This window comes from Streptomyces sp. NPDC051576 (assembly GCF_040681835.1).
Taxonomy (GTDB): domain Bacteria; phylum Actinomycetota; class Actinomycetes; order Streptomycetales; family Streptomycetaceae; genus Streptomyces.
On record NZ_JBFAZO010000015.1, the window covers coordinates 171,479 to 227,997 of the forward strand.

The following is a 56,519-nucleotide window of genomic DNA, read 5'->3' on the forward strand; positions in this document are numbered from 1 at the left end:
CGCACACGGGCCGGCGACTGGCTGCTGCGCAAGGCCGTCTACGGCACCGGCGCGCATCCCCTCGCCGAACGCCACCCGCGCTTCATCGCCCCGGCCGTGTTCGCCCCCTGGAGCGCCGCACTCGTCACCGCCCTGCTCGCCCAACGCCGCTGGTCGGCACCCGCTGTTGGAGCCGTCCTCGTGGGTGTCACCTTCAGAATCGGCCGCAAACTCGACGGCACCCGACACCCCCACCGCCTCGCCGCGCAACTCACGGCCAACGGGGCCCTGGCGGCCGTAGCCCAGACCTCGGCGCTGTTGAACCGGCATTGGTGGCCCCTCACGGTCGTCGGCTGTGTGGCGTCCCGCCGGATACGCAGGGCCGCCGCGGTGGCCGCGCTGGCCGACATCGCCCTTGAGTACCGCCGCGACCGGGCCCACCTCGACCCGATCCGCTACGGCGTCGCGCGCCGCCTCGACGACGTCGCCTACGGCGCCGGCGTATGGCTGTCCGCACTCAAAGGCCGCTCCACCACGGCCCTGCGACCTCGCATCACCCGCTGATCCTCAAGTCCCGGTCAGCGGAAAGCGGCCAGCGGACGTCCGGTCCGGGAAAAGACACTGAGACCATCCCGCCGCGCGTCCGCGGCACTTGCGCGATACCGGTCAGCAGGAGGTGTGCGGCGTGACGCACGAAGTGGTCAACCGTGTCGAGGAACTCGGGCCCGAACTGGCCGCACTCGCCGAAGAGAACGAGAAACTCGGCAAGTTGAGCGACCGCACCGTCGAACTGCTCCGCTCGGCCGGCGTGATCCGACTCCTCCAGCCGAAGGAGTTCGGCGGCTACAGCGCCCACCCCCGGGACTTCGCGGAGGCGGTGATGGCCGTCGCACGGCACGACGGGGCCGCCGGGTGGGTGTGCGGTGTCGTCGGTGTACACCCTTGGGAACTGGCCCAGTTGGACCCCCGGCTCGCCCACGAGGTGTGGGACGAGAACCCGGACTCCTGGATCGCCTCGCCCTACATGCCGAACGGCATCGCCGACCCCGTGGACGGCGGATACGTCCTCAGCGGACGCTGGCCCTTCTCCTCCGGCAGCGACCACTGCGACTGGGACTTCCTCGGCGCGCTCGTCGGCGACGGCAAGGGCAAGCCGGCCGGCCCGATCTCCGTACTCCATGTCGTACTGCCGCGCTCGGACTACGAGATCATCGACGGTACCTGGGACGTGATCGGCCTCGCGGGCACCGGCAGCAAGGACGTCGTCGTCGACAAGGCGTTCATCCCCACCTACCGCACCATCAAGCAGGAAGTGGTCCAGGAGGGCACCGCCGCCGAGGCGGTCGGACTCACCGACACCCTCTACAAGTTGCCCTTCAGCTCCATGTTCCCCCTCGGGATCACCGCCGCCGTCATCGGCATCTGCGAGGGCGCGCTCGCCCTCCACCTGTCCCAGCAGCGCGACCGTGTCGCCGTGACCGGAGTCCAAGTACGCGACGACCCCTATGTGTTGTACGCCGCCGGAGAGGCCGCGGCGGAGATCGCCGCCTCACGGGTCCAACTGATCGACGGAATCAGCCGGTTGTACGACCAGGTCGAGGCCGGGCAGCCCATCTCCGTCGAGGACCGGTCCAACGTCCGCCGCAACCAGGTCCGTTGCGCCTGGCGTGCCGTCTCCGCCCTGGACGAGATCTTCGTACGGTCCGGCGGGAACGCGATCCGGCGCGACAACCCGATGCAGCGGTTCTGGCGGGACGCGCACGTGGGGCTCCAGCACATGATCCATGTCCCCGGGTCCGCGTATCACGCCAACGCCCTGGCGCAGATGGGACTTGAACTGCCCGAAGCGATGCGCGTGCTGATCTGACAGGGCGTCAAGAACGTGCGAGAACAAGGAGGGGCCGTGACGGACGCGGTCGAGGCGCGCCAATTCCGTGAGGTGCTGGGGCACTTCCCCACCAGCGTGGTCGCCATCACCACCACGGACGAGGACCGGCAACCCCGGGGAATGATCGTCGGAACCTTCATGTCCGTGTCCCTGGAACCGCCCCTGGTGTCCTTCCTGGTGGACGGTTCCTCCAACACCCTGCGGACGATCCGGGCGGCCGGACGTTTCTGCGCCAACGCGCTCGCGGGCAACCAGGAACGCCTTTCCCGACAGATGGCCGGCGGCCCGAACCGCTTCGAGGGCAACGACTGGCAGGAATCCCCGCTCGGCAATCCCGTCCTCGACGGAATCGTCGCGTGGGTCGACTGCACGGTCGAGAAGATCGTCGAACTCGGCGACCACGAACTGGTCGTAGGACGGGTCCGCACGCTCCGCGTCGAGTCGATGAAGACCCCACTGCTCTTCTTCCGCGGTGGATACGGCGACTACCTGTCGAGCGCGACGCTGCTGCTGGACCGGCTCGTCGGCTGGTGAACGGGCTGGTTGACGGGCTGTTGAACGAGCGAACAATGAGCCGCGAGATCAAAGGAGATCCGTCGATGCGACAAGACCTGCACTTCAGATTGGAACGCGTCTCCGCATGGTGCGGATTCGTACTGCTGCTGGGCTTCGCCGTAGCTTTCTCCATCGGCCACCTCATTACGCCGATGGACCCGACGACGGATGCACAAGGCGTCGTGAAATTCCTCACCGACCACCAGACCGGCATTCTCGCCTGTGCCGCGATCATGGTCCTGGTGGTCCCCTTCGAGTACCCCTTCGTCGTCGTGACCAGCATGCAGATGCGCCGTATCGAGGGCGGCTGGGGTCTGCTCTCCATGATCCAGCTCCTCACCGGTGTCGTCGCCCCGATCGGCTTCTTCTTCCCGATCGCGATACTCGCCGCCGCGGCCTACCGCCCGGAAAGCCACTCACCCGACGTGCTCTACGCGATGTCGGACATCTACTGGCTCATGCTCGTCGGCAACGCCTGCATATTCGTCCTCCAGGTCTGGTCGATCGGATACGCGGCCCTCGTCGACAACCGGGCCAAGCCGGTGTTCCCGCGCTGGTTCGGCTATCTCAACCTGGTACTCGGAGTTCTGCTCATCCCCGGCGCCTTCGTCTTCCTCACCAAGACCGGCCCGTTCGCCTGGAACGGACTCCTCGCGAACGTCCTTCCCACGGTGGTGTACTTCATCTGGAAGATCGCCACACCGATCGTGCTGTTGCGCGCGGTGAAGTCCGAAGAGGAGGAGGCCGCCGGGGCGGCTTCGGAATCCGCTGAACTGGCGAGCGCGTAGGCGGTCTTGGTCGATCGTCGGCCGGCGGACCGTGGCGACCTGATCCACTCCCGGTAGATGTAGTCCAGGGCGTTCTTGAGTGCGCCGGGGAACGAGTGGTTGTACTCCGGGGTGAGGTATACATACCCGTCGAACAGCTCGTCGTCGGCGCTGCCGTGAGCGCGCACCGTGTCGGCGAGCTCTCCGAGTCGTTCGACTCGGGAGAACAGCCGTGTCTCGCACCCGTTGACGCGCATGGAGAACCGCGGCCTCGTGGAGCCGATCCACAGCGGGGCCGGAGGTCGCCGTACCGGGCCAACAGGCCGGAGCCAGTCCTCCCGCAACTCCGCCAGCGACCGGTGTTCAGCGCTGCGCGCGGCGGGCCAGCAGGACCGAGTCCTCGGCCTCGACCGGCCCGGTGTCCCGGTTGAGTGTGCGGGTGCGCTGCTCCACTACGACGGGCTCGAAGTCGTCCGGCAGGCCGGGGAGGAGCTCCGCGGCCAGGAACATCGCCTTGCGGCGGCTCTCGGAGAGGAGCGTGAACTCGTGGGACGGCGCATGCCCGACCACCAGGAGTGACCCGCCGGGGGCGACGGCCGCGGCGAGGCGGCGGGTCACGTCGACCATGCCGCCGTCCGGGGCGTGCAGATAGTGGCTGGTGACCAAGTCGTACGAGCGGTCGCGGGCATCGAAGGTCCTGGCGTCCACCTGCCACCAGCCGACACGGTCGGCCACGCCGGCCTCGGCGGTGTGGCGGGCGGCACGGGCCAGGCCCTCGGCGGAGAAGTCCGCGCCGGTCACGCGCCACCCCTGCCCGGCGAGCCAGACCACGTCGCCTCCCTCGCCGCAACCGACGTCCAGCGCGGTGCCAGGGGCCAGTTCGCCGGCGGTGGCGACGAGCTGCGGATTGGGCTCGCCGCTCCAGAACCGCTTCTGCCCCGCGTACCGCTCGTCCCAACCCGTCGGCTCGAACATCGCGGCGATGGCCCGCTCATCGTGCTCGCCGCTTCGGCCGTGTTCGTGGTGTCCTGACACCGGATGCCTCCCGCTGCTCATGGTGCTGTGCCCGCCGCCCCGCTCGGGCGTGTTGTCGATGGTGCTCAGACCTGCGCCGATCCGCACGAAAAATTGCCGTTCCGGCAAACAGCAGGGCCCTGCGGACCACGGACCGACCAGTTCCACCGGCGGCACCTTGGCATTCCCGCTCATTTGTGAGATGTCTGCTTCAGACGCGCACTGGTGGACGCTTAGCGATCGCCGCCCTGGGCACTTGGGGATCGTCAGCACAGCTGTCGCGTCCGCCCGCCGAAGGCGCCTCTTCCCACGGCGCGCGGAGGCCGGGCAAGAGCTTGAGGAGTGCCGTGAACGTACGCATGGGAGTGGAGGAGGAGTTCCACATCCTGGAGGTGGAGAGCGGGCTGCTGGTACCGCGCGCCAACCAGGTGCTGCGACGGCTTCCCAAGCGGAGCTTCACCGCCGAACTCCACCAGTCCACCGTCGAGTCGAACAGCGGGGTGTATGCCTCGCTGGACGGCCTGTACGCCGACCTCTCCCGGACCAGGCGGCGGCTCGACAGGGCCGCCTCCTCGCTGGGACTGGCGGTCGTTGCCGCGGGCACCGCACCACTGGCGCCCGCCTTCTCCGGTCACCCCACCGCCGACGCTCGCTACCACCACATGGTCGAGGAGTACCGGCAGGTGGCCGACGAGCAGCTCATCTGCGGTGCTCAGATCCACGTGGACGTACCCGACCGTGACACGGCCGTGGGCGTCATGTGCCCGATCTCGCCGTGGCTGCCCGTGCTGCTGGCGCTGAGCGCGAGTTCCCCGTTCTGGCAGGGGTCCGACACCGGCTACGCGAGCTGGCGCACGCTGGTGTGGCAGCGCTGGCCCACCGCGGGTCCGGTGGGCTGCTACGCCGACGCGGCCGAGTACGACTCCGCCGTCGACGACCTCGTCCGGGCCGGAATCATCAGCGACGCGGGGATGATCTATTACGACGTACGGCCGTCCGACCATCTGCCCACGCTGGAACTGCGCATCTGCGACGCCTGCCCGCGGGTCGAGACCGTCGTGCTCATCGCCGGGCTGTTCCGCGCCCTGGTGACCGACGCCCGTGGCCGCCGTGCGGCCGGTGAGGTGGAGTGCGACGGCCACCACGAATGGCTGCGCGGTGCCTCGTGGCGCGCCGCGCGATCCGGCCTGGAGGGGACGCTGGTGGATCCCGAGACCCGTCGCAAGGCACCCGCCGCACACGTCGTCCGCCGGCTTCTGTCCCGCCTGCGTCCCGAGCTTGAGGCCCACGGCGACTGGCAGACCGTCAACACGCTGACCAGCCAGGCCCTGGCGGAAGGCAGCGCCGCTCGGCGCGTGCGTCGCACGGCCAGGGAAGGAGGTCTGCTGGCATGTGCCGACATGCTGATCGCCGAGACCCGCGGCTCGGACACGGGCCCGGCGGACACCTCGACGGCATCCGGGGCACCGGAGGCCGTCACCCGCTGACCCGGGCTGTCCCGCGAGGTCGGCAGGCGTGGCCCGGAGAGCGCGCGACCACGACGCCGTCATGGCTGGACCGATGCTTGCCTCTGGTCACCACGCGTTGATGACCGGTGCGTCGGGTTCGTGCTGCCGCCATGCCTCGTTGAGGCGCGCGAGCCGGTCCGCGGTGGCGATGCCGAGCAGGGACGCGACCTTGCCGTCGCCGAATGCGAACGCCACGGCGCCCACGACCCGGTCGTCGGTCACGGCGAGGAGTGCCGGGGAGCCGTTGACCAGTGCGATGTGGAACGCGGGAGAGCCGCCGGCCAGCCGCCGCTTCGCCGGTGTGGGTTTGAAGCCGGCCCGCACGTAGGAGGCGACGCGCTCGCGCGTGTTGTAGCGCAGCAGCCGCCTGGCCAGTCCGTAGCCGTCCGAGACCGCGGTCGCGTCGTCGGTGAGCAGCGCCACCAGCCGTTCGGTGCGCCCCGACATGGCGGCGGCGAGGAACTCCTCGACGATCCGGCGCGCGGACCCGGGGTCCACCTCGTCGCCGCCGCGCTGCTCGGCGGTGATCCGGATCCGGGCCCGGTGGACATGCTGTTGGCTCGCGGACTCGGTGATGTCGAGAATCCCGGCGATCTCGGCGTGGGGGTACGAAAAGGCCTCACGCAGGACGTAGACGGCCCGCTCGACCGGCGAGAGGCGCTCCATCAGGGTCAGTACGGCCAAGGACACCGACTCGCGCTGCTCGAAGGTTTCGGCGGGGCCGAGCATCGGGTCGCCTTCGAGGAGTGGCTCGGGCAGCCAGGCACCGGCCGCCCGCTCGTGGCGCGCCCGCGCCGAGCGGAGCCGGTCGAGGCAGAGATTGGTGACGACCTTGGTCAGCCAGGCCTCCGGCAGCTCGATGCGTTCCCGGTCTGCCGCCTGCCAGCGCAGGAACGCGTCCTGTACGGCGTCCTCGGCGTCGGCGGCCGAGCCGAGCAGACGGTACGAGAGGGAGGCCAGCCGGCCCCGGCTGGCCTCGAACCGATCGATGGCTGCGCTGTCCATGCGGGCAGCCTATGCGGCGACCTTCACACCGGCCCGGTCAGGCGCGGTGGCCAGGCGGTGCCTGCGCTTGGGCATGCCGAAGGTCGGGTGGACGATGCCCCACCAGGCGCCCTTGAGCACGCCCGACTTGAGCCGCGCGGCGGACCGTCCGCCCAGGTACCAGGACTTCGGGTGGGCGTCCCCGTCCACCATCTGGAAGATCGCGTCACGTCGCCCGAGGCTGATGTGGTTGCCGTGGTATTTCAGCCCGGTGGTCGGTACCGTGCGGCCGGTCAGGCGGGCGATGATCGCGGCGGTCGCCTGCATGTTGGTGTAGCCGGCCGAAGCGCAGGACATCGGCAGCGGCCGGCCGTTCTCGCCGATCGCGCAGGCGCTGTCACCGGCGGCGTAGACGTCCGGGTGCGAGACCGAGCGCATGGTGCGGTCGACGACGATCTGGCCGGTCCCGGTGACCTCCAGGCCGCTGGCGGCCGCGATCGGGTGCACGGCGAACCCGGCCGCCCACACCGTCACGTCGGCCGGGACGGACGTACCGTCGGCGGCGATCGCCCGTGTCGGCTCGACGGCCTCGATGCCGGTGTGCTCGTGGACGGTGATGCCGAGCCGGTCGAACGCCTGGCGCAGGTGACGGCGGGCCCTCGGTGAGAGCCAGGCGCCCAACTCGCCGCGGGCGGCGAGCACGACCGAGAGGTCGGGGCGGGACTCGGCGAACTCGGTGGCGGTCTCGATGCCGGTCAGCCCCTCACCGACGACCAGCACGGTGCCGCCCTTGCCCAGGCCGTCCAGGCGCTCGCGCAGACGCAGCGCCGAGGACCGGCCGGTCACATCGAACGCGTACTCCGCCACGCCGGGGACGCCATGGTGGGCCACGGAGCTGCCGAGCGCGTAGAGAAGCGTGTCGTAAGTGAGCTCGCCGTCGCCGTCCTCGCCGGTCACGGCGACGGTCCTGCGCTCGGGGTCGACGCCGGTGACCCGCGCCACCCTCAGCCGCACGCCGGTGCCCGCGAACACGTCGGTGAGCTTGTGGAACGCGAGGTCCTGACCGATCGCGAGCTGGTGGAGCCGCATCCGCTCGACGAAGTCGGGCACGGCGTTGACAACGGTGATCTCGGTGTCGGCGGGGGAGAGCCGACGGGCCAGGTTTCCGGCGGCGAAGGCCCCGGCATATCCAGCGCCGAGTACGACGATGCGGTGCTTCATGGCGTGGCTCCTGTCTCGTTCGCGTGCCCCTTGAACGAGACGGCGCCCCGATAGCTGACAGGAGCCGGGTGTGATGCGGGTCACCGCACCTGGACGAACGACTCGCCCCGGCTGACTCGCCCCTCGTCGCCCGACCGGAGCGTCCCAGCCACAGCCGGGCGACGGGTGAGGGCACCGCTCCGTGTCCCTCGTTTCTGATTCGGAGCCGTCGCTCCCGCGGATGGGTGCGGATGCCGACCGCCTCCGACCGATGGACGCCGGCGGCTGGAGGGACTCTGTGCGGGAGCCGACGTTGTGCTTCGACTCGCGCGGGCGCCATGAGGAAGTCCCGAACGTCATTTACCGACTACGCCAGGAATACCTGGGTGCCCTCGACGATGACGCCTTCCCTCACGTCCTGGCCGAGGTACGTGCCGATGTGCCCGAGGCGGATCTCCGCACCGTGCCGGCGGCGGCCTTCGGACGCAATCCCGACGGCACCGCCGTCGACCACGTGTAGGCCCACGCGCGCTCAGCAACCCGATGTCACAAAACGTGCCGCCCGTTCGTCGTCCAGGAGATCGGCATCCCGCAACGGATCACCGAGCAGCACGACCACCTACAACGACGGAGAAAACGTGTTCGCCGCCTACGTGACAGTCACCATCCTCGGCGCGCTCTTCAACGGCGCCGCCGCGGTCACCTACCTGATCGGCCACGAATACCCCAAGACGCAGGCGGACATGAAGGGCCTGCCCCGGAAGTGGGTACCGGTGCTGGGCGCGCTGCTGGCGGCGGGGACCGTGGGGCTGCTGGCCGGGCTCGCCGTGCCGCTCCTGGGAACCCTCGCCGCCTCCGGCCTCGTGCTGTACTTCATCGGCGCGATCATCGCCCACCTGCGGGTGGGTTCCCGCAACATAGTGGGCGGGATCGTGTTCCTCGCCACCGCGATCGCCGCCCTGGCTCTGGGCCTGGCCTACCACGGACCCTCATGACCTGCGGGACCCGACGATGCGGAACGTGGGATGGTCGGCGGGGTCGGGGAGTTGGCGGAAGGTCTCCGCGACGGTGGGGAAGCGGCCGAACTGTTCGAGGTAGACGTGGATGAGCGGCGGACGCTCGCCGACCGGCACCTCGACCGCCTCGAACTCCTCGGCCCTGCCCTTGCGTTGCAGTCGTCCGCTCTTCGCGGCACGCAGGTTGCGGGACCACTCGGTGTTGCCGCGCGGCGCGATGAGATACCGCTCCCCTTCGTGATCGAGGACGGCCACCGGCACACTCCGCCAGCGCCCGCTGATACGGCCGCGGACGCTCAGCGTGCTCAGCACCGACCGGGCGAAGAGCTTGGCCATCCGGTTGCCGATGACCCGTGCTCCCCACGGCGGGGGCAGATAGGGGGCGCTCGACGCTGTCATGGGGCCTCCTCGGGCAAGCGTCGCTATCATTCTAGGGTGACACTAAATATAGGGTCACCCTAGAAAAATCGAACCCCGCCCCCACGAATCAGGTGCAGACGTGACGACCGGCCTACGCGAGTCGAAGAAGCGGCAGACGCGGACACTGATCGCGGACACCGCCTGGCGGATGTTCACCGACCGGGGGTTCGACGCGGTACGCGTCGCCGAGATCGCCCGCGAGGCCGGGGTCTCCGAGGCCACCGTCTTCAACTACTTCCCGCGCAAGGAAGACCTGCTCTACACCCGGCTCGAAGCCTTCGGGGAGCGGCTCCTCGCGGCCGTCGACTCCCGACAGGCCGGAGTCTCCGTCCTGGACGCCGTACGGACGTTCCTGTCCCGGTCCTCGGGTCTCCTCGCCCAGGTCGAGGCCGGGGACGACGAGGCACTCGTACGACTGCGCACCGTCCACCGCATGATCGCCGGCAGCCCCGCACTACGGGCCCGCGAACAACAGGCCGTCGCCGACGCCACCACCGCCCTGGCCGCACGCATCACCGCCGAGACCGGCGGACCGACCGGGACCGTCGACGTCACCGCGTATGTGGCCGCGAACGCCCTCATGGGCGTCCATCGCGCCCTCATCGACCTCGTACGACAACGCGTCCTGGCCGACGAGGCCGCCGACCGGCTCGCCGCCGACGTCCGCGCGTACGGCACACAGGCCTTCGACCTTCTCGCGCAAGGCTTCGCCGACTACGCCGTACGGTCGCCCGGATACGGCGCGGAGGCCTGAACAGACTGCGGGAGCAAGGCGGTTGGGATGCCCAGCGCTCCGGACCGCGCCCACCACGGCGGCCGCAGTCGTCGTCCTCGCGACCCCTGCCGGTACGCTGCCGTCATGCCCACAGCCCTGGTCACCGGCGCGACGGCCGGCATCGGAGCGGCGTTCGCGCGGAGGCTCGCCGCGGACGGCTTCGATCTGGTTCTGCTCGCGCGGGACGCCGAGCGTCTCAAACAGGCCGCCGACGCGTACCGGACCACCCACGGCATCGAGGTGGAGGTCCTGCCGGCGGACCTGAACACGGGGGTCGGGCTCGCGAAGGCGGAGCAACGCGCCGCCCACGGTGTGGACTTGGTGGTGAACAACGCGGGGTTCGGGCAGCGCGGCGACTTCACCGACACCGAACTCTCCGAAGAACTGGCGATGTTGCGCGTGCACTGCGAAGCCGTTCTACGGCTCACCCGCGCCGCCCTGCCCGGCATGGTGGAACGCGGGCGCGGTGGCGTCATCAACGTCGCCTCGGTCGCGGCGTTCTTCCCGCGCGGGTCGTACAGCGCGTCCAAGGCATGGGTGGTGACGTTCAGCGAGAGCGCGTGCCAACAGGCGGCCGGTACCGGTGCCCACGTGATGGCCCTGTGCCCCGGTTGGGTGCGGACCGAGTTCCACGAACGGTCGGGCATGGACACCTCGGGGATCCCGGCGGCGATGTGGCTCGACGCGGACCAGTTCGTCGACGCCGCGATCCGGGACTTCCGTCGGGGCGTACCGGTGAGCGTGCCGGACATCCGCTACAAGGCCATGGTCGGAATGGGCCGTGTCCTGCCCCGCCGACTCGTCGCACGCCTCTCCGCACGGGCGGGCAGCCGGCACCAGTAGCCCGTCCGGCCAGAAGTCGAGCCCGGCTAGACCGAGAGCGCGAAGCCGCCCGTCACCCGCAGCGTCTCACCCGTGACGAACGACGCCTTCGACGAGACCAGATAGAGCAGCGCCTCGACGATGTCCCCTTCCGTGCCCTCCTGTTGGAGGATCTGCTCGCCCAGAACCCGCTTCGCCTCGGCCTCCGGCAGTTCGGCGCGGACGGTGTCCGTGAAGATCAGGCCCGGGGCGATCGCGTTGACGCGGATGCCGTCCGCGGCGAACTCGCGCGCGAAGGACACGGTCAGTCCGCGTACGGCGAGTTTGGAGACGCCGTAGATGCTGCGGTTGGCGTAGGCGGCCGACGAGGAGATGTTGACGATGCTGGCGCCGGCGCGACCTCGCATGGCCGGCTGCGCCGCGAGGGAGCAGATGACGACGCCCATGACGTTCACGTCGAGTACGCGTCGCACGTTGGCGAGGCCGAGTTCGGTGAACGGCCGGTTGTAGGCGGCGTGCAGGCCCGCGTTGTTGACCAGGATGTCGAGACCGCCGTGCCGTTCGGCCAGTTCGCCGATGGCCGACTCGACCGCGTCCTCGTCTGCGACGTCGCAGGCGACCCCGGTCACGCTGCCGCCCGCGGCGGTGAGTTCGGCGGCGGCGGCCTGCGCCGCGCCGCCGTCGATGTCCGCGAGCACGACATGCGCGCCCCGCGCCGACAACGCGGCGCCGAACGCCTTGCCGAACCCGCGCCCGCCTCCGGTGATGAACGCGACCTTGCCGTGGTGCTCGTCCTGGTCCGGCATTACCGATGCTCCCGTCGTCGACGTGGTCCGAATGGGCGCCCGGCGCCCGTCACTTGGGGCCGAACCGCTGTCCCGCGTCGAGCCGCAGGCACTGGCCGTTGAGCATCGGGTTGTCGACGATGGCGAGCGCGAGTTTGGCGTACTCCTCGGGGCGGCCCAGGCGTTTGGGGAACGCCGCGTCCTTGACCAGTTCCGCCCGCACGTCGTCCGGGATCTTCTCGACGGCGCCCGTGTCGAACAGGCTGGGCGCGATGGCCAGCACCCGGATGCCGAGCGAGCCGAGATCGCGCGCCATGGTGAGACACATGCCGGCGATGGCGGCCTTGGCGGCCCCGTAGGCGACCTGGCCGACCTGGCCCTCGAAGGCGGCGATCGACGAGGTGTTGATGACGACCCCGCGTTCGCCGTCGGGGTCATCGGGCTCGTTGCGGCTCATGTGCGCGGCGGCGAGCCGGCTGATGTTGAAGGTCGCGACGGCGTTGAGGTCGAGGACGCGGCGGAAGGTGTCGAGGTCGTGCGGCCCGGTCCGGCCGAGCGTCCGCTGCGCCTTGCCGCCACCGGCAGTCGTGATCGAGACATGCAGCCCGCCCAGCGACTCCACGGCGGCGGCCAGCGCACTTTCCGTCGCCTCGAAGTCGGTGACGTCGACCGGCTGGAAACGCCCGCCCAGCGCCGCGGCGACCTCCGCGCCGGCCGATGCCGGACGGTCGAGTACGACGACTTCGGCGCCGCGTGCGGCGAGCAACTCCGCACTGGCACGGCCCATTCCGGAGGCGCCGCCGAACACGACGGCCTTCTTGCCCTTGATCTCCATCGATCGATTCCCTTTCGCTTGCGGTCAGGCGGACGCGGCCGACCGCTGAAGGAGGGTGCACAGCCGGTCGCGGTGGACGGCCGTGTCCCCGTACAGCACCCGGTCGGCGCGGGCCCGGCGCAGGTGGAGGTGGAGGTCGTGCTCCCAGGTGAAGCCGATGCCGCCGTGCAACTGCAGTGCGCGCGCGGCGACTTCACCGGTACCGGCCGTGGCGTAGGAGGCGGCGGCGCAGGCTGCCCGGGCGGTGTCGTCGGCGCCCGCGTCGGCGGCCATCGCCGCGTAGTACGTGGCGGCACGGGTGCCGTGCACAAGGAGCGCCATGTCGGCGCAGGCGTGCTTGACGGCCTGGAAACCGCCGATCGGCCGCCCGAACTGCACCCGGGTCTTGGTGTGTTCGACGGTCAGCTCCAGCATCCGGTCCATCACGCCGAGCGCGTCCGCGCACCGCAGGACGGACGCCTCGTCGAGCAGCGCCTGGATGCCGGCCGGCCCGCCGTCGAGCCGTGCGTCGAGCGGGACGCGTACGGCGGCCAGGCGGACCTCGTGGAACGCGCGGGTCGGATCCAGAACGCGTTGGCGCCGGACGCTGACTCCAGGAGCCGCGCGGTCGACGAGGAAGGACGCCGGTTCACCGTCGTGGCGTGCGGTGACCAGCAGATGGCGTGCGCCGCCGGCGTCCTGCACCAGGGTCTTGACCCCGTCCAGGACGACCGCGTCCCGGTCGGTGCGTGCGGTGGCGTGGATCCCGTCCAGGGTCCACGGCGCGTGCGGTTCGGCGAAGGCCCAGGTGGCCCAGCCGTCCCCGGCGGCGAGCGCCGGCAGTACCTCGGCGCGCAGCCGCTCGGAACCGCCGTGGGCGATCGCCCGGCCGACGAGTGCCGTCGGCAGGAAGGGGCCCCGGCCGAGTGCGCGTCCGATCTCCTCGGCGACCAGGGCGAGTTCGACCAGGCCCTGGCCGGAGCCGCCGTACTCCTCGGGCAGGGCCAGACCCGGCCAGCCGAGGTCGGACGTCAGGCGCCAGAGTTCGGGATCGACGTCCTCGGAGCGGTCCATCGACGCTCGTACGACGGTGATCGGGGCCCGGTCGGACAGCAGGTCGCGCGAGGCCTCGCGGAGCATGGCCTGCTCCTCGCTCAGCTCGAAGTTCACAGGAAGAAGGTATCCTCTTTTATGGGATCGGTCGAGATCCGGCGGTGATTCTGGGTGTTCTATCGCCGTCACGACCTAGTTGAGTATCATCAATTACATGACTGATGCCGTTCTGCTCGCCGCCTGCCGCACCGCGATCGGTACCGCTCGGAAGGGATCGCTGCGTGACACCGGCGCCTTCGACCTCGCCACCGTCGTCGTACGCGAAGCGGTACGACGCTCCGGGCTGCCCCTCGACCTGATCGACGACGTCGTCCTCGGCGAGACCCTGGCCGGGGGCGGGGACATCGCCCGCTACGCGGCCCTCGAAGCGGGGCTGACCCATGTGCCGGGCCTCGCCCACAACCGGCACTGTGCCTCGGGACTCGCGAGCGTGGCGACCGCCGCGGCGGGCGTCCGCGCCGGAATGGAGCGCGCGGTCGTCGCCGGGGGCACGCAGTCCACGTCGACCGCCCCCGTGGCCCGGCGCCGGATCCCGGGCACCGACGAGTGGCAGGACCCCTGGTCCTCGCCCTCGCACGTGTCGACTCGCGAGGCGCCCCACAACGACATGGCGACGCTCGTCGGCTGGAACACGGCCCGGCTGACCGGCATCTCCCGTCAGGAGATGGACAGTTGGGCGCTGCGCTCGCACCAGCGCGCCGTACGGGCGATCGACGAGGGACGGTTCGTCGACGAGGTCGTGCCGGTCGAGGTCGTCGGCCGTGACGGGACGAAGTCGACGTTCGACACCGACGAGCACCCGCGCCGCGACACCAGCATCGAGAAGCTCGCGGCACTGAAGGTGCTGCGCCCGGAGATCGAGGGCTACTCCATCACCGCGGGCAACTCCAGTGGGGTGAACGACGGTTCGGCCGCGGTCGTCGTCGCCTCCGCCGAGATCGCCGCCGCCCACGGGCTCACCCCGCTCGCCACCGTACGGTCGTGGGCGAGCGTCGGCGTCGATCCCGTGGAGACCGGACTGGCCCCGATCGCCGCCATCCGCAAGGCACTTGACCGGGCCGGACTGCGGATCGAGGACGTCGACCTGTTCGAGGTCAACGAGGCCTTCGCCGCGGTCGCCGTCGCCACCACCCGCGAACTGGGCCTCGACCCCGAGCGGGTCAACCCCTTCGGCAGCGGGTGCAGCCTCGGCCACCCGATCGCGACCACCGGCGCCCGCATGATCGTCACGCTCGCACACGAACTGCGCCGCCGTGGGGGAGGCACGGCGGTCGCGGCCATGTGCGCGGGCGGTGGCATGGGGTCGGCGATGGTGCTGACCCTCTGACGCGCGGTGTGCCGGGCGGTCCACCGGTCAGCGGGCCGCCCAGCTCACCGTCTTCGTCTGGAGATACTCGTCGAGCCCGAACTCGCCCCATTCCCGGCCGAGTCCGCTCTGCTTGTACCCGCCGAAGGCGGACCGCGGGCTGACCCCGGCGCTGCCGCCGTTGATCGTGACACCGCCGGTCCGCAGCCGGGTCGCCATCTCGTACGCGGCCGCCGTGTCGGCGCTCCAGACGGCGCCGCTCAGACCGTACGGGCTGTCGTTGGCCATACGGACCGCCTCCTCGTCGGTGCGGAACGGGATGACGACACCGACCGGCCCGAAGAACTCGCTCCGGGCGATGGCCATCGTGTTGTCCACGCCCGTGAAGAGCGTCGGCTCCATGAAGTAGCCCCGGTCGAGACCGGCCGGGCGCTTGCCGCCGCAGACGATCCGGGCGCCCTCCTCCTCGCCGACCCGGATCAGCTTCTCGACCTTGTCCCGCTGGGCCGCGCTGATCAGCGGGCCCATCGTGGTGTCCGCGTCGGCGGGGTCGCCGACCCTGACCCCGGCCAGGGCGGTGGTGAGCCGGGCGACGAACTCGTCGTGGACGGACTCGTGCACGAGCGTGCGGGTCAGCAGCGAACAGCCTTGTCCCGCATGGGTGGTCATGCCCACAAGCGAGGACCGGACCGCCCCGTCGAGATCGCCGTCGGCGCGCACGATGTTGGCCGACTTGCCGCCGAGCTCCAGCACGGCCTTCTTCATGGAGCCCGCGGCCTGGGCGTAGACCGTGCGGCCCACCGAGTCCGACCCGGTGAAGCTGACGAAGTCCACCATCGGGTGGGTGGTCAGCTCCCGGCCGGCCTCGACATCGCCGGTCACGATGTTCAGCACCCCCGGCGGCAGCCCGGCCGCGTCGGCGAAGTCGCCCAGCAGTAGCGAGTCGAGAGGGGTCTGGGGCGCCGGCTTCAGCACGACGGTGCAGCCCGCGGCGAGCGCCGGGATCACCTTCATCATGCTGAGGAAGAAGGGGAAGTTGTACGCCGAGATCAGCGCGCACACCCCGAACGCCTCACGGCGCAGCACCCCTTGGAAGACACCGATGCCCGGCGCGATCGTCGGATCCATCGGGCGCTCCCAAGCGAAGGCCGGCATCACCCGCTCGGCCATGTCCCGCAGATGCGCCACCGGCACCCGGGTCTGCAGACTCTCCGCCAGCGCGCGCACCGACCCCGCCTCGGCCATGTTGACGGCGACCAGCTCCGGCAGCCGCCGCTCCAGCTCCTCCGCCATCCGCAGCAGCACCGCGCCCCGCTCGGCGGGCCGCATCCGCGGCCACGGCCCCTCGTCGAAGGCCCGCCGTGCCGCCTCGACCGCCCGCCGCACATCGGTGAGCGACGCGTCGGGTACCTCGGCGACCGTCTCCTCCGTCGCCGGATTGCGTACGACGATCCGCGCGTCCGACGTGCCGTCGGTGTGCCGTCCGTCGATGTAGAGACCCGGAGAGAACGAGTACGTCGTCGTCATGTGCCGTCTCCTCATCACTGTTGGTCCGAGTTGAGTGTACTGAATTAAGAGGAGGTGACCAGGAGTCGGTGCCATTTATTGACTAGACCGGTCGGTACAGCTAACTTCGCAGATATCTGGGGGTCGGCCTTCTGGCTACGGACGACGGAGTTCGAAGAGAGGTACCGCCTGTGTTCAAAGAATTTGTTGTGTCCGGCGATTCGCACATCATCGAGCCGGTCGATCTGTTCAAGACCCGCCTGCCCAAGCACCTGCGTGATCGTGCTCTGTGGGAAGAGGAGTTCACCCTCGACGAGCCGATCGTGCCGGGCGGGCACACGGAGTTCAAGAAGCTCCACACCATCGGCTTCGACGGCTGGACCATCTCCAAGTACCGCCAGACCGGCGGGGAGACCCCGGACGGCGAGCCGGAGCACATCCTGCGGGACATGAACTACGACGGCGTCGACGCCTCGGTCATGTTCCCCAACCTGTCGCTGTTCGTTCTGTTCACGGACGACCACGAGCTGTCGATGGCCCACGCGCGCGTGTGGAACGACTACCTCGTCGAGCGCTACCTCCCCTACAAGGAGCGGCTGCGCCCCACAGCCGCGATCCCGATCACGGACGTCCCCGCCGCGGTCGCGGAGATCGAGCGATGCGCACGCATGGGCCTGGGTGCGATCCTGCTGCCCGAGATCCCGCCGCTGCCCTACTACGCGCGGGAGTACGACCCCATCTGGGCCGCCGCCCAGGCGCACGGGCTGCCGGTCTTCATCCACGTGGCCACCGGCGGAGTGAAGGTCAAGGAGGAGATCTCCGGGACCGCGCAGACCGTCCGCGGCCTGATGACCGCGATGAACATGGGCAAGGGCAACCTGACCGACGACATGGTCGCGGGCCGCACCATGGGCTTCGCGGCCGGAGCGGGCGTCGCCGGGCCGCAGGGCATCATCGCCAGCCTGGTCGGCGGCGGTGTCTGTGAGCGCTTCCCGGACCTGCACTTCAACCTGATCGAGTACACGGCCGGCTGGCTGGTCTCCTTCATGGGCTACATGGACAAGGCGTGGAAGACCGGCACCGGCCAGGACCCCGACTGGTGGCTCGGTTTCTGGGACGACAACCACCCGGCGAAGGAGCAGCCCTCGATGGGCCGGCTGTTCGCGATCAACGACAAGTGGCCCTACCCGCTCAAGCCCACCGAGTACGTCCGCCGGCAGATCCACGTGCAGTTCGCGGACGACCCCACGGCGGTCAAGGCGCGGCACATCACCGGTCTGTCGACGGTCATGTGGGGCAATGACTACCCGCACGCCGAGGGCACGTTCCGCAGCAGCGAGGAGTGCATCGCGGAGAACTTCGAGGGCGTGAACGACGAGGACCGCGCGGCCATCCTGGGTGGCACCCTGGCCGACGTCGTGGGCTTCGACAAGAGCAGGAAACTCGCCCCGGTCGCTGAAAAGGCCTGACCACGGGACGGCGTTTCAGGGTACTGAAACGCGAGGGGAGCGGCGGGCGGCCCGAGGGTGCCGCCCGCCGCTTTCTTTCACGGCGTGGGCAGCTCGCCGATCAGCGCGAGGCCGGCGCGGGCGTACGCGGCCCGGCGCCGTCGGCTCACCAGAAAACTGGGCGGTGCGAAATAGCCGACGTCACGAGGCAGCGAACCGGCGCGCCGGGCGAGCAGGTCCTTCGCGTCGGCTGTCGTCCCGCACACGGCGATAGCGGTCAGCATCTCGTCGGTGACGGCGGCGGCCATCGCGTCGGTGTCACCGGCCTGAAATGCCTTGCGGAGCTGTGCAACCGGGCCCTCCCAGCCGTGGTGGGCGACGAACGGGTCGTACGTCTTCACCGTGAGATAGAAGGCGATCATGCGCCGGGCGTCGGCCACCGCGCGCTCGGGAGCGCTGTCGTCGACGGCCGTGATGACCCAACCGTGCTCCAGGGGCGGGTCGGTGCGGCCCGCGGCGGCGGTGCCGCTCTCGACGGACGGGCGTACGACGTCGTTCCACCAGGTGCCGGTGAACAGCCCGTGCCCGATGACTCCGTCGGCGACCCGGCCCGCCGTGGCGGCCATGCGGGTGTTGAACGCGGCGAGCAGGACGGGGATGTCGAGCCGGCCGAGCACGGGTGCGCGGACGTCGGCGTCGATCGAGTGGAACTCGCCCGAGTAGTGGACCTTCTCGCCGTTCTCCGCGTGCAGCCAGGCGCGGACGGCGCCGACGGTCTCCGCGATCCGGGCCACCGGGCGGTCGGCGGGTACGTCGAGCCAGTCGCGGTTGATACGGAACGCCGCGCTGCCGAGGCCCAGGAAGAGCCTTCCCGGTGCCTGTGCGTGCAGTTGGCGCAGCGCGGTGGCGTGCGCGTACGGGGTGCGGGCGAAGGCGTACGCGATGGCGGGCCCCGCCAGGGCCCGCTCGGAGTTCGCGACGATCTCGGCGAGCGTGAGGTAGGCGTCGTGGTCGACGAACTCGCCGGCGCAGAAGGCACCCGCGCCGGCCTCCTCCGCCTCACGCGCCACCTCGGGGCCCGGCCAGGGCATGCCGAATCGCATCAGAGCCAGCCCTCCGTAGAAGCTAGTAAAAAAGGATACTGTTTTAGGGAGGGTAGGGGAGTGTCAGCGCAGTGTCCACTGTCCCCGGGGCACCGCGGAGCGGTCCACCTCCGCCTTTCCGATCGGGTTGCCGATCTGGGTGTACGACAGCCCGGTGCGCAGGGCCTGGGTGCGGGGCGCGTCCAGGGACTCCCAGATCGCGCGCACGGTGCCCTGGATCGCGGCCGGCGGTTTGGCCGCGATGATGCGCGCGATCTCGTCCGCCCGGTCCCACAGCCGCTCACCCGGAAGCACCTCGCTGACCAGGCCGATCTGCAGGGCGCGAGCGGCCGACACCCGCTCGTCCAGGCCGAGCAGCGCGATGCGCAGCGTCTCGCCGAGCGGAATGCGGCGGGCCAGCCCGATCGGTTCGAGCGCGGCGGTGAGCCCGTAGCTGACATGCGGATCGAAGAAGGTCGCGTCCTGCGAACAGATCAGGATGTCGGCCTCGTTGAGCCAGTAGAACGCGCCCCCGGCGGCCATCCCGTGCACCGCGCAGACCAGCGGTTTCCACACCTGGTTCAGCTTCGGCGAGAGGAACTCGCCGGGGTCGGTCTGCGACCAGACATTGGGGTGGCGGTCGATGCCCTCCTTGACGTCCATGCCGGTGCTGAACGCGCGCTCGCCCGAGCCGCGCAACACCACGACGTGCACGTCGTCGTCGGTCTTGACCCGGTCCCAGATCGTGGAGAAGTCGTCCAGCATCCGCTGGTTGAAGCTGTTCATGGCCTGCGGCCGGTTCAGCGTGATCGTGGCGACGTGGTCGGTCACCTCGAACAGGACGGTCTTGAGATCCACCCGGCGACTCCGTTCGTGAACTCGGTTCGTCATCTCGACGTGATCGAGGTAAGTAGTATACTTTTTTCTGGTCTTTGGGCGCCCGGAACGGAACGAGATCCGCGGAGGAAGCTGCGATGAGGCCACGAGTGGGACAGATGCTCGCCAGTACGGTCGACACCACGGCGGTGATCGTCGTGCGCTGTCCTGACAGCGAGCTGGACATCACCTGCGGCGGCGCCGCCATGATCGAGGGGACCGCGCCGGGGGCCGCCACCGGCACCGCCGACCCGGACCAGATGGGTGGTTCACTGCTCGGCAAGCGCTACGCCGACGAGGACCTAGGCCTCGAACTCCTCTGCACGAAGCAGGGGCAGGGCACCCTCGCGGTGAACGGCGTCCCCCTGCCGGTGAAGACCGCCAAGCCGCTCCCGGCCTCCGACTGAGAGCGGGACACACGCCGATGAACGTGTCGATGATCCTGGACATGGCCGCCGAGGGCTTCGGCGACCGGGTCGTGATCGGCCGCGCACAGGACGGGCTCACACCCGTACGGCTGCGCGAGTTGGCGGCCGGCGGGGCGCGCGCGATCCGCGCGGCCGGCGCCGACGCGGTCGTGTACCTGGCCACGAACGGCCCCGCCTTCGCCGTCGCCCAGTTCGCCGCGGCCCACGCCGGCGTCCCCCTGGTGCCGGTCAACTACCGCCTGGGCGACGAACAACTCGACGCCCTCCTCGCGAACCACCCGCAGGCACTGGCCATCGCCGCCCCCGACCAGGACGCGGCACCGCGCCGGGCCGGACTGTCGGTCCGTACCCCGGCCGGCTGGCTCGCGGAGGCCGCAGCGCACACCGACGGCGACACCGAGCCGGTACCCGCGCCCGACACCCCCGCCGTACTGATCTACACCAGCGGAACCACCTCGACCCCCAAGGGTGTGCTCCTGCGCCACCACAACCTGGTGTCGTATGTGCTGGGCACAGTGGAGTTCGCCGCGGCGGACCCCACCGAGGCGGCGCTGATGAGTGTGCCGCCGTACCACATAGCCGCTGTCTCCAATGTGCTGACGAACCTCTACGCCGGGCGACGCACCCTCACCCTCGACCAGTTCACCCCGGAGGGCTGGCTCGGCCTCGTCCGCGAGCAGGGCATCACCCACGCGATGGTCGTGCCGACGATGCTCGCCCGGATCATGGACACCAAGGGGCTGGACCACTCCGTCCCCTCCATGCGGTCCCTCGCCTACGGCGGCGCCCGGATGCCGGTGCGCGTGATCGAGACGGCACTGCGGGTCTGGCCGAAGGTGGACTTCGTCAACGCCTATGGCCTGACCGAGACCTCGTCCACCATCTCGGTGCTCGGCCCCGCCGAACACCGCGCGGCGATCGACAGCGACGACCCGGCGGTACGGGCCCGGCTCGGCTCGGCCGGGCTGCCGGTACCGGGTATCGAGATCGAGGTCCGTGACATCACCGGGGAGCCCCTCGGCGCGGGGGAGACCGGGCAGATCTGGGTGCGCGGGGAACAGGTCTCGGGGGAGTACGCCGGGCAGGGCTCCGCCGTCGACGAGCGAGGCTACTTCCACACCCGCGACCGGGGCCGCCTCGACGCCGACGGTTACCTCCACATCGAGGGCAGGTCCGACGACACGATCATCCGGGGCGCGGAGAACATCGCGCCCGCCGAGATAGAGGATGTCCTGCTACGGCACCCGGACGTGCTCGACGCCGTCGTCGTCGGCGTCCCCGACGAGGAGTGGGGCCAGCGCGTCGAGGCCGTCGTCGTCCCCCGTGACGGCGCGGAGGTCGACGCCGGGGCGCTGCGCGCGGCCGTGCGCGGAACCCTGCGTGGTTCGAAGACCCCGGACCGCATCACCTACTGGACGGAACTCCCGCGCACGGTGACCGGCAAGCTGGTGCGCCGCGACATCGTGGCGGCACTGACCGCACCCCACAGCGGGACGAAGGGGCAGGCATGAGCGTCGCCACCAACAGCCCGGCACTCATAAGGGAGTTGACCGACCGTACGGCAGTCGCCGTCACCGGCTGGACACCCGGCGCCACCGTCGACGGCGTCGAACCCCTCACCGGCGGCACATCGAGCCTGACGTACGTCGCCACACTGTCGGGGGTCCCCGCCGGCTACGAACGCGTCGTCCTCAAGGTGGCCCCGCCCGGCCTGCCCCCGGTCCGCAACCGGGACGTGCTGCGCCAGGGCCGCCTGATGTCGGCCCTGGCCGGGCAGCCGGGCGTACGGGTGCCGAAGGTGCTGTTCTCGGATGTGGGCGCGCCCCCGGCCGTCCAGCCTTTCGTGGCCATGGAGTTGGTGCCGGGGGAGTGCGTCGAGCCGGTGCTGGTGCCGCGCGGCACACTCAGCCCGGGGGAGGTGCGGGGCCGTGCCCTGGACGCCGCCCGGATGCTGGCCGCCCTGCACCGGGTGACGCCGGCCGGGACGGCGCTCGCGGCGGAGCCGGTGGTGACCCTCGCCGGGGAGATCGACCGCTGGACCCGGGCGTTCGGCACCGTCCCCGACGATCTGCGCACCGGTCACGAGGCGGTCGCCGACCGGCTGCACGCCACCGTGCCCGCCCCGATGACACCGGTGTTCACCCACGGCGACTACCGCCTCGGCAACACCTTGTGCGCGGACGGTTCGGTCACGGCGATCATCGACTGGGAGATCTGGTCCCTCGGCGATCCCCGAGTCGACATGACCTGGCTGACCTTCTTCACCGACGAGGCCCGCCACCCGGCCTCCGTCTCGGACGAGCCCACCGGCATGCCCGCCAAGGCCGAACTCGTCGACGCCTACCAGGAGATGAGGGGCGAGTCGCTGCGGGACCTGGCGTGGTTCGAGGCGCTCACCAAGTACAAGGAGTCGGCGGCGACCGCGCTGCTGATCAAACGGGGCCGGAAATCAGGGCAGTTGAACACCATGCATCAGCGGATGCTGCCCGCGCTGCCCGTACTGTTGGACGAGGCACGGGAGTTGCTCGGCTAGTACGGCCACGACCGAGGCATCCGCCGCGAGCCTGGCCGCGGACACCGCCACCATGCGACGAACGCCCCCAGGCCCGGCGCAAGGTCAGTGGAAGTCGGCGTTGCCGCCCAGGTTCCCGATCATCCGGCGCAGAACCCGCACCGTGGTCAAGTAGTCCTTGTCGTCGATCCCCTCGTGGATCTCGTCCCGAACATGGGGCAAGAGCTCCAGCAGCCGGGCGCGCAGTTCCTGGCCCGACGCCGTGAGCCGCAGCCGCTCGTCGTCCGTCACCGAGACGTGTCCCGAGGCCAGTAGGTCCTCGACCGCCGGTTCGATGGTGTCCGCGGTGTCCACGTAGGGCCGGGTGTGCCGCATGAGCGCGTTCAGCCGCTCCCCGGTGAGCCCCTCCTCGACCTCGCCCAGACGGTAGAGGGTCCACCAGTGAGGCTGGGCGACGCCGAGTTCGCCCAGGCGCGCGTTGATGTGCCCGGCGATCACCTCACGGGCCGCCAGCGTCCAGTAGCCCACGGGCTGGGCGATCAGTTCGTCGTCCGTGAACTCCCGGCGGAGGCTCAGGTGGTGCCGGTACCGGGCGCCACCGTCGGACTCGCCGACGTCGCCGAGGATCGGCAGGATCACGTCGCTCATGTGGTCGAGCGCATGCTGTTCCGTCTCCCACTCCGAGAAGATCAGCACTGTCGTGCCGTCGAGGCTGATGTGGAAGTTCGCGGCGATCCCACCGTCGTACGCGCGCTCAACCCCCTCCCGCACCTCTTCCGCGGTGAGCAGCGACTTGATCCAGCGCCGGGCCGCCTCGTGGTCGGGCATGGTGAAGAACGCGCCCGGGAAGCACTGCGGGACAGGAATCGGCCCCTTGATACCGCTTCCCCGCACCACCTGGTGGAGACGGAAGGGGCGCACGGTGTAGCCGTCGATCGAGGGGCGGCTCACCGGCGGCGGTTCCTCGGTCGACCACTGTTCGTAGGTCAGCACGGAGGTCCCGTCGGTGCTGGTGTAGCAGTTGCGGGAGAGCAGTTCGGCCGGCCACTCGCTCTCCGTCCAGTGACCGACGATCAGCTCCGCCGTCTCCTGCTGGCTTCGGGGCCCGTCGACCGGCACGAGTCCGACGTCGGCGGAGGCGGCGTCGGGCCGGTCGATGACGGGGAGGGGCGCGGGGTGCACAGGCATGGTTCGCTTCCTTTCGACAGGGGGCATGCGGGATCCGACGGACCCGCGACAGGGCTCAGGCCGCCTTGAGTTCCAGGACTGTCAGCGCGCCCGCGGGGTGTACTCCGACGACGTCGAGCCCGGCCTTCGACGCCAGCGCGGTCAGTGCGGGCACGCCTCGTTCGCGGGCCCCGTAGTAGACGAGCATCCGGAGGTCCAGCTCGGTGCGCAGAGCCGCGACGTCCGCGCCGATCCACTCGGCGACGAAGACCGTCCCCGACTCCCCGGCCGCCTCGGCACAGCGCCCGAGGATCCGGACCGCGGAATCGTCGTCCCAGTCGTGCAGGATCGCCGACAGCAGATAGCCGCCCGCACCGGCCGGCAACGGTGCGAAGAAGTCCCCGGCGACGAAGTCCACGCGATCGGCGAAGTCCTGATGGACGAGGGCGGAGCGCGCGGACTCGACGGTTGCCTTCTGGTCCAACAGAGTGCCGCGCAGGCCCGGATGAGCGGTGAGGAGGGCCGCCAGCGTCACACCGTTGCCGCCGCCCACGTCCACCAGGTGCCCCAACGCGCCCCAGTCGATCGCCTTGGCCAGGTCCGCTGCGCTGCTCGCCGCGTAGACGCCGACCTGCTCGTCGAAGGACGCGCTGCGTCGTACGTCCGTCGCCAGGTCGTCCCAGAACGGCTTGCCGAACTGCTTCGGGTAGGCGGCCGACCCGGTGCGCACACTGTGCAGCAGTTGCGCGAAGGCCAGTTCGGCGCGCCCGAGGGCACTGGTCAGGTCGAGGCGTGAGCGCAGCCCCGAGGGATGGTCCTCGCACAGCGCCCTGCCCAGGGACGTCAGGACATGCCCTCCCGTCTCGCCCGGGCGGACGACTCCGACCGTGGCCAGGTGGCACAACAACCGTTCGAGGGCGTCGGCATCGGTGCCGGTCCTCGCGCTCAGCTCGGCACCGCTCGACTCGCCGGCCTCCGCCAGAAGATCGGCGATACCCAGCGTGGCGGCCACCCGGATGGCCATGGGCGTGGCCAGAGAAGCGCGTTCGTAGAGTCCGCCGGTACTCAGCGCGTCGGAGACCGCCGGTGCCGTCGTCTCCTGTGTGTCGATGTCCGTCATGGGTTTCTGCTCCAGGGATGCGGAAGGTGCCAGGGGGTGTCACGCGGTGGTGACCGGGCTCAGGCCCAGTGCGGCGATGCCGGCCAGCCAGGTGGCCCAGGTCTTCGGCCCGGAGGACGGCAGTAGCGAGATCACCCGGCTGCGGCCCTCGCGCACGGAGGGATGCCTCCGGGCGGGCATCGACAGGGCCTTGCCCGGGCCCGCCTCGACCAGCGTGACGTCGCCCTCGTCCAGCAGGTCCGACAGCGTGGGCCAGAACAACACCGGCTCGGCCAGCTGCCAGGCCCAGAAGTCCGGGGTCGTGGCCTGTTGCGGCGTCACCGGCCGTCCGGTGCGCGTCGACCACACGGACACGCGGGGCGGCCGGAGCTCCTCCGCGGCCACCGTTCGCGCCCACTCCAGGGCGGTCGGGCGCAGCACAGGAGAGTGGAATGGTTCGGTGGCGCGGACCCTGCGGGCGGCAAGGCCCGCCGCCCTGATGGTGCCCTCGGCCAGGCTCAGTTCCGGTTCGGGGCCGGCCAGGACGGTCTGGGACGGGCCGTTGACGGCGCCCACCACCACCCCGGCGGACTCCCACGCGGAGTCCACACAGGCGACGGCGGCGTGCCGAGGGGCTGCCACCGCGAGGAGGCCGCCCGGCGGGCTGGAGCGCAGCGCGCGGGCTCGGCCCACCAGGATCCGCGCCGCCGCGCCCAGGTCGAAGACGCCGGCCAGGGCGGCCGCCGCCAGCTCACCGATGCTGTGTCCGACCAGTACGTCCGGTAACAGACCTCGGGCGCGCAGCGCCCGGCCGATCGCGTAGTCGACGGCGAACAGCAGCGGCTGCGACCTCGGGCCGTCATCGATCGGCAGGGCGGGGTCGGTCAGCCAGTCCGTGCGGAGCCGACCTCCCAAGTCGCCCATCGCGGCGAAGAGTTCATCTATGGCAGTGGTGAACTCCTCCTCCTTTCCGTAGAGTTCGGTGCCCATCCCGGGGAACTGCGAGCCCTGGCCGGGGAAGAGCAGCACCACACGTGGTTCGGTCATGTCTGGGATACCTCGGTTTCGGACGGCCGTGGCCGAGTGCCGTAGGCACAGGCTGCCGCGGCGCGCTTGAGCTGGCTCGCGTCGTTGCTGCGATAGGTCTCCAGGCCCGGTGCCGTACGGGAGCACAGCCCGGTCAGCACCCGGCCGGGACCGACCTCCACCACCCGGCCGACCCCGGCCCTGGTCAGCGCCGCCACGGTCTCCGTCCACCGCACACGGCCCGTGAGCTGTTCCCGCAGGGCGTGCCGGGCGTCCGAGGCGTTACGGACCGGCCGCGCGGTGGTGCTGGAGACGACGGGGACGACGGGGTCGCGGAACTCAGTGGCGGCGAGCGCCGCCGCGAAGTCCTCGGTGATCCCGCCCATGAGACTGCTGTGGGCCGGGCCGGTGATGGGCAGCACGACCACCCGGTCCGCGCCCGCCTCGCCGACCAGCCGGACCAGCCGGTCCATCCCGTCGAGCTGGCCGGAGACCACGACCTGGAGCGGGTCGTTGTGGTTGGCGATCTCCACGACCTCGCCGGCCTCCGCGGCGGCCCGGTCGCACAGCGCCTCCATGGTGGCGAGGTCCAGGCCGACCACCGCCGCCATCCGGCCGGGGACGCGTTCGTTGACCCTGGCCATCAGTTCACCGCGCAGCCGTACCAGTCGTAGCGCGTCGGGGAAGTCCAGGACGCCCGCGCAGACGAGCGCCGCGAACTCGCCGAGGCTGTGGCCGGCGGCCACGTCCGGCGCCACCCCGTGCTCCCGCAGTACATGGAGTGCGGCGACGCTGGTGAGGAGGACCGCCGGCTGGGTGACCGGCATGTGGCTCAGGGCTTCGATCGGGCCCTCCCGGCAGAGGCCGGCGAGGTCGATGCCGAGGATGTCGTCGGCCGGTCCGTAGTAGAGGTCGTACAGCTCGGGCCAGTGGGCCAGCAGGTCCTGCCCCATGCCCACGCGTTGGGAGCCCTGTCCGGGGAAGACGAACGCGGTCGTGCCCATGCGGTGACTCCTTTCCGAGCGGCGGGTCAGAAGTTGCCGAGCCCGCCGCACACGTTGAGAGCCTGGGAGGTGATGGACGCGGCGCTGTCCGTGACCAGATAGCCGACGAGGCCCGCCACTTCCTCGGGGGTCGAGTACCGGCCCAGCGGGATCTTGGCGTTGAACTTCTCCAGCACGGCCTCCTCGGTCGTCTGCCAGGCCGCCGCGTACCGCTCCCGCACGCCTTGTGCCATAGGAGTCTCGACGTAGCCCGGGCAGACGGCGTTGACGGTGATCCCGGTGGAGGCCAGCTCGTTGCCGAGGGCCTTGGTGAAGCCGACCACGCCGTGCTTGGTGGCCGAGTAGGGCGCGGCGAGGACGACGCCCTGTTTGCCGGCCGTGGAGGCGACGCTGATGATGCGTCCACGCTTCTTGTCGCGCATGCCGCCGGTGTTCAGCACAGCGCGCGTGACGAGGAAGACACTGGTCAGGTTGGTGGCGACCATCTCGTGCCAGAGCTCGTCGGTGAGGTCGGCGGTGACTCCGCCGCCGCCCCGGCCGGCGTTGTTCACGAGGACGTCGATCGAGCCGTAGCGTTCGACGGCGGCGGCGACGCAGGCCTCGACGGATTCCGCGGAGCGGACGTCGCACACGGTTCCGGCCACGTCCAGGCCCTCCTCACGGAGTTCCTCGACGGTGGAGGCGACATCGGTCTCGGTACGGGCGCAGAGGAACACGCTGTGCCCCTCGCCGGCCAGTTTCCGGCTCACGGCGAGACCTATCCCGCTGGTGGCGCCGGTCACGAGGGCTACGGGGCGGGCGGAGTTGGACATGGGGTCTCCAGCTGAAGCGGGGGAGGGGTGGCGCCGGGCCCGTGGCGGTGGACCCGGCGGGCGAGAGGCGGCGGGGTCACGCGGCGTCGGCTCCGGCGGCGGCGAGGTGCTCGTTGACAGCGGTCACGAGCTGCCGAGGTGTCTCGGAGTCGGTCAGTACGGCGTCGTCCAGCTCCACACCGAACTCGCGGTCGATGCGCAGACCCGTCTCCAGGCGTGCCAGCGAGTCGTAGCCGAGGTCGTCGAAGGAGACGTCGAGGATGTCGCCCTGAAGCATCGCGGCGTCGTCGGTGCCCGCGCCCTCCAGGAGAATGCGCTTGAGGTCGTCGATGTCGAACTGCCTGTCACTCATCGGGTTCTGTCCTTTTCTCGGGAGAGGGGGAGGGGCACATCGGAGGCCCTTGACAGGCCGGGGGGCGGCCAACGCCCGGTCAGAGCCCGCCCGCCCGGACGACGACGGCGGAGTTGAAGCCGCCGTGGCCGCGGGCCAGGACGAGCGCCGCGGTCGCCGAGGTGTGCCGGGGTTCGCCCACGACCAGGTCGAGGCGGTACCCGGGGTCGGGCGTGACGTTGGCCGTCGGCGGAAGGATGCCGTCGCGCAGTGCGAGCAGCGCGGTGGCCACGTCGAGCGAGGCGGCACCCGCGCCGAGCCGTCCGGTGAGCGTCTTGGGCGCGGTGACCGGCACGGCCCGCGGGCCGAACACGCCGGTGATGGCGTCGGCCTCGACGCGGTCGAGTTCCGGTACGCCGGCCGCGTCGGCGAACACCACGCCGATGTCGGCGGGCGCGGTGCCGGCGTCGGCCAGCGCCAGCTCGATGGCCCGGCGCAGGCCAGGTGGACGGCCCGTGCCCGGGGCGGGGTCGAGAGTGGAGCCGTACCCGGCGATTTCGCCATGGACGCGGTCCACTCCTCGGCCGCGGGCCGACACCTCCGACTCCACCACCAGCAGGGCACCGCCTTCGCCGGGGACATGTCCGGACGCCGCCGCGTCGAAGGGCCGGTAGGCACGGTCCGGATCGTCACTGGTGCTCAGTCGCCCGCTGGAGAGGTGGGCCACCCAACCCCAGGGGCACAGCGATCCGTCGACGCCGCCGGTGAGCAGGAGTCCGCTGCCCCGGCGCAGATGCCGGCGTGCCTGCGCGATGGCGTCGAGTCCGCCCGCCTGATCGCTGACGACCACACCACTGGGGCCGCGCATTCCGTGCCGGATCGAGATCTGGCCGGTGTTCACCGCGTAGAACCATGCGTACGACTGATAGGCACTCACGTACTGGCGGCCCCTGCTCCACAACTGCTGGAGCTCCCGCTGGCCGAACTCGTAGCCGCCCGCGGTGCTTGCGGTGACCACTCCGCACGAGAAGTCGGGGAGCGCGGACGGGTCCACCTCGGCGTCCTGGAACGCCTGGTCGGCGGCGACCAGGGCCAGCCGGGTCATGTGGTCGGTCTGCGGGATCAGCCGCCCCGGCAGATGCTCCGCGGCGTCGAAGCCGGGCACTTCCCCGGCGAGCTTCGCCGGGTAGCCGTCGGCCTCGAACCGCCGGACGGGGCCGATCCCGCTGTGGCCGCGCAGGGTCGCGTCCCAGTAGGCGTCGGTTCCCAGACCGTTGGGGGCGACGATGCCGATACCGGTGACCACCATGCGCTCCGTCGAACGGTCCGTGGTGGGCGCCGCTCCTGTGGTCAGGGTGTTCATGCCGCCTCCCGGTCCGGGCGAGCCAGCACCATCGCGCTCTGGAAGCCCCCGAAGCCGCTGCCCGTGGTCAGCACGGCGTCCGTGCGCCAGTCGCGGGCGGTCACCGGAACGTAGTCCAGGTCCAGTTCGGGGTCTGGCCGGTGCAGATTGGCGGTCGGCGGTACCACGTGGTTGTCCATGGCCAGTGCCGAAGCGGCGATCTCGATGGACCCGATGGCGCCGAGGGAGTGACCGACCATCGACTTGATGGAACTGATCGGCGTCTCGTACGCGGCCGGCCCGAGACTGCGTTTGAAGGCCGCCGTCTCGTGCCGGTCGTTCTGCTTGGTGCCCGAGCCGTGGGCGTTGACGTAGTCGAGGTCCGAGGGGTTCAGCCGGGCCTCGTCCAGGGCCGCCGTGATCGCGTCGGCCATCTCCACGCCGTCCGACCGCAGCCCGGTCATGTGGTAGCCGTTGCACCGGGTGGCGTAGCCGGCGATCTCGGCGTAGATGTGTGCTCCGCGGCGCCTGGCGCTCTCCAACTCCTCAAGGACGAAGCCCGCCGACCCCTCGCCGAGGGCGAAGCCGTTGCGGGTGCCGTCGAAGGGGCGCGAGGCGTGCTCGGGGTCGTCGTTGTGGACCGTGGTGGCCTTGATGGCGTCGAAGCAGGCCACGGTGATCGGCGAGATGGGGGCGTCCGTCGCTCCGGTGATCATGATGTCCGCGGAGCCCTCGCGGATCAGCTCCGCCGCGTACCCGACGGCGTCGATACCGGAGGTGCAGCCGGTGGACACCACGGTCGCCGGCCCCTCGGCGCCCACCTCCCACGCCACTTCGGTGGCGAACGAACTGGGGACGAAGTGCCGGTAGAGGTGGGGTGAGGTGTAGCCGTGGTCGACGAGGTGCAGCCGGCCGTCGTCGCTGACGACGCGGTACTCGTTCTCCAGACTGATCGTCGCGCCCACCGCGCTGCCGATGCTCACACCGATCCGGTGCCGGTCGACCGAGTCGAGGTCGAGCCCGCTGTCGTCCACGGCCTCCCGCGTCGACACGAGGGCGAACTGCGCGGCACGGTCCGTCCGGCGGATCCGCTGCGCGCTCAGTCCGTGTTCCGAGGGCTCGAAGTCGACCTCCGCGGCCACCCGGGACCGGTAGGGCGCGGGATCGAACAGCGACAACACCCGGGTCGCGGTACGTCCGTTGCTGATGAGGTCCCAGAAGTTCTTGCTGCCGATGCCGCCAGGCGCCACGACGCCTATGCCGGTGATGACGACCCTGCGTTTCACGGGTTCCTCCTGTGAAAGGGGATCAGGAATGGGAGTTCGTCCGATGGGACGGCCGACGGGCGCGGAGCGCGCGCGGCCGTGGTGTCAGGGACGGTCGGTCCAGTGGTAGAAGCGGCCGGCCATGGCGTCCGACGGGGTCTTCCACTGCGGGTCGTAGGGGTCGATGAACTTCCGGAGGTCGGCGCTGATCCGGACGAAGGAGGGGTGCGTCTTGTACTCCTCGACGCGTGCGCGGCCGCTTTCGTCGTCGAAGTCCTGGAGGTGGAAGTACAGGCCCTTGTAGGTGAAGAGCTGGCGGCGTCGTGTGCCCATCAGGGCGGGCATGTCGGTGGCGTCGAAGTCCTGGAACAGGCGCCCGACCTCGGCGGCGGACTCGGACTCCATCCGGGCGACGATGAGAGTGGTGTGCATGGGGTGGTCCCTTCACCGGGAGTGCTGGTACGAGTGGAGCGGGGTGCGGCGGGGCGGGTCACCAGGGCAGTGGGCCGGCCGCGGAGAAGTACCCGCCGGTCGGGCTGTCCGCGTCCGCGCAGGCCAGCCGGACGACGGCGGTCGCGCCTTCCCGCACGGTCTGCGTACCGCGGTGGCCGTTCATCTCGGTGGCGGTGAAGCCGGGGTCGACGGCGTTGATCCGCAGTGTCGGCAGTGCCTTGGCGTACTGCGTGGTGATCATGTTCAGGGCGGACTTGGAGGAGTTGTAGGCCACGTTCACGACACCGGATTCGAAACGACTGGCGTCGTGCGTGATACCGAACGAGCCGAGCCCGCTGCTGACGTTGACGACACGGGGTGCGCAGGCCGCCTGGAGCAGCGGAAGGAAGGCGTGGATGACGCGGACCACGCCGAAGACGTTGGTGTCGTACACCGTCCGGAGGTCGGCCTCGGTGACGTGTGCCGCCTCCTTGTCCGCGCCCCCGACGCCGGCGTTGTTGACGAGGACGTTGAGGTGTCCCACCTCGTCGCGGACCTGCGCGGCGGCCTCGGCGACGGACTTGTCGTCGGTGACGTCCAGCAGCAGCGGACGTGCCCCGACGCTGTGTGCCGCCGCTGTCCCCCGGCCGGCGTCCCGGGCTCCGAGGTAGACGGTGTGCCCGCGCTGGACGAGTTGCCGCGCTGTTTCCAGCCCGATGCCGCGATTGGCGCCGGTCACCAGAGTGACGGTCATTGTTCTTTCCCCTTCCGGTTCACGGAGTCGTGTGTTCTGGAGTGAGTCGGCCCCTCGTCCGGCGCTGCCGGGCGCGCGCCAAGTGCCTCTGCATCACCGGGAGTTCGACGGTGGTGTAGAGCAGCCGGGCGGCGCCCAGGGCGATGGCGAGGGCGATGGCGACCGCGGCTGCGGGCAGTCGGCCGTCGGCGATCTGGAAGACGGCCACCAGCGCGGTGAAGTGGATCAGGTAGAAGGCGTAGGAGATGTCGCCCAGGAACACTCCGGTCCGCGAGTTGAGCGGTGACTTCCGGCCCCGCGTGTCATGGGCTGCCCCGGCCAGGATCAGCAGGGCGAGCGGGAGGGCGGTGACGGCGGTGAGCCGGAACGGCGGGGGCAGGAGAGGCGCGGCCAGGAGCGATACGACGAAGAGCAGAAACGCGGTCGGCAGGCCGGGCAGCCGCCGGGGGCCCTCGTGGTGGATGCGGGCGAGGAGGATGCCGAGGACGAACTCGGGGAGCCGGACCAGCGGCCAGAAGTACGTGAACACCAGTTGGTCCACGGACATCTCGGCCCCCAGTGGTCCCCCTGCCGGAGGTCCGGCGAAGGCCAGGGAGACCAGTGGCACCGACCAGACCACGACCAGGCCGAGTACCGCCGCCGCGGTCAGCCGCCGGGCTGGGATGCGGCGGATCATGGGCAGCAGTACGGGGAAGAGCAGGTAGAAGACGAGCTCGCAGGTCAGCGACCAGGCGACGCCGTTGCCGGCGCCGGTGGGGGCCTTGGGGAACAGGGTCTCCACCAGCAGCAGATTGGAGACGTCGTTCAGTGTGCTGATCTTCGCCGTCGGCGGGACACGGGTCAGCCCGGCGAGATGGATCAGCAGGATGATCGCCGTCCACACCACCACATGGTTCGGGAAGATCTTGAAGAACCGACGTCCCCAGAAGGCCGGTGCGGTGTCGCCGTCCCGGGCGGAGTGGGTCAGTACGAAGCCGCTGAGGACGAAGAAGAAGGAGACACCGACCCCGCCGAGCGGGTACAGCCGGGACAGATCGATGCCGGCGGCTACTCCGCCGAAGAAGGCGGCGTGACTGACGAACACGGCGAACGCGGCGCCGAACCGGAGGGTGGTGAGCGTCGGAAGCCGGAGCGGGCCCGGTGGTGCCTGAGTCATGGGACGTCCTTGGATGACGGCTCGGGGAGACGAGCGGCGCGGGAAGGGGCGGGGGACGGGGCGCGACCGGCTACCGGGCCCAGCAGGGCGATCGCCGCGCCGGCCGCCGCGACGGAGGTCGTCAGCAGGGCTGTGCGGCGCGGACCGGAACCGCCCGCGAGCAGGGGTGCCACCGCGATGATCATGGCCACGCTGCTGAGCTGCACCGCTGTCTGGAACAGTGGGGCCGCCTTCGGCCGGTCGACCGGCGGGATCGTGGAGAACGCCTGCTCGTTCAGCGCGGCGAAGGCCGCCACGAACGCGATGCCTACGAGCAGCGTCGCGAGCGGCACCCGCACCGCGAAGGGGACGGGAAGGATCAGATGGAGAACCTGTCCGGCGAGAGCCGCGAGGGCACCGAGCAGGATGCGTCGGCGCGGCGGGATCCGGGAGAGGTTCAGGCCGAGCAGGGTGCACAGCGCGAGGGGCAGGCAGGCGGGCAGGCACAGCAGCGCGGTCCGCCAGGGGCTCCAGCCGCTCTGGAGTTGGAACCGGGTGTCGACCAGCAGCAGAAGCCCGAGGAAGGAGCCGTTGAGACTCATCGCGACGAGCGCCGAGCGGAGCAGCGGGCCGTTCCGCAGCACCGCCCTCGGGACCGGGCGGTCCGGGGTCCCGCGGCCGACGGGGTCGGGCGGCAGCACCCGGAGCGCCTGCTGGAGCAGCAGCAGGACCAGGGGAACGGGGAAGAGCAGCGTCCAGCGCCAACTGATCTCGGTCAGTGCCCCGGAGAGGAGCAGGCCGCTGCTGGATCCGGCGGCTCCGAAGCCGGAGTAGACGGCCAGCGCCCGTTTGCGGGCACCCTCGTCCGGCCAGGCGGTGGTGAGGATGGCCAGCCCGGTCGGCGTGGTCAGCGCGGCACAGCAGCCCTTGACGATCTGAGTGGCGATGAGCGACGGGCCGGTGTGCGCCACACCGGCCGCCAGCGAAGCGCCCGCGAAACCGGCCATGGCGACGAGGTAGACCCTGCGGCGGCCGTAGCGGGCGGCCACCCGTGTGCTGAACGGGAGCAGGGCGGCGAAGCCCGCCGGGAACCCGGCGAGGATCCACCACATCGACGGGGACGCCAGCCCCAGATCACGGCCGATCGAGGGCAGCGCGATGAGGACGACGAACATTTCGAGGGCGTCCACGAGCAGATTGCCCGAGATCACCATGAGCAGGGCCCGCTCCCGCTCCGGGAGCCGGCCGGCTGTCGGTCCGCCGGGCGTTGGTGAGGACGAGGACATGGGAGACGGCACCTGCCGGAGGTCGTCGGAGCTGGGGGAGGGGCCCGGGTGTCAGCCGAGCAGGGTGCCGCCGCTGGCGTCGATGAACGCACCGGTGATCCAACGGGCCTCGTCACTGGCGAGGAACGCCACCACGTCGGCCACGTCCTCGGCCTTGCCCACGCGTTTGAAGGCCGACAACTGGGCTAGCTGCTCGACCACTTCGGGCATCTGGAAGACCGGTCCGCCGTTGTCGGTGATGCCGGGGGCGACGCTGTTCACCGTGATGTTCCGGGGCGCCAGGTGCCGGGCGAAGTGCAGCGACAGCTGCTCGATCGCGCCCTTGGTCATCGCGTACACGAGCTGTTCGGGGTTGGCCACCCGGGTCAGACCGGAGCTGATGTTGACGATGCGGCCGCCCTCGGGCAGCAGAGGAAGGGCACGTTGCACGAGGAAGAACGGCGCCTTGGCGTTGACCGCGAAGAGCTGGTCGAACTCCTCCGGCGTCACGTCCTCCGGGGCCGTGCCGCTCGCGGAGGTCTCTCCCGCGTTGTTCACCAGGATGTCGAGCGTCGACGATCCGGTCCGTGCCTTGAGACCGCGTTCGAGTCCGAGGAACAGTTCGTGTACGTCGCCGGGAGCGCCGAGCCTGGCCCGGACGGTGAAGGCGCGTCCGCCGTCCTTCTCGATCAGGTCGGTCGTCTCCTTGGCGGCGGTCTCGTTCTCGGCGTAGTGCACCGCGACGAGCGCGCCCTGTCGTCCCAGCGCGACCGCGGTGGCCCGGCCGATGCCGCGGCTGGAACCGGTGACGAGTGCGGTCTTGCCGCTGAGCCTGTCCATGGGGGAACTCCTGTCTGCGGATGAGGGATCGAGCCGAGGCGCCGCGTCGGAGCGGGACCCGGATCCGGGGGGTGGGGCATCGAGACCGCTGATGAGCCGGCCCAGGTGTCGGCGGACCCGGCCGAAGCCGGTCAGTTCGGCGAAGACCGCCCGTACCGGATCCGCCTCGGGGCCGCCGAGCAGCAGTTCCGCCTGTGCCTGCAAGTGGGTGAGAGCGCGGGCCGCGACGGGGTGCCGGGCCGCGTGGTAGCCGTCCGGTTCGTCCCTGCGGCCGTCCCGGACGCGGCCGACCAGGCGACGGCCCAGGTCTACGGCGTCCTGGAGGCCGAGGTTGAGGGCCTGGCCGCCGATGGGCATCTGGGCGTGGGCGGCGTCGCCGGCGAGCAGGATCGGCCCGTCCGCGTAGCTGTCCGCCTGCCGGTGGGTGTCGTCGAAGGCGTTGAGCCACAACGGCCGCCCGTGCCGGATGTCCTCACCGGTGACCTCCTCCCAGGCGTCGCAGATCTCCGCGAAAAGGGGTTCCTGGGTGCGGGTGCGGGCCCGGCGGCCGTAGACGTGGACCATGAGGCGGGTGGTGCCGTCCGCCCAGGGAGCCGAGGTGGCCACGCCCTTCGGGTAACGCCGGAGACGGCGGACGGGGAGGTCGAGGCCCGCGACGTCGGCCCGGAGCATCTCGCGGGTCGCCGCCCGACCGGAGTAGCGGAATCCGGCGAGCTGGCCGACGCTGCTGCGCTCTCCGTCGCAGCCCACCACGTAGGTCGAGGTGAGCCGACGCGGTATTCCGCCGGCGAGTTGTGAGGCAGTCACCTCGACCACGTCGTCCTGGCGGCTGAGTCCGGTGACGGCATGGCCGCGCAGCAACCGTGCGCCCCGGTCCACGGCCCAGGAGCCGAGGGCGTTCTCGATACGGGTCTGGGGGCACTTCCACTGCCCCGCGTAGGGGTGGCCGGGTTCCGCCTCCTCCAGGTCCAGCGGCACTCCTCCGAAGTGACTCGGCCCGGCCTTGGGCAGCGGACCCAGCCGGTCGAGCAGCCCGAGCTCGGCGAACAGTTCCATGGTCCTGGCGTGCAGGATCGAGGCACGGGACTCGTTCGTCGCCTCGGCCCGTTGCTCCAGTACCGTCACCCGGAGGCCGCCGGTGGCGGCCTCCCCCGCCAGGAGCAGTCCCACCGGTCCGGCCCCGACGACGATGACGTCGGCGTCCGGGCCGTGTTCCGTACCGGTCACCGCTGGGCTTCCGCATACGCCTTGGTGTGGCGCAGTGTGGCCTGGCTGTTCGCGCTGAGGGCTCGCTGGATGTGATCACGGGCCTCGGTCACGCCCGCGTCGGCGCCGAGGATCGGGGCGATGTTGTCCTCGTTGACCACCACCGTGTGCCGGGAGGTGACGGTGACCCGGCCGTCGGGCTTCTCGTCGAACCGCCAGTGGCCGGTGTGCAGGGACATCAGGGCCGGCAGGACGGTCTGCTTGTAGACGATGTGCCGCGTCGGCAGGCAGACCCGGAAGGACTCGGTGGTGTGGACCGCGTCGTCCCGGGTCCGGGTCTCCATCCGGAGCGTCTGCAGACCGGGCGCGTCCTCGGTGAGGAGCACCTCGCCGACGTGCGGCAGCCGGACGGGCCAGCGCGCCGCGTCGTAGACGAACTCGTAGGCGTCCTTCGCTGCTCCCTCGACCTGTACGGAGTCCTCGAAGGAGAAGGTCAGGTCGGCACCGGAGGTGGCGCGTTCCGCGTTCTCCTTCAGTGCCGCGAGTTCGGCCGTGCTGTTCTCGTCCACGGCCTTGGCGATCCAGGCGAGGCTGTCGGCATCGTCGTCGACGGCCCGGTAGTCGTGCAGCAGGCGGACCCGCGAGCCGTGTGCGGACAGCGGCTCGATGATCCAGGCACCACCCATCTCGGCCACCGGGTGCGCGGAGATCTCCTGGCGGAAGTCGATACGCCGCTCCTCGGGGGCGAGTCGGCGGCGGGAGGTCCAGGTCCTGGGTTGTCCGCCGGCAGCGGCCCAGATCCGGATCCGCTCCTCGCCGGGGCCGAGCGCCGACTGCTCCACGTGGATGGTCGGGGGGAAGAGGAGGGGCCAGTTCTCCACCTCGGCGATCAGGCGGTACACCTCGTCGGCGGCGACGTTCACGCCGATCTCGTGTTCGACTTCCACGCGGGACTCTGCGGTCATGCTGGTCTCCAGAAGAGGGAGGCGGGGTGACGGCGGGGAGGGGGTGGCTCAGCGGGGCGGCCCGAACCAGCGGTGCAGGGCGCCCGGAAGATCGGTGTGGCTGCCGGGCGCGGCCCAGGCCACGTAGCCGTCCGGGCGCAGCAGCACCGCCGTGGTGCCCTCAGGCAGTGCGGAGCCCGTGGCAGGGTCGATCGTGGCCGTGACGATGTCGACCCGGTCGCTCCATGGGGCGGCCCGGCGACGCAGGTGTGCGTTGTCCTCAAGGTCGAGCAGGACGCCGTGGGCCGTCCGCAGCAGCGTGTGCGCGGTGTGGGTGCGGCCGTTCGCCGACACCGTCAGCCGGGGGAGCCGCCCGCCGAGGAGCGGGTGGGTGCCGCCGCCGGTGTCGTACCGGATGTCGAGGCCGCTGACCTTGGCCGCCAGATGCGAGGCGACCTCCTCGTACTGGAGGAGTTCGGACAGCACCTCACGCAGTGGGGCCACGGGTTCGCCGCCGAACAGCAGCAGGCTCTGTGCTCGGGTGTTGTCCAGGAGTTGTCGGCCGACGGGGTGCCGCTCCGTGTGGTAGGAGTCCAGGAGCGTGTCCTCTCCCGTCCCCCGGAGCACCGAGGCGAGCTTCCAGCCGAGGTTCACCGCGTCCTGGATGCTCGTGTTCATGCCCTGCCCGCCGGCGGGCAGGTGGACGTGTGCGGCGTCTCCAGCGAGCAGGACACGGCCGCGCCGGTACTCGGTCACCTGACGGCTGGCGTCGCCGAAGGCGCTCACCCACACGGGTTCGCCGTGGGTGATGTCGATGCCGGTCAGTCTCTTCCAGGCGTCGGCGATCTCGGCGTACTCGGGCGGCTCGGAGCGACGCCGAGGCGGCGCGTCGCGCTCCGCGACGATGATGCGCACGGTGTCCTCTGCCAGGGGCCCGGCCATCGCCATGCCCTCGGGGAAGTGCCGGCCGGTCGGCCAGGGCTCCAGCGACAGCCCCCGCACATCGGCGAGGAACAGTTCCCGGGTGGGAGCGGTGCCGGGGAAGTCGAACCCCGCGGCCTTGCGGACAGGGCTACGGCCGCCGTCGCAACCGACCAGGTAGCCCGCTCGGAGCGAGTACGGTCCGGCCGGGCCCTCGACCTGGACGCGTACGTGATCGTCTTCCTGCACCAGGCCGACGAACCGGTGTCCGCGGCGTACCTCGACACCGAGTTCCGCCACCCAGGCGCCGAGTACCCGCTCGGTGACGCTCTGCGGGATGCCGGCCGCGGCCGAAAGACCGCCTCCCAGAGCCCCGAGGTCGAGAGGAACACCACCGAAATGCCCCCGGTGGCTGGGCAGGAGCCCTGGGAAACGGGACAGTAGGCCCCGTTGCCCGAGAATTTCCACGGTTCCCACGGTCAGACCGATTCCCCGGGATTCCCCCGAAGGAGAGTCAAGCTTTTCCAGGACCAGCGGGATCATCCCGGAAAGACGTAACTCCCCGGCAAGCATGAGACCAGCCGGACCGGATCCGACAATGATGACTGAAACGTCTTCCATGCATACTCCAACCACCCGAGCCCAAAAAAGGGAAGTGGGGATCACCGCCTTGTCGGGCGGAACACCTCAACCATAGGACTTGGCCAACTATGGATTTCCATAGAAGTCCGCCGAGCTTGGCCACTCACAATGACCTAAACCGGGCATTGTTCGCAGAGATGCATAAAGCATTCCGTGCTTGAAAGTTCACGGGTTCTACGCTTGGCTTGCATCCAAGTTGCGCACGCTGAGCGACATGGGCCAGGTGGGACGGGTCGAGCCAGGGACACGTGAAGGCAGGGGTGACGCGCGATTCATGGGTGCTCCGGAGTGCGAAGTGCGGTCGTCCGAGATGCTCGCGATCTCCTCCTGTGCGGAGTTGGCGGCAGCCGGCCGGGTACGGCTCGTGCTGGTAGGAGGTTCACGAGAAAGTGGAAAGACCTGGCTGCTGGGGCGTCTTTCGCGGCTACTCTGCGACAAGGGTTTCGCGGTCATCCACTGGGACGGGAACAGGTCTTTGGAGAGTGACCTTGCTCACTCGCTGAGCGAATGGAACGCAAAGCGTTCCGTGGGCGGTGATTCGGAACGGCCGTCGGCGATCGTCGTTGACGGCGTACGAAATATCGGCGACCCAACCCTTCGATTTCTGGACGAGATCCTGAATCATCCGTCCTCCCCTCGCGTCCTCGTGGTATTGAGTTCAGAGGCGATCGAGAAGAGCTTGCCGGATTGGTTTCTTGCACGATGGATGTTCCGGGATCGCACGAGGATCATTGCGTTGTCGTCGCTGGAACATGTGCAGGCGGTCCGGTTGGCCCGGAAGGTTCTGGCAGCGGAACCCGACGAAGAATTCATTCGTGAGAGTGTCTGGCTGACAGCGGGTGTGCTGGGCCGGTTGGTGACTTTATGGCGGACGGTGCGCTCCGAAGGCCTCTCGCCCACCGCGCGTAGTGTCCCCTCCCTGGCCCGTATAAGTTATCGACACCTCACAGACCCGTACCGCGCGGCGATGGCCGGCCTGGCTCCGCCTGCACGGGAGGTGCTGGTCGCGACAGCCGTACTCGACGACCTGGCCCAGGACATCCTCGCGGGGCTGATCCGCGCACCCGCACACAGCACGGCGCGGCATCTCGCAAGGCTCCGGATCGAGGGCTTCCTGCCCGCCGACGGCCGGCCGCCACATCCCGTCGTGCGCGCGTCGATCCTCGGCACGGTATCCGCGGCGGACCTGGGCATGCTGCATACACGTGCGGCCCGCCTCCTCGACGTCGCGGCCCGTCCTCCGGGGGACATCGCACGGCAGCTGGCGCATCTGGCTCGTTTGGAAGAACCATGGATGCACGACGTCATGCGCCAGGCCGCACTGGCGACCGAGCGCTCCGACCCCTGCACCTCCGCACGCTACTCAACCCTGCTGCTCCAGTCGCAGACCAGCCCCGAGGACCGCGCCCGGACGCTGTTCCGACTGGCCGGGACACTGGCCCTCCACGATCCTCGCGCCGCGATGGACCACCTCAACCGCGCCCTGGAAGAGGCGCCCGGCGCGTTCGACCGGTCGGAGACGGCGCGGCTCATGGCGGGTCCGACCATGGCGCTCGGCCGGGTGCCGGACACCATCCGTGAGCTGTGGAACCGCCCGGCGCCGTCCGATCGAGCACCCCTGGTCGTCGCTGACGACTCACCCCTTCGGGGCGCCTCGGTCCCCACGTCGGCGCCGGCCGCCAGGCCGGGACGCGAATCGTCCTTCAGCCCGCCGGAGGACGCGCCGAAGGCACTCGACGTCCTGCGCGAGGTGGTCGCCAGCGGGTCCGCGGACCAGGTCGCGCAACATGCCCAGCAGGTGCTGGCCTCCGGGACGCAGGATCCGAACGTGACGTGCGCCCTGGTGTCCTGTCTCTTCCGGGCGGACCTGGCACCGCTGGCCGAGCGCGTCTACGCCGGCGCGATGGAAGAGGCACGGTTGCGAGGGGACAAAGCCGGACAGCACGTGCTGTTGCGCTGGAGTGTCTACCGATGGTGCGAGCTCGGGCGCCTCAACGATGCCTCCGAGGATCTCAGGAGACTCCGCCGCGCCACACCCAGGCCGACACGGACGCAGCGCACGTTCATGCGGCTGCTGTCGGTGAGGATATTGGCCGCTCAGGACAAGACCGAGGCGGCGGACAGGCTGCTCGGCACTCTGTCGGCCCATCAGAACAATCTCTACCTCTGGGTCGAACTGAACCATGAACGTGCCTGCGCCTTGAGCCGGGCAGGCGATCACGAGGCCGCATCCCGCCTGTTGTCCACGCTGATGAAGGACATCGAGGAGGAGGGGATGCACACCATGCTGCTTCCGCCTCGCTGGTACGACATGGTCCGGTTGGAGATGGTCATGGGTCGGGCCCGGGAGGCCCGGCACCTTCTGACGCGGATCGGCGAGGTCGCCGCGAGGTGGGGCACGAAGACCGCGATGGGCCAGTTCCTCCTCTGCGCCGGGCTCGCCGCCGCCGAACCCGACACCGCGGTCGAACTGCTCACCGAAGCCGACGCCCTGCTCGCGGAGTCGCCGAGTGTGGTGTCCCGCGCCCGGGTGAAAGTCCACCTGGGCAAGGCGTTGTTGGACGCCGGAAGTCCGGTCGCCGCCCGTCGGCGGTTGCGGGAAGCGGTGGTACTGACGGAGCAGCACGGGGCTTATGCCCTGCGGGCCACGGCCGCTACGGCCTTGGTGGCAGCCGGCGGTCGTCTTACACGTGTAAACACGGACTGTGCCGTCCAGCGCCTGCTGACTCGAAGCGAGTTCCAGGTGGCTCGACTCGCGGCCGAAGGCCGGAGCAATCAGGAGATCGCCGACGAGCTCCATCTCGTGTTACGCACAGTGGAATCCCACCTGACCTGCGTCTACCGGAAGCTCGGCATCCGCGGTCGCAAGGAACTGCGCGAAGCACTGGTACGAGCGGCGATCACCCAAAGTGCGTTTCAAGGGGAAGGTGGTGACACGGATGTCGAAGGCGTTCGGCTCTGAGCTGCGGGGCCGCGACCACGAACTGGCCGTACTGACAAGCACTCTGCGCCGACCAACCGCACACTTACCGAAGCCCTTGTTGATCACCGGCCCGTGGGGTTCCGGCAAGTCGACCCTGCTTCGTGCTGCCGAGGCGCAGGCGGCAACGATGGGCATACCTCTGATGTCCCTCGCCGACGGCCCCGGAGACGCCGGGGAACCCGGTCAGGCCGAGGCCGACGCCCGTACGCGACCTGTGGAGAACCTTCTCGACGGCCCTGGTGAGCTGCGGATCGTCCTCGTGGACGACCTGCATCGTCTGGACGACGCCACATTGAAGTCGCTCGACGCCCTGCGCTCACGATCGGATCGCAAGCGCGTCCTCCTGGTGGCGACGATGACGGACGGCAGCCATGGGGCATACCGTCCCCGCGTGCGCAGCCTGACCGCCGGCGCGCGTCGGCTCTGGCTCCGGAACCTTCCCATAGACGTGATCCACGCCATGCTCCAAGAACGGTACGAGTCGGGGATCGACCGCACACTCGCCGTCACGTGTGCGGAGGCGACGGACGGCAATCCCCTGCTCGTCTCCCAGGTCATCAACCACCTCGCCGAAGGGATCAGCCCGACCTGCGACGCGATCGACGGTGGTCGGCGCGCCATGCTCGTCCATCGCATCAGGTTGCTGCTCGCCGTCGAGCCCGACCATGTGTCCGGCTTCGCCGAAGCGCTGTCGGTGCTCGGCGGTCGAGGTCGCCTCACCGATGTCGCCGCCCTGGCCGGCATGGCCCCTGACGACGCCACACACGCCGCCCAACGGCTGCGCCGGATGGGGGTGCTGCGGCCGTGCACCCAGCTGGAGTTGTCGCCGCTCGCCCTGGCCGGACTCATCAGGGACGCGACGGCGGTGGAGCGGCTCGACCTGCTGCATCATCGGGCGGCCCGGCGCCTGAGCCTGATCGGCGCACCCATCGAGGAGGTCGCCGCCCATATAACCGAAACGACGTCTCCCGACGTGAGTTGGCTGACGGAGCGGCTCAGGGAGGCCGCTCGGGCGGTGACGGCCCGGGGCGCTTCGCGCACAGCCGCACGCCATCTGCGCAACGGTCTCATGCGTTGCGAGCCGGGCAGCGAGCCCCACACGACCTTGCTGACAGAGCTGGCAGTCGCCGAACAGGACTTCGACCTGCGCTCCGCGCTCCGCCATCTCTCGCAGATCGTCCCCCCGCCGACGGAGGCAGTCGACCTGCGCGTCCGCTTCTTCCGGCGCTTTTCCCCACTGCTGCTGTCCTCGGCCACGTCGACGGTTCAGGACTCCCTCCACGCCACGATGCTCGACCTCGGCGACCCCGCCCTGCTGACCGGGCGGCAACGTGAGGAAGCCCTGCGCATCCAGGCTCGGTGGTGCTTCACGACCAACGGGGCTACGTCCACGCCAGTCGGTGCCGAGTCGTGGCCGACCGATGCGTGCCGGTCCAGCGAGGGCCGGACGCCCGCCGAACGCGCGCTCATGTCCGTGCTGTTGCACCGGGCGACGTTGACCGTCGGCCGACCCGCTCATGAGGTGATGTCTCTGGCGGGGAACCTCCTCCAGGCGGAGCGGGATTCGGTGTCACCGCATGACGAAGCGTTCCTCCTCATGCCTGCGCTGGCGCTCGCGGGAGCGCCTCAACAGGTGCTCAACCGGCTGGCTGCCGTAGGCGACCGATTGCCCACCCAGGAAGAGGCGAGCGTCGGCACCACAGGGGAGCGGCCCGCGAGGCACGCCTGGCTCTCCGCCGCCGAGGCGCTCGCCACCCTGTGCCAGGGGCTGCTGCCCGAGGCAGTCGCACTGGCCAGTCGGAGTCTTGCCCTGGGGGGAGAGGACTGGCGCCACCACGGCCGGGATCTGGTCTTCATCATGGCGCGCATCGCGGTCGAGAGCCGGAACGCCGAGCTCTGCGACCAGTTCCTGGATCTGCCCGAATACGCCCGAGACCGCGCCTGGGCCGCTGCCGCCCATCATTTGGTGCGCGGGTACAAGGAGTTCGGTCGAGGGAACGATGTGACCGCGCTTCATCATTTCCAGAATTGCGGCTACAAGCTGGAGGGTCTGGGCGTCAGCAACCCGGAGTATCTTTCCTGGCGCAGCATGTCCACGGCCTGCCTCATTCGAATGGGCAGAAAATTCGAGGCTCGCGCGATCGCGGAGGAGTTGTACGATATTTCTGCGAGTTGGGGTTCACCGACCTCCGTCGGTGTTGCCCTCCGGGAGCTGGCGTGGACCAGCGAAGGAAAGCAGGCCATCGACTTGATGAATCAGTCCGTCGAGGCCCTCTCCGGCTCTGTGAACCGTCTGGAACTGGCGAAATCGCACTACTCCCTGGCCCGCCACCTGGAGTCCCCCGCGGCAGCGAAAGCGCATATGAGGAGAGCCCGCAGTATCGCGAGGAGCTGCGGTGTGGAATGGGATGGAGAATGTGACGACACGGGGAGCTTCCATGTCCAGCTGGCACCGGTCGCCGTTCCTCTCGGCCTGACGACGGCAGAGATCGAGGTGGCTCGACTGGCAGCGTCGGGGAAATCCAACCTGGAGATATCTGAAAGGGTTGGAGTGACCGTCAGGTCGGTGGAGAGAAGGCTTTCCAAGGTGTACGCGAAGCTGCGGATTCAGAGCAGGTCTCAATTGCTGGATCTTCTCGACGATCCTGCCGCGCGGCTCAGGGTTTGATGAACTCCGCAGCGACCCTCGGTGGCCATATGCCCGGCCCGACGATGCCGGTGTGGTACGCCTTCGAGATCAGCGCCGACCTGTTGGGCACACGGAACCGCCTCATCAGAGAGGTGACGTGATAGTCCACGCCGGGCCTGGTCAGATGAAGCTCGGTGGCTATACGGAGAGACGAGCAGCCCTCGGCCACTAGTTCCAGGACTCTCGCGGAGATTCGACTCAACTGTATGTTCGTGGATGCTGGCCGGGTGCCACGTAAACGCCAGCGTATGAGCAGCGCTACCGGGAAAACTTCATCGACGCGATGCGCCTGGCGCACTCCGATCACTTCACAGGCTGCCAGCCTTGCCGCCCCGTCGGAACCGATCAGCCGTATCTGGCTACCGATATCGCCGCTCACTGCCTGGCCCTGTCCGGTCAGTCGTTGTGTGAGGAGGGAGAAGGAATCGGGGTGCAAGAACCTTCGGATGGTACGTCCGTGGGTTTCCTCGGCCTCCACTGCCAAGTTGCGGCGAAAATGCTGGTTCGAGTTGAGAATGATGAACCCGGTGTCCAGCACGGCAAGTCCGGCACCGCTGTCATCCAGGGAAGTACTCGCGGATCCGGTGAGTTGCTTGGGGTCGGAAATGTTATTCACAGGTGCCTCGCCTTCCTGTAAGTAATCACCCTCTGTCCCCCAACAGGAAACTATGCGTCATCAAGTTGCCATGTCAAGCGAAATGGGCAGGCCCCGGCTAATCTCGTGGGTTGCCCGAGTGAGGTGTCGGTCGGCGGCGAAGGCCTTTGCGACGAGGCGGTGTCGTTTTCCGTGGATTGGAAATACCGGGGGTCAAAGTTTACCTGACTGTTCGATTGTCGCGACGCCTTGTGAGGACACCAGGGATGTTCGTCCGGCGTTCCCAGCGGATGTTGAGGCGCTGCCTCCGAGCGGGACCTCGGGATGTCCGCGAGGACGGCTCGGGAGGACGGCTCGGGAGGCCGGCGAAGGGGGGAATCCCGTCGGTCGGGGCGAGAGTCCGGGTGACGCCATGGACGGTGGCCCCGGTCGCGATGACCTTGAGCGGGGTGACGTGGTCTGTCCGGATCGGACGGCGTTCGGTGCCCGTCTTGCGCCCGTCGACCGGCGAGGCATCCGTGCGGTCCGCGCGGGCCCGCGACCAGCCGCGTTCGTCGGATGCGTTCCGCGCGGCGAACAGGACGCGGTGCGGGCGGTCGAAGGCACCGGCCATGGAGTATTGGTTCGGCGTTCCCGGCGGACGGTGGGCGACCACGCCGCAGGTGTCGGTCGGGCGTATTGCAGTACGCCGTCCAGTCGCGGTCGAGCTCGGTCTGCCGGGCCATGTACCGGTGAGGTTTGCTTGTCAGGGCCGCCTCGGCCACGAGCGACCCACCGGTGTCATGACGGGCAGGCCGACCTTCGATGGCACCGGCGCGCGAACCGTGGCCCGTAGCGTCAACGCCCTTGATAATCCCCGTCGTCGCCCGGAGGGCGGCCGCGCGGCGTCAGGTGCGTGCATGGCGTCGCGCGGCAGACGGGAATTGTCAGACAGGCCCTAGTACAGCCCGCCGTCCACCCGTATCAACGCCCCCGTCGTATAACTCGACGCGTCGCTCGCGAGATACAGCGCGGTACTGACGATCTCCTCCGGCTGCCCCGGACGTCCGGCCGCGCTGCGGGTCGTCTCGCGCTTCTCCGGTGCCCAGGCCTTGGAGATGTCCGTGAGGAACGGGCCGGCCGAGATCGTGTTGACCCGGACGGTCGGGCCGTACTCCAGGGCGAAGACCGTGGTCAGGGCGTTGAGGGCGGCCTTGGCGCCCGCGTACGGGCCGAAGCGGGGCTGGGGCATCAGGGCGCCGGACGACGAGACGTTGATGATCGACCCGCCGTTGCCCGAGTCGGCCATGCGCTGCCCGACCAACGAGGCGAGCCGGAACGGGCCCTTGAAGTTGACGCCGATCACTTTGTCGAACAGCTCCTCGCTGGTGTCGGCCGAGGAGGGAGCGAGGGGTGACATGCCGGCGTTGTTGACCAGGACGTCGACCTTCCCGAACTCCTCGTAGGCCGCGTCGACGAGCGAGCCGAGGTCGTTCCAGTGGCCGACGTGGGCGGCGACCGGCAGGGCGCGGCGGCCGAGGGCGCGCACCTCGGCCGCCGCCGTCTCGCACGCGTCGAGCTTGCGGCTGGCGATCACGACGTCGGCGCCCGCGGTGGCGAATGCGCGCACCATCGCGAGCCCCAGGCCCCGGCTGCCGCCCGTGACGAGGGCGACCTTGCCGGAGAGGTCGAACAGGTCCGCCGGAGCGAGGGACTTGGTGTCGCGTTCGTCGCTCATGCGTCGACCCGGCCGGTGAGGCTGTCGTCCTCGACGATGTGGGCGTACCGCTTGCGGGCGGCCTCCAGCTTGGGCGGGATGTGCTCGCTGGGGAACAGGCCCTCGGCCGGGCGGCGGTTCTTCAGGAGTTGCTTGGCGATCGTGGTGCGGTGCACCTCGGTGGGGCCGTCGGCGAGCGCGAGGTTGGGGGCGGCCATCCACCATTTCGCGAGCGGGAGTTCGTTGGTGGTGCCGAGCGAGCCGTGGATGTGCAGGGCGCGCTGGATGACGTCGTGCAGCACCTTCGCCGTCTGCACCTTGCACATCGCGATCTGGGTGCGGGCCGCGCCGTGCGGCTGGGTGTCGATGATCCAGGCGGTGTGCAGCACCAGCAGCCGGAACTGCTGAAGCTCCACCCAGGAGTCCGCGATGAACTGCTGCACGGCCTGCTTCTCGGCGAGAAGAGTGCCCTGAGTACGCCGGGACACCGCCCGCTCGCACATCATGTCGAAGGCGCGGGTGCACTTGCCGACGGTCCGCATCGCGTGATGCACCCGCCCCCCGCCGAGCCGGGCCTGGGCGACCTTGAAGCCCTCGCCCGGACCGCCGAGCATGGCGTCGAGCGGGACCCGCACCTGGTCGTAGCGGATATAGGCGTGGATGCCCTCGTCGAGGGAGTCGCGTTCGTCCATGGTGCCGACGTTGCGCTTGATCTCGATGCCGGGAGTCTCGGCCGGCACGATGAACATCGACATGCGGGCGTGCGGCGGGGCATCCGGGTCGGTGACGGCCATGACGATGAGGAAGGCCGCGTAGCGGGCGTTGGAGGAGAACCACTTCTCCCCGTCGATCACCCACTCGTCGCCCTCGCGCCGGGCCCGGCACACGAACTCCTTCGGATCGGCGCCGGCCTGCGGTTCCGTCATCGAGAAGGTGGAGACGATGTCCCCGTCGAGCAGCGGCCGCAGATAGCGCGCCTTCTGCTCCTCGGTGCCGAACATCGCCAGGATCTCGGCGTTGCCGGTGTCCGGGGCCGCGGTGCCGAACACCGTGGGGGCCCAGTAGGAGCGGCCGAGGATCTCGTTGAGGTAGGCGAGCTTCACCTGGCCGTAGCCCGCGCCGCCGAGTTCGGCGCCGAGGTGGCACGCCCACAGGCCCTGGGCCCGGACCTGGTCCTGGAGCGGCCGCAGGATCGCGCGCGCCTTCTCGTTGCGGGTGTCGTACGGGTCGCCGCCGTGCGGGAAGAGGAGGTCGAGCGGCTCGACCTCCTCCCGCACGAAGGTCGCCGCCCAGTCCAGCTTGGCCTGGAACTCGGGTTCGATCGAGAAGTCCAGCATCGGCTCTCCGAGAGGTGCGGATCGGTCGGTGACAGCAAAACAGTATACTTTTTAGCGAGGTTCGGTCCATACTTGAGGTGCGTGACGGCATATTGAGTATGAGGAGTTGGTCGATGCGCAGGCCGATGGAGGGCGTTCGCGTTCTCGAAGTAGCCCAGTTCACCTTTGTTCCGGCGGCGGGCGCCGTGCTCGCGGACTGGGGCGCTGATGTGATCAAGATCGAGCACGCCGAACGCGGCGACGCCCAGCGGGGGTTGGTCCGGGTCCTCGGATACGACGCCACCAGCAAGGGGTCCTCGTTCTTCCCGATCGTGGAGGGACCCAACCGGGGCAAACGCAGCGTGGGCCTCGCCCTGGAGAAGCCGTCCGCCCGCAAGGTGTTCGAGGAACTGGTCCGCGCCAGCGACGTGTTCCTCACCAACTTCCTGCCGGGGGCGCGCGCCAAACTGCGTATCGACGTCGAGGACATCCGGGCGATCAACCCGGACATCATCTACGTCCGGGGCAGCGGTTTCGGCGTGCGCGGCGACGAGGCGAACAAGGGCGGCTACGACAGCACCGCCTTCTGGGCGCGCGGCGGCAGCGCCGCCGGAGTCACCCCGGCGGGCGCGGACCGCATGACCCGGATGCCCGCCGGAGCCTACGGCGACTCGATGGGCGGCATGACGATCGCCGGCGGTATCGCCGCCGCCCTCTACTCCCGCGCGACGACCGGCGAACCCTCCGTGGTGGACGTGTCGTTGCTGGGCGTCGGCGCCTGGGCGACCCAGTTCACGGTGAACATGGCGCTGATGGCAGGCGGCCCGCTGCCGGTGAACACCCAGCCCCGCTACGGCTCCGCCACCAACCCGCTCATCGGCGCGTTCCGCACCTCGGACAGCAGGTGGATCGAGCTCGCGATGCTCCAACCCGGCCGGTACTGGGCCGAGTTCTGCAAACTCGCCGGCCGCCCGGAACTCGGCGAGGACGAACGCTTCGACAGCACCGAGAAGTTGATGGCCAACGCGATGGAGGCGGCCGACATCGTCGCCGAACTCATCGCGTCGCGCCCCTACGCCGAGTGGTTCGAGATCCTCTCGCGCGGAGCGGGCCAGTGGGCGGCGGTGCAGAACTCCTGGGAGGTCGGCCAGGACGCCTCGCTGCGCGCCAACGGACTCATCGCCCCGGTCGTGGACGCCGACGGAGTGGATCGCGAACTCGTCGCGAATCCCGTCCAGTTCGACGAGACCCCGGCCGAGCTGACCAGGGCACCGCAGTTCGCGGAGCACACCGACGAGGTCCTGCGCTCGCTCGGTCTCTCCGACGAGGAGCTGCTCGCTCTGAAGATCGACGGCGCGGCGACATGACCGTCGTAGGAGAGCCCACCACCGCAGGAGAGGAGCCGTGATGAGCGCGACACTCGAACCCGACGGAACCCATCAGGGTGTCCCCGCGTACTACTTCGACAACCGGCTCGGCGGGCCCGTCCTCAGCCACCAGGAACGCTGGGACGAGATCGCCCGCACGCACTCCGGATTCCGGAGCACCGTGGCACGCGGGTACTGGGTCGTCACCGAAGGCGCGGCCGTGCAGGAGGCGTTGCAGGACTGGCGGACCTTCTCCAACCAATCCGTGACGGCGCTCGACCCCGACCCCAGGTTCCTGTGGATCCCCGAGATGCTGGACCCGCCGCAGCACACCGCGTGGCGGCGGCTGCTCGGCAGCGCCTTCTCGCCCAAGACGGTCGCCGCCCGCGAACCGGAGGTCCGGGAGGTCGCGTCCGGTCTGGTCGACGGGCTGCGGGACAGCGGCTCCGCCGACGTCCTCGACACGTTCGCCCGCCGCTTCCCGACCCTGATCTTCATGCGCCTGATGGGCCTGCCCGAGGAGGACCTCGCCAGGTTCCTCGACTGGATCCACGATCTGCTGCACCTCTCGCACGGCGAGGACCCGGACGGGAACCGGCAGTTGAGCGCGATGAACGAGGTGTCGCGGTATTTCGAGGAGCAGATCGCGCTACGGCGCGAGGCTCCCCGTGACGACCTGCTCTCCCGCGCCATGACCTGGACGATCGACGGCGAGCCGATCAGCGACCGGGACATGCACGCGTTCTGCATCCTGCTGTTCCAGGCCGGCTTCGACACGGTCCCGATCTCGATCGGCTGGGCGCTGTACCACTTCGCCACGCATCCGGAACAGCGCAGGGCGATCGTCGAGGATCCCTCGCTGATCCCGACGGCGGTCGAGGAGATCCTCCGCGTCTACTCGTTCGTCGTGCCCGCCCGCAAGGCGACAGAGGACGTCGAGATCGGCGGCTGCCCGGTGCGGGCGGGGGAGATGGTGATGCTCCCGCTCGCGGTCAGCAACCGCGACCCCGAGCGCTTCGACCGGCCCCTCGAAGTGGACCTGCGACGCAAGGCCACCAACCACATCGCGTTCGGATCGGGCCCGCACCGGTGCCTCGGCTCCCACCTCGCCCGCCTCGAACTCAACGTCGCCGTAGAGGAATGGCACCGGCGCATCCCCGACTACCGGATCACGCCCGGCCAGGACCTCGAAGCGCACGGCAACATGTACGGCATCAAGCAGCTCCGGCTGGAGTGGTGAGCGGCCCCATGACACATCCACTCAGCGCAACGGACCTGTACCACACGGGAGTTGTCGTCCCGGACCTCGAACTGTGGAAGACCCGGCTGACCGAGATCGCGGGCTACCGCTGGACCGAGACCCTCGCCGCCGACCTGCCGATCCGGCTGGCGGACGGCGATCGCGTGCTCCCGCTGCGCTACGCGTACTCGCTGGACGCCCCGCACGTCGAACTCGTGCAGGAGATCCCCGGGACACCGTGGACGGCGACCGAGCACATCGCCACCCACCACCTCGGCTACTTCTGCGACGACGTACCGAAGACGTCCAAACGGCTGGAGGAGGCGGGCTTCGCCCTGGAGGCCTGCGCGGTCGTCGACGGCGCCATGTCGATCTTCGCCTACCTCCTGGCCCCTTCCGGCCTGCGCATCGAGATCGTGGAGCGCTCCCGCATCCCGGACCTCGGCGCCTATCTGCGATCCAAGGCACAGACGTGACCCTGACGTTCACCGAGGAGCAGGACGAACTCCGTACGACACTACGGCGCTTCCTCACCGAGAAGGCGCCGAGCGCCGCCGTACGCGACGCGATGGACTCCGACGAAGGCCACGACCCCCGGCTGTGGCGGCAGATGGCCGGCCAACTCGGCCTGCACGGGCTGGCGTTGCCGGAGGAGTACGGCGGATCAGGCGGCGGGCCGGTCGAGTTGGGGATCGTACTGGAGGAGACCGGTCGGGCGCTGCTGCCCTCGCCGTACTTCGCGACCGTCGCGCTCGCCGGCCAGGCCCTGGCGGCCTCCGGCGACGAGGCGGCGAAGGCGCGCTGGCTGCCGGCGATCGCCGACGGCTCCATGACGGCCACGCTCGCGCTCGCCGAGGCGGGCGGATCATGGGAGTTGGCGGACGTCGGGGCGACGGCCGGGCACGGGACGGTGTCCGGCACCAAGATGTTCGTCGTCGACGGCCACACCGCCGACCTGATCCTCGTCGTGGCCCGTACCGACACCGGACCCGGACTCTTCGCCGTCGACGGCGACGCGCCCGGCGTGACCCGGACCCGGCTGGAGACCCTCGACCCGACCCGGCGGCTGGCGCGTGTCGACCTCGACCGGGCGCCCGCGCGGCGGGTCGGTCCCGAGGGGGACGCCTCGGTTTATCTGCGCACCGTGCTCGACCTCGTGGCCGTGGCGCTCGCCGCCGAACAGGTCGGTGGAGCGCAGGCCTGTCTGGACGCCGCCGTGGAGTACGCCAAGGTCCGTGTGCAGTTCGGGCGGCCCATCGGGGCCTTCCAGGCCGTCAAGCACAAGTGCGCCGACCTGCTCGTGCGGGTCGAGGGCGCCCGGTCGGCCGCCTACCACGCGAGGGCCGTGGCCGCCGAGGGCTCGTCCGAACTACCGGTGTCCGCCGCGCTGGCCGCGGCCTGCTGCGCGGACGCCTTCACCCGGGCGGCCAAGGAGAACATCCAGATCCACGGCGGCATCGGCTACACGTGGGAGCACGACGCGCATCTGTATCTGAAGCGCGCGAAGTCGTCGGAGCAATTGTTCGGGGGCCCGGCGACGTACCGGACCCGGTTGGCCGACCTGGTCGGAATCTGAGACCGACGTCCTGTCGAAAGGCTGATCACGTGGGAATTAGCGACCGCCTGTCCCGGCTGCTGGCCGAAGCGCCGGCGGCTGCCGAGGCGATCGAGTACGACCGGAGGTGGTGGACCTGGGGACAGGTCCAGCGGACCGCCCGGGACCTCGGCGAGGCACTCGACGCGCTGGGCCTGCCCGCCGGCGCCCGCGTCGGAGTCGTCCTGGAGAACCGGCCCGAACACGTCGCCGCGGTCGCCGCGGTGATCGCCTCCGGGCGCTGCCTGGTCATGCTCAGCCCGCTCCAGCCCGCCGCCCGGCTCGCCGCCGACATCGCCGGCTGCCAGCCACCCGTCGTGGTGTCCGGCGCCGACGTCCTCACCCGCGAGGGCGTCCTCGACGCCGTGACCGCGAACGGCGCGGCCCTCGAGCTGGACACCGACGGGACCCTGCGGCCCAGGGGCGGCACGGCACCGGCCGGGGCACCGACCCGCCCGGGCGTCGCCGTGGAGATGCTCACCTCCGGCACCACCGGTCCCCCGAAACGCGTCCACCTGCGCATCGGCCAACTCGACCAGGCCCTCGTCTCCGGTGGTCAGATCCCGAAGGCGAGCAGGCTGCTGTCCCAGTCGGCATCCCTCGTGGCCACACCGCTCGTCCACATCGGCGGCCTGTGGCGTGCCCTCGCCTGCCTCGCCACCGGACGCCGCATGCTCCTGATGCCGAGATTCGCCGTCGAACCCTGGGTGAGCGCGGTCGAACGCCACCGACTCCGCGCGGCCAGCCTGGTCCCGGCCGCGATCCGCGCCGTACTGGACGCGAAGGTCCCGAAGGAACGCCTCGCCACCCTCCAGGTGGTCACCTCCGGCACGGCACCCTGCCCGCCGGAACTCGCCGACGCCTTCTTCCGCACCTATGGCATCCCCGTCCTGATGACCTACGGCGCCACCGAGTTCGCCGGAGCCGTCGCCGGCTGGACCCTCGCGCTGCACGAGCACTGGTGGCAGCGCAAGGCGGGCAGCGCCGGACGTGCCTTCGCCGGCGTGGAGTTGAGGGTGACCGGCGAGGACGGCGCCGAGCTGCCGGTCGGCCGCGCCGGCCGGCTGGAGGTCCGCACCGAACAGAGCACCCACGGCGGCCGGACCTGGGTGAAGACCAGCGATCTGGCCCGGATCGACGCCGACCGGTTCGTGTGGATCGAGGGCCGCGCCGACGACGCCATCATCCGCGGCGGCTTCAAGGTGCAGCCGGAGAGCGTCAAACGGATCCTGGAGACCCACCCGGCCGTACGCGAGGCAGCCGTCGCCGGACTGCCGGAGCCGCGGCTCGGTGAAGTACCGGTCGCGGCCGTCGAGTTGGAGCCGGGGCAGCCCATACCCGACACGGCCGAACTCACCGCCCTGTGCCGCACGCACCTCATGCCGTACGAGGTGCCGGCCCACATCGTCGTCCTCGACGAACTGCCCCGCACTCCGTCGAGCAAGGTGAGCCGCGTCGAACTGCTCGATCTCGTACGGGCCCGGCTCGCCGAACACCCCAAGGAGGTCCAGCGGTGAGCAGCACCGAGGAGAAGCCGGCCGAGCGGTTCGGCGTGCTGACGGACGAGGCGGTCGAACGCTCCCGGCGCCGCCTCGGCGTCCCCCAGCCGCAGCACAACCCGCCGCACAACCACGAGGTCACCTGGGACGGTTCACGCCACTTCGCCTACGGCTACGGTGACGCCAACCCGCTCTACTGCGACCCCGATTACGCGGCGAAGACCCGCTGGTGCTCGCTCGTCGCACCGCCGACCTTCCTCTACACGATGGGAGAGGACGCGGCCCCGACACCGGACCCCGAGACCAAGGCCCTCCTCAAGGGCGACCCCTTCGCCGGTCTCGGCTCCTACCAGGCGGTGATGGAGTTCGAGTGGTGGCGCCCCCTCCAACTGGGCGACCGTTGCCGGGTGTTGCAGACCCAGGTGGGGGTCCAGGTCAAGCCCAGCCGCTTCGGCGGGCGCACCGCGCACGTCGTCCGCGACTACCTCTACGCCAACGGACGCGGCGAGATGCACGCCCTGCGGCGCGGCACCTGGATCAACGCCGAGCGGCACACGTCGAAGAAGCGGGCCAAGGAGGCGCTCGTACAGGAGCCGTACGCGCCCGAGCAACTCGCCGAGATCGACGCGGCGTACGCGGCTGAGACCAGGCGCGGCTCCGACCCCCGCTACTGGGAGGACGTCGAGGTCGGCGAGGAACTGCAACCCCGTGTGAAGGGTCCGCTGACCACCACGGACGTGGTCGTCTGGCATCTCGGCTGGGGCATGCAGCTCACCCCGCCCGGCGCCTTCGGGATCGCGGCGGCCGTACGGCGCAAGGCTCCCGGCCTCTACCCGCCCAACCGGCTGGGCGTCCCGGACACCGTGCAACGCCTGCACTGGGAGCCCGAACGGGCCCGCGAACTCGGCCTGCCGGGCCCCTACGACTACGGCGGTATGCGCGAGACCTGGCTCTGCCACCTCCTCACCGACTGGATCGGCGACGACGGCTGGCTGTGGAAACTCCGCTGCGAACACCGCAAGTTCAACTACCTCGGCGACACCACCTGGGTGCGCGGCACCGTCGTCGACAAGCGGCAGGTGGACGGCCGGGGCGAGGTGCACATCGAGGTGCGCTGCGAGAACCAGCGCGGCGAAGTCACCACCCCCGGCACGGCAGTCGTACTGCTGCCGACCAGGGCACGGGCCGTGGAACTGCCCGCGCCGCCCGCCGAGGACCTGGACGGCATGGTCGCCCACGAGCTGGCGCGGTTCGCGGTCAACGGCAAGTGAACGGCAATTGAGGATCACGATTCAGGAGGCAGGATGTCGGACGAGGTGCTGGTGGAACGCCGTGGCGCGGTCCAGGTCATCACGATCAACCGCCCTACGGTGAAGAACGCGCTCGATGCCGGGGTGGCCGCCGGTGTCGCCGCCGCCGTGGATGAACTGGACGAGTCGAGCGAGCTGCGGGTCGGCGTCCTCACCGGGGCGGGCGGCACGTTCTCGGCGGGGATGGACCTCAAGGCCTGGCTGCGCGGCGAGAGCCCCGCGATCGAGGGTCGAGGACTGTGCGGGATCACCATCACTCCGCCGCGCAAGCCGCTGATCGGCGCGGTCGAGGGCTGGGCGCTGGCCGGCGGCTTCGAGCTGCTGCTCGCCTGCGATCTCGTCGTGGCGTCCCGGACGGCACGGGTCGGGGTACCGGAGGTGAAGAGGTCCCTGGTTGCCCGGGCCGGTGCGGCACTGCGCCTCCCGCAGCGGATCCCGTACGCCATCGCGCTGGAACTGCTGCTCACCGGCGAGCCCATCTCCGCCGTACGCGCGGCGGAGGTCGGACTGGTGAACCGGCTCACCGACGAGGGCGGCGCCCTCGCCGGCGCGCTGGAACTCGCCGCGACCATCGCGGCGAACGGTCCCCTCGCGGTCGCCGCGACCAAGGAGATCGCCCAGTCCGCCGCCGAGTGGACGCTGGAGGAGGGCTGGACCCGGCAGGCCGAGATCGCCGCGCCGGTGTTCTCGTCCGAGGACGCGCGGGAAGGCGCCGCCGCCTTCGCCGAGAAGCGCTCGCCGGTCTGGAAGGGACGCTGACAGCGTCGTAACAGAATCAGTATCCGCAATGACGGCCCGTCAGGGAGGGTGTTGTGACCACAGGACCGCTGTCCGGCTGCCGCGTCGTCGAGCTGGGCGGCATCGGGCCGGGCCCGTTCGCCGGCATGCTGCTCGCCGACCTCGGCGCGGAGGTCGTCCGGGTGGACCGGCCCGAGCGGGCGGCGGAGCCCGACGCGGGCGGCCCCGCGGACGTGCTCAACCGCGGCAAACGCTCGGTCGTACTCGACCTGAAACACCCGGACGGACCCGCCGCCCTCCTCCAACTCGCCGAGCGCGCGGACGTGTTGATCGAGGGGTTCCGTCCAGGTGTGACCGAACGCCTGGGCATCGGACCCCACGAGTGCCTCGCCCGCAACCCCCGCCTGGTCTACGGCCGGATGACCGGCTGGGGCCAGACCGGCCCCCTCGCCGCGGCCGCCGGACACGACCTCACCTACATCGCCCTCACCGGCGCGCTCGGCGCGATC

At 70.2% G+C, this 56,519-nt stretch carries 52 protein-coding genes and 1 pseudogene (2 of these 53 running past the window's edge); 24 read left to right on the plus strand and 29 right to left on the minus strand.

Translation table 11 applies throughout. The annotated features are described in order from the left end of the window. From mftF to AB0M63_RS39550, 4 genes are all read left to right on the plus strand, one after another. Positions 1–543 carry the 3' portion of a mycofactocin biosynthesis glycosyltransferase MftF gene (mftF, locus tag AB0M63_RS39535; protein ID WP_366022775.1) on the plus strand. It extends 843 nt beyond the left edge of the window, so the window shows 543 of its 1,386 coding nt (coding positions 844–1,386); its start codon lies beyond the left edge, outside the window; the stop codon is at positions 541–543. Positions 544–664: 121 nt separating this feature from the next. Further along, on the plus strand, positions 665–1,846 hold the full coding sequence (locus AB0M63_RS39540; RefSeq protein ID WP_366022776.1) for a hydroxylase: 1,182 nt from the start codon (positions 665–667) through the stop codon (positions 1,844–1,846). 36 nt (positions 1,847–1,882) lie between these two features. Beyond that, a complete protein-coding gene (locus tag AB0M63_RS39545) occupies positions 1,883–2,401 on the plus strand; it encodes a flavin reductase family protein (protein ID WP_366022777.1) in 519 nt (172 codons plus the stop codon). 65 nt (positions 2,402–2,466) lie between these two features. Further along, positions 2,467–3,210, plus strand: a complete 744-nt coding sequence (locus AB0M63_RS39550) for a hypothetical protein (RefSeq protein ID WP_355913737.1) — start codon at positions 2,467–2,469, stop codon at positions 3,208–3,210. 20 nt (positions 3,211–3,230) lie between these two features. On the opposite strand, the pseudogene AB0M63_RS39555 reads toward AB0M63_RS39550, so the two are convergent. Both AB0M63_RS39555 and AB0M63_RS39560 read right to left on the minus strand, forming a co-directional pair. Further along, a pseudogene (locus tag AB0M63_RS39555) lies at positions 3,231–3,344 on the minus strand (NAD(P)H-dependent oxidoreductase); the annotation flags it as partial. Positions 3,345–3,552: 208 nt separating this feature from the next. Then, positions 3,553–4,311 carry a class I SAM-dependent methyltransferase gene (locus AB0M63_RS39560; RefSeq protein ID WP_366022778.1) on the minus strand — a complete coding sequence of 253 codons (759 nt, stop codon included), beginning with the start codon at positions 4,309–4,311 and terminating at the stop codon, positions 3,553–3,555. A gap of 239 nt (positions 4,312–4,550) precedes the next feature. Here AB0M63_RS39560 and AB0M63_RS39565 point away from each other — a divergent pair, with 239 nt between their 5' ends. After that, positions 4,551–5,690 carry a glutamate--cysteine ligase gene (locus tag AB0M63_RS39565; protein WP_355913731.1) on the plus strand — a complete coding sequence of 380 codons (1,140 nt, stop codon included), beginning with the start codon at positions 4,551–4,553 and terminating at the stop codon, positions 5,688–5,690. 87 nt (positions 5,691–5,777) lie between these two features. Here AB0M63_RS39565 and AB0M63_RS39570 read toward each other — a convergent pair whose 3' ends face one another. Both AB0M63_RS39570 and AB0M63_RS39575 read right to left on the minus strand, forming a co-directional pair. Then, a complete protein-coding gene (locus AB0M63_RS39570; RefSeq protein ID WP_366022779.1) occupies positions 5,778–6,716 on the minus strand; it encodes a sigma-70 family RNA polymerase sigma factor in 939 nt (312 codons plus the stop codon). A gap of 9 nt (positions 6,717–6,725) precedes the next feature. Further along, positions 6,726–7,916: an FAD-dependent oxidoreductase gene (locus AB0M63_RS39575; RefSeq protein WP_366022780.1), complete on the minus strand. Its 1,191-nt coding sequence runs from the start codon at positions 7,914–7,916 to the stop codon at positions 6,726–6,728. A gap of 277 nt (positions 7,917–8,193) precedes the next feature. Here AB0M63_RS39575 and AB0M63_RS39580 point away from each other — a divergent pair, with 277 nt between their 5' ends. Together AB0M63_RS39580 and AB0M63_RS39585 are read left to right on the plus strand one after the other, a co-directional pair. Beyond that, positions 8,194–8,415, plus strand: coding sequence for a hypothetical protein (locus AB0M63_RS39580; protein WP_366022781.1), 222 nt, complete (start codon positions 8,194–8,196; stop codon positions 8,413–8,415). A gap of 118 nt (positions 8,416–8,533) precedes the next feature. After that, positions 8,534–8,890 (plus strand): DoxX family protein, encoded by a 357-nt coding sequence (locus AB0M63_RS39585; RefSeq protein ID WP_366022782.1) that lies wholly within the window; start codon positions 8,534–8,536, stop codon positions 8,888–8,890. Here AB0M63_RS39585 and AB0M63_RS39590 read toward each other — a convergent pair. Next, positions 8,885–9,310 (minus strand): nitroreductase/quinone reductase family protein, encoded by a 426-nt coding sequence (locus AB0M63_RS39590; protein ID WP_366022783.1) that lies wholly within the window; start codon positions 9,308–9,310, stop codon positions 8,885–8,887. The genes AB0M63_RS39585 and AB0M63_RS39590 overlap by 6 nt on opposite strands. A gap of 100 nt (positions 9,311–9,410) precedes the next feature. On the opposite strand from AB0M63_RS39590, the gene AB0M63_RS39595 reads away from it, so the two are divergent. Then, a complete protein-coding gene (locus tag AB0M63_RS39595; protein WP_366022784.1) occupies positions 9,411–10,085 on the plus strand; it encodes a TetR family transcriptional regulator in 675 nt (224 codons plus the stop codon). 105 nt (positions 10,086–10,190) lie between these two features. Next, positions 10,191–10,949 carry an SDR family oxidoreductase gene (locus tag AB0M63_RS39600; RefSeq protein ID WP_366022785.1) on the plus strand — a complete coding sequence of 253 codons (759 nt, stop codon included), beginning with the start codon at positions 10,191–10,193 and terminating at the stop codon, positions 10,947–10,949. 26 nt (positions 10,950–10,975) lie between these two features. Here the strand turns inward: AB0M63_RS39600 and AB0M63_RS39605 are convergent, their stop codons facing one another. From AB0M63_RS39605 to AB0M63_RS39615, 3 genes are read right to left on the minus strand one after another with little or no spacing between them, the layout of a single operon-like run. Continuing rightward, positions 10,976–11,734: an SDR family oxidoreductase gene (locus AB0M63_RS39605; RefSeq protein WP_366022786.1), complete on the minus strand. Its 759-nt coding sequence runs from the start codon at positions 11,732–11,734 to the stop codon at positions 10,976–10,978. A 49-nt stretch (positions 11,735–11,783) separates the two neighbouring features. After that, a complete protein-coding gene (locus AB0M63_RS39610; RefSeq protein WP_355913705.1) occupies positions 11,784–12,548 on the minus strand; it encodes an SDR family oxidoreductase in 765 nt (254 codons plus the stop codon). A gap of 24 nt (positions 12,549–12,572) precedes the next feature. Next, positions 12,573–13,697: an acyl-CoA dehydrogenase family protein gene (locus tag AB0M63_RS39615; protein ID WP_366022787.1), complete on the minus strand. Its 1,125-nt coding sequence runs from the start codon at positions 13,695–13,697 to the stop codon at positions 12,573–12,575. Between the two features lie 97 nt (positions 13,698–13,794). Between AB0M63_RS39615 and AB0M63_RS39620 the strand changes: the two genes are divergently transcribed. Next, positions 13,795–14,967 carry a thiolase family protein gene (locus AB0M63_RS39620; protein WP_366022788.1) on the plus strand — a complete coding sequence of 391 codons (1,173 nt, stop codon included), beginning with the start codon at positions 13,795–13,797 and terminating at the stop codon, positions 14,965–14,967. Positions 14,968–14,994: 27 nt separating this feature from the next. Here the strand turns inward: AB0M63_RS39620 and AB0M63_RS39625 are convergent, their stop codons facing one another. After that, positions 14,995–16,473, minus strand: coding sequence for an aldehyde dehydrogenase family protein (locus AB0M63_RS39625; protein ID WP_366022789.1), 1,479 nt, complete (start codon positions 16,471–16,473; stop codon positions 14,995–14,997). A gap of 188 nt (positions 16,474–16,661) precedes the next feature. Here AB0M63_RS39625 and AB0M63_RS39630 point away from each other — a divergent pair, with 188 nt between their 5' ends. After that, a complete protein-coding gene (locus tag AB0M63_RS39630; RefSeq protein ID WP_355913693.1) occupies positions 16,662–17,921 on the plus strand; it encodes an amidohydrolase family protein in 1,260 nt (419 codons plus the stop codon). Between the two features lie 77 nt (positions 17,922–17,998). Here the strand turns inward: AB0M63_RS39630 and AB0M63_RS39635 are convergent, their stop codons facing one another. Beyond that, positions 17,999–19,003: an LLM class flavin-dependent oxidoreductase gene (locus AB0M63_RS39635; protein ID WP_355913690.1), complete on the minus strand. Its 1,005-nt coding sequence runs from the start codon at positions 19,001–19,003 to the stop codon at positions 17,999–18,001. A 63-nt stretch (positions 19,004–19,066) separates the two neighbouring features. Next, positions 19,067–19,840, minus strand: coding sequence for an enoyl-CoA hydratase/isomerase family protein (locus AB0M63_RS39640; protein ID WP_366022790.1), 774 nt, complete (start codon positions 19,838–19,840; stop codon positions 19,067–19,069). 116 nt (positions 19,841–19,956) lie between these two features. Here AB0M63_RS39640 and AB0M63_RS39645 point away from each other — a divergent pair, with 116 nt between their 5' ends. From AB0M63_RS39645 to AB0M63_RS39655, 3 genes are read left to right on the plus strand one after another with little or no spacing between them, the layout of a single operon-like run. Continuing rightward, the gene (locus tag AB0M63_RS39645) at positions 19,957–20,265 is read left to right on the plus strand and encodes a hypothetical protein (RefSeq protein WP_355913684.1); all 309 of its coding nucleotides are present in this window, start codon (positions 19,957–19,959) and stop codon (positions 20,263–20,265) included. Positions 20,266–20,282: 17 nt separating this feature from the next. Next, positions 20,283–21,797, plus strand: a complete 1,515-nt coding sequence (locus AB0M63_RS39650; protein WP_366022791.1) for a fatty acid--CoA ligase family protein — start codon at positions 20,283–20,285, stop codon at positions 21,795–21,797. Continuing rightward, positions 21,794–22,819: a phosphotransferase family protein gene (locus AB0M63_RS39655; protein ID WP_366022792.1), complete on the plus strand. Its 1,026-nt coding sequence runs from the start codon at positions 21,794–21,796 to the stop codon at positions 22,817–22,819. Before AB0M63_RS39650 ends, AB0M63_RS39655 begins: the two co-directional genes overlap by 4 nt. An 84-nt stretch (positions 22,820–22,903) precedes the next feature. Here the strand turns inward: AB0M63_RS39655 and AB0M63_RS39660 are convergent, their stop codons facing one another. From AB0M63_RS39660 to AB0M63_RS39730, 15 genes are all read right to left on the minus strand, one after another. Then, positions 22,904–23,986 carry a MarR family winged helix-turn-helix transcriptional regulator gene (locus tag AB0M63_RS39660; RefSeq protein ID WP_355913675.1) on the minus strand — a complete coding sequence of 361 codons (1,083 nt, stop codon included), beginning with the start codon at positions 23,984–23,986 and terminating at the stop codon, positions 22,904–22,906. Positions 23,987–24,041: 55 nt separating this feature from the next. Further along, entirely contained in the window at positions 24,042–25,085 is a 1,044-nt protein-coding gene (locus AB0M63_RS39665) for a methyltransferase (RefSeq protein ID WP_366022793.1), read from the minus strand. Between the two features lie 39 nt (positions 25,086–25,124). Then, entirely contained in the window at positions 25,125–26,111 is a 987-nt protein-coding gene (locus AB0M63_RS39670; RefSeq protein ID WP_355913670.1) for an acyltransferase domain-containing protein, read from the minus strand. Then, the gene (fabD, locus tag AB0M63_RS39675; protein ID WP_366022794.1) at positions 26,108–27,094 is read right to left on the minus strand and encodes an ACP S-malonyltransferase; all 987 of its coding nucleotides are present in this window, start codon (positions 27,092–27,094) and stop codon (positions 26,108–26,110) included. Before fabD ends, AB0M63_RS39670 begins: the two co-directional genes overlap by 4 nt. Before the next feature lie 26 nt (positions 27,095–27,120). After that, the gene (locus AB0M63_RS39680) at positions 27,121–27,906 is read right to left on the minus strand and encodes an SDR family NAD(P)-dependent oxidoreductase (RefSeq protein WP_366022795.1); all 786 of its coding nucleotides are present in this window, start codon (positions 27,904–27,906) and stop codon (positions 27,121–27,123) included. A gap of 76 nt (positions 27,907–27,982) precedes the next feature. Further along, entirely contained in the window at positions 27,983–28,258 is a 276-nt protein-coding gene (locus AB0M63_RS39685; RefSeq protein WP_355913662.1) for an acyl carrier protein, read from the minus strand. A gap of 79 nt (positions 28,259–28,337) precedes the next feature. Then, the gene (locus AB0M63_RS39690; RefSeq protein ID WP_366022796.1) at positions 28,338–29,600 is read right to left on the minus strand and encodes a ketosynthase chain-length factor; all 1,263 of its coding nucleotides are present in this window, start codon (positions 29,598–29,600) and stop codon (positions 28,338–28,340) included. Further along, on the minus strand, positions 29,597–30,865 hold the full coding sequence (locus AB0M63_RS39695) for a beta-ketoacyl-[acyl-carrier-protein] synthase family protein (RefSeq protein ID WP_366022797.1): 1,269 nt from the start codon (positions 30,863–30,865) through the stop codon (positions 29,597–29,599). The genes AB0M63_RS39690 and AB0M63_RS39695 overlap by 4 nt, the downstream gene beginning before the upstream one ends. Positions 30,866–30,949: 84 nt before the next feature. Continuing rightward, positions 30,950–31,276, minus strand: coding sequence for a TcmI family type II polyketide cyclase (locus AB0M63_RS39700; RefSeq protein ID WP_355913655.1), 327 nt, complete (start codon positions 31,274–31,276; stop codon positions 30,950–30,952). 58 nt (positions 31,277–31,334) lie between these two features. After that, entirely contained in the window at positions 31,335–32,030 is a 696-nt protein-coding gene (locus AB0M63_RS39705) for an SDR family NAD(P)-dependent oxidoreductase (RefSeq protein WP_366022798.1), read from the minus strand. Between the two features lie 19 nt (positions 32,031–32,049). Next, complete coding sequence (locus tag AB0M63_RS39710; protein WP_355913649.1) at positions 32,050–33,186, minus strand: acyltransferase; 1,137 nt, start codon at positions 33,184–33,186, stop codon at positions 32,050–32,052. Next, on the minus strand, positions 33,183–34,451 hold the full coding sequence (locus AB0M63_RS39715) for an MFS transporter (protein WP_355913646.1): 1,269 nt from the start codon (positions 34,449–34,451) through the stop codon (positions 33,183–33,185). The genes AB0M63_RS39710 and AB0M63_RS39715 overlap by 4 nt, the downstream gene beginning before the upstream one ends. A gap of 51 nt (positions 34,452–34,502) precedes the next feature. Next, positions 34,503–36,497: an SDR family oxidoreductase gene (locus AB0M63_RS39720; protein WP_366022799.1), complete on the minus strand. Its 1,995-nt coding sequence runs from the start codon at positions 36,495–36,497 to the stop codon at positions 34,503–34,505. Beyond that, the gene (locus tag AB0M63_RS39725; protein ID WP_366022800.1) at positions 36,494–37,441 is read right to left on the minus strand and encodes an aromatase/cyclase; all 948 of its coding nucleotides are present in this window, start codon (positions 37,439–37,441) and stop codon (positions 36,494–36,496) included. Before AB0M63_RS39725 ends, AB0M63_RS39720 begins: the two co-directional genes overlap by 4 nt. A gap of 48 nt (positions 37,442–37,489) precedes the next feature. Further along, positions 37,490–38,962 (minus strand): FAD-dependent monooxygenase, encoded by a 1,473-nt coding sequence (locus AB0M63_RS39730; RefSeq protein WP_366022801.1) that lies wholly within the window; start codon positions 38,960–38,962, stop codon positions 37,490–37,492. Positions 38,963–39,293: 331 nt separating this feature from the next. Here AB0M63_RS39730 and AB0M63_RS39735 point away from each other — a divergent pair, with 331 nt between their 5' ends. Next, complete coding sequence (locus tag AB0M63_RS39735) at positions 39,294–41,945, plus strand: LuxR C-terminal-related transcriptional regulator (RefSeq protein WP_366022802.1); 2,652 nt, start codon at positions 39,294–39,296, stop codon at positions 41,943–41,945. Then, a complete protein-coding gene (locus AB0M63_RS39740) occupies positions 41,923–44,634 on the plus strand; it encodes a LuxR family transcriptional regulator (protein WP_366022803.1) in 2,712 nt (903 codons plus the stop codon). The genes AB0M63_RS39735 and AB0M63_RS39740 overlap by 23 nt, the downstream gene beginning before the upstream one ends. On the opposite strand, the gene AB0M63_RS39745 is transcribed toward AB0M63_RS39740, so the two are convergent. The 3 genes from AB0M63_RS39745 to AB0M63_RS39755 all read right to left on the minus strand — a co-directional run bounded on the left by AB0M63_RS39745 (position 44,624) and on the right by AB0M63_RS39755 (position 48,283). Beyond that, positions 44,624–45,271, minus strand: coding sequence for a LuxR C-terminal-related transcriptional regulator (locus tag AB0M63_RS39745; RefSeq protein ID WP_366022804.1), 648 nt, complete (start codon positions 45,269–45,271; stop codon positions 44,624–44,626). The two genes, AB0M63_RS39740 and AB0M63_RS39745, sit on opposite strands and share 11 nt — an antisense overlap. A 916-nt stretch (positions 45,272–46,187) precedes the next feature. Beyond that, positions 46,188–46,967: a glucose 1-dehydrogenase gene (locus AB0M63_RS39750; RefSeq protein ID WP_366022805.1), complete on the minus strand. Its 780-nt coding sequence runs from the start codon at positions 46,965–46,967 to the stop codon at positions 46,188–46,190. After that, a complete protein-coding gene (locus AB0M63_RS39755) occupies positions 46,964–48,283 on the minus strand; it encodes an acyl-CoA dehydrogenase family protein (protein WP_366022806.1) in 1,320 nt (439 codons plus the stop codon). The genes AB0M63_RS39750 and AB0M63_RS39755 overlap by 4 nt, the downstream gene beginning before the upstream one ends. Positions 48,284–48,396: 113 nt before the next feature. Between AB0M63_RS39755 and AB0M63_RS39760 the strand changes: the two genes are divergently transcribed. The 8 genes in view from AB0M63_RS39760 to AB0M63_RS39795 are tightly spaced (at most 53 nt apart) and all read left to right on the plus strand, a layout consistent with a single transcriptional unit that may run on beyond the window. After that, a complete protein-coding gene (locus AB0M63_RS39760; RefSeq protein WP_366022807.1) occupies positions 48,397–49,629 on the plus strand; it encodes a CoA transferase in 1,233 nt (410 codons plus the stop codon). A gap of 40 nt (positions 49,630–49,669) precedes the next feature. Continuing rightward, positions 49,670–50,869 (plus strand): cytochrome P450, encoded by a 1,200-nt coding sequence (locus tag AB0M63_RS39765; RefSeq protein WP_355913616.1) that lies wholly within the window; start codon positions 49,670–49,672, stop codon positions 50,867–50,869. Between the two features lie 8 nt (positions 50,870–50,877). Beyond that, on the plus strand, positions 50,878–51,345 hold the full coding sequence (locus tag AB0M63_RS39770) for a VOC family protein (protein ID WP_355913613.1): 468 nt from the start codon (positions 50,878–50,880) through the stop codon (positions 51,343–51,345). After that, entirely contained in the window at positions 51,342–52,445 is a 1,104-nt protein-coding gene (locus AB0M63_RS39775) for an acyl-CoA dehydrogenase family protein (protein ID WP_366022808.1), read from the plus strand. The genes AB0M63_RS39770 and AB0M63_RS39775 overlap by 4 nt, the downstream gene beginning before the upstream one ends. A gap of 29 nt (positions 52,446–52,474) precedes the next feature. After that, positions 52,475–53,980, plus strand: coding sequence for an AMP-binding protein (locus AB0M63_RS39780; RefSeq protein WP_366022809.1), 1,506 nt, complete (start codon positions 52,475–52,477; stop codon positions 53,978–53,980). After that, entirely contained in the window at positions 53,977–55,233 is a 1,257-nt protein-coding gene (locus AB0M63_RS39785; protein ID WP_355913604.1) for a MaoC family dehydratase N-terminal domain-containing protein, read from the plus strand. Before AB0M63_RS39780 ends, AB0M63_RS39785 begins: the two co-directional genes overlap by 4 nt. Positions 55,234–55,266: 33 nt before the next feature. Continuing rightward, the gene (locus tag AB0M63_RS39790; RefSeq protein WP_355913601.1) at positions 55,267–56,031 is read left to right on the plus strand and encodes a crotonase/enoyl-CoA hydratase family protein; all 765 of its coding nucleotides are present in this window, start codon (positions 55,267–55,269) and stop codon (positions 56,029–56,031) included. 53 nt (positions 56,032–56,084) lie between these two features. Next, positions 56,085–56,519 carry the 5' portion of a CaiB/BaiF CoA-transferase family protein gene (locus AB0M63_RS39795; protein WP_366022810.1) on the plus strand. The gene runs 714 nt beyond the window's last position, so only the first 435 of its 1,149 coding nucleotides appear in the window; the start codon lies at positions 56,085–56,087; the stop codon falls past the right edge of the window.

Excerpts from the sequence above, each read along its gene's own strand:
- AB0M63_RS39550 (WP_355913737.1), top strand. The coding sequence starts at position 2,467 with ATGCGACAAGACCTGCACTTCAGATTGGAACGCGTCTCCGCATGGTGC.
- AB0M63_RS39570 (WP_366022779.1), bottom strand. The coding sequence starts at position 6,716 with ATGGACAGCGCAGCCATCGATCGGTTCGAGGCCAGCCGGGGCCGGCTG.
- AB0M63_RS39575 (WP_366022780.1), bottom strand. The coding sequence starts at position 7,916 with ATGAAGCACCGCATCGTCGTACTCGGCGCTGGATATGCCGGGGCCTTC.
- AB0M63_RS39590 (WP_366022783.1), bottom strand. The coding sequence starts at position 9,310 with ATGACAGCGTCGAGCGCCCCCTATCTGCCCCCGCCGTGGGGAGCACGG.
- AB0M63_RS39600 (WP_366022785.1), top strand. The coding sequence starts at position 10,191 with ATGCCCACAGCCCTGGTCACCGGCGCGACGGCCGGCATCGGAGCGGCG.
- AB0M63_RS39605 (WP_366022786.1), bottom strand. The coding sequence starts at position 11,734 with ATGCCGGACCAGGACGAGCACCACGGCAAGGTCGCGTTCATCACCGGA.
- AB0M63_RS39610 (WP_355913705.1), bottom strand. The coding sequence starts at position 12,548 with ATGGAGATCAAGGGCAAGAAGGCCGTCGTGTTCGGCGGCGCCTCCGGA.
- AB0M63_RS39620 (WP_366022788.1), top strand. The coding sequence starts at position 13,795 with ATGACTGATGCCGTTCTGCTCGCCGCCTGCCGCACCGCGATCGGTACC.
- AB0M63_RS39625 (WP_366022789.1), bottom strand. The coding sequence starts at position 16,473 with ATGACGACGACGTACTCGTTCTCTCCGGGTCTCTACATCGACGGACGG.
- AB0M63_RS39635 (WP_355913690.1), bottom strand. The coding sequence starts at position 19,003 with ATGCGATTCGGCATGCCCTGGCCGGGCCCCGAGGTGGCGCGTGAGGCG.
- AB0M63_RS39645 (WP_355913684.1), top strand. The coding sequence starts at position 19,957 with ATGAGGCCACGAGTGGGACAGATGCTCGCCAGTACGGTCGACACCACG.
- AB0M63_RS39650 (WP_366022791.1), top strand. The coding sequence starts at position 20,283 with ATGAACGTGTCGATGATCCTGGACATGGCCGCCGAGGGCTTCGGCGAC.
- AB0M63_RS39655 (WP_366022792.1), top strand. The coding sequence starts at position 21,794 with ATGAGCGTCGCCACCAACAGCCCGGCACTCATAAGGGAGTTGACCGAC.
- AB0M63_RS39660 (WP_355913675.1), bottom strand. The coding sequence starts at position 23,986 with ATGCCTGTGCACCCCGCGCCCCTCCCCGTCATCGACCGGCCCGACGCC.
- AB0M63_RS39665 (WP_366022793.1), bottom strand. The coding sequence starts at position 25,085 with ATGACGGACATCGACACACAGGAGACGACGGCACCGGCGGTCTCCGAC.
- AB0M63_RS39670 (WP_355913670.1), bottom strand. The coding sequence starts at position 26,111 with ATGACCGAACCACGTGTGGTGCTGCTCTTCCCCGGCCAGGGCTCGCAG.
- fabD (WP_366022794.1), bottom strand. The coding sequence starts at position 27,094 with ATGGGCACGACCGCGTTCGTCTTCCCCGGACAGGGCTCCCAACGCGTG.
- AB0M63_RS39680 (WP_366022795.1), bottom strand. The coding sequence starts at position 27,906 with ATGTCCAACTCCGCCCGCCCCGTAGCCCTCGTGACCGGCGCCACCAGC.
- AB0M63_RS39685 (WP_355913662.1), bottom strand. The coding sequence starts at position 28,258 with ATGAGTGACAGGCAGTTCGACATCGACGACCTCAAGCGCATTCTCCTG.
- AB0M63_RS39690 (WP_366022796.1), bottom strand. The coding sequence starts at position 29,600 with ATGAACACCCTGACCACAGGAGCGGCGCCCACCACGGACCGTTCGACG.
- AB0M63_RS39700 (WP_355913655.1), bottom strand. The coding sequence starts at position 31,276 with ATGCACACCACTCTCATCGTCGCCCGGATGGAGTCCGAGTCCGCCGCC.
- AB0M63_RS39705 (WP_366022798.1), bottom strand. The coding sequence starts at position 32,030 with ATGACCGTCACTCTGGTGACCGGCGCCAATCGCGGCATCGGGCTGGAA.
- AB0M63_RS39710 (WP_355913649.1), bottom strand. The coding sequence starts at position 33,186 with ATGACTCAGGCACCACCGGGCCCGCTCCGGCTTCCGACGCTCACCACC.
- AB0M63_RS39715 (WP_355913646.1), bottom strand. The coding sequence starts at position 34,451 with ATGTCCTCGTCCTCACCAACGCCCGGCGGACCGACAGCCGGCCGGCTC.
- AB0M63_RS39725 (WP_366022800.1), bottom strand. The coding sequence starts at position 37,441 with ATGACCGCAGAGTCCCGCGTGGAAGTCGAACACGAGATCGGCGTGAAC.
- AB0M63_RS39730 (WP_366022801.1), bottom strand. The coding sequence starts at position 38,962 with ATGGAAGACGTTTCAGTCATCATTGTCGGATCCGGTCCGGCTGGTCTC.
- AB0M63_RS39735 (WP_366022802.1), top strand. The coding sequence starts at position 39,294 with ATGCTCGCGATCTCCTCCTGTGCGGAGTTGGCGGCAGCCGGCCGGGTA.
- AB0M63_RS39740 (WP_366022803.1), top strand. The coding sequence starts at position 41,923 with ATGTCGAAGGCGTTCGGCTCTGAGCTGCGGGGCCGCGACCACGAACTG.
- AB0M63_RS39750 (WP_366022805.1), bottom strand. The coding sequence starts at position 46,967 with ATGAGCGACGAACGCGACACCAAGTCCCTCGCTCCGGCGGACCTGTTC.
- AB0M63_RS39755 (WP_366022806.1), bottom strand. The coding sequence starts at position 48,283 with ATGCTGGACTTCTCGATCGAACCCGAGTTCCAGGCCAAGCTGGACTGG.
- AB0M63_RS39760 (WP_366022807.1), top strand. The coding sequence starts at position 48,397 with ATGCGCAGGCCGATGGAGGGCGTTCGCGTTCTCGAAGTAGCCCAGTTC.
- AB0M63_RS39765 (WP_355913616.1), top strand. The coding sequence starts at position 49,670 with ATGAGCGCGACACTCGAACCCGACGGAACCCATCAGGGTGTCCCCGCG.
- AB0M63_RS39770 (WP_355913613.1), top strand. The coding sequence starts at position 50,878 with ATGACACATCCACTCAGCGCAACGGACCTGTACCACACGGGAGTTGTC.
- AB0M63_RS39790 (WP_355913601.1), top strand. The coding sequence starts at position 55,267 with ATGTCGGACGAGGTGCTGGTGGAACGCCGTGGCGCGGTCCAGGTCATC.